51 protein-coding genes and 1 other RNA gene (1 of these 52 cut by a window edge) are annotated in these 51,683 nt (G+C 61.9%); 36 read left to right on the top strand and 16 right to left on the bottom strand.

Annotated elements, in window-relative coordinates:
* The 3 genes from P3T25_RS16460 to P3T25_RS16450 all read right to left on the bottom strand — a co-directional run.
* Nucleotides 1-395: 2Fe-2S iron-sulfur cluster-binding protein (locus P3T25_RS16460; protein WP_429358387.1), on the bottom strand; the 395-nt coding region annotated here is incomplete at its 3' end.
* A gap of 14 nt (nucleotides 396-409) precedes the next feature.
* The gene (locus P3T25_RS16455; protein ID WP_429358386.1) at nucleotides 410-1,981 is read right to left on the bottom strand and encodes a formate dehydrogenase beta subunit; all 1,572 of its coding nucleotides are present in this window, start codon (nucleotides 1,979-1,981) and stop codon (nucleotides 410-412) included.
* A complete protein-coding gene (locus tag P3T25_RS16450; protein WP_429358385.1) occupies nucleotides 1,978-2,463 on the bottom strand; it encodes an NAD(P)H-dependent oxidoreductase subunit E in 486 nt (161 codons plus the stop codon). Before P3T25_RS16450 ends, P3T25_RS16455 begins: the two co-directional genes overlap by 4 nt.
* A 134-nt stretch (nucleotides 2,464-2,597) precedes the next feature.
* On the opposite strand from P3T25_RS16450, the gene P3T25_RS16445 reads away from it, so the two are divergent.
* Both P3T25_RS16445 and P3T25_RS16440 read left to right on the top strand, forming a co-directional pair.
* Nucleotides 2,598-3,677 carry a substrate-binding domain-containing protein gene (locus P3T25_RS16445; RefSeq protein WP_154566298.1) on the top strand — a complete coding sequence of 360 codons (1,080 nt, stop codon included), beginning with the start codon at nucleotides 2,598-2,600 and terminating at the stop codon, nucleotides 3,675-3,677.
* Between the two features lie 109 nt (nucleotides 3,678-3,786).
* The gene (locus P3T25_RS16440; RefSeq protein WP_154566299.1) at nucleotides 3,787-4,053 is read left to right on the top strand and encodes a hypothetical protein; all 267 of its coding nucleotides are present in this window, start codon (nucleotides 3,787-3,789) and stop codon (nucleotides 4,051-4,053) included.
* Nucleotides 4,054-4,175: 122 nt separating this feature from the next.
* Here the strand turns inward: P3T25_RS16440 and P3T25_RS16435 are convergent, their stop codons facing one another.
* The 5 genes from P3T25_RS16435 to ompA all read right to left on the bottom strand — a co-directional run bounded on the left by P3T25_RS16435 (nucleotide 4,176) and on the right by ompA (nucleotide 7,665).
* Nucleotides 4,176-4,544 (bottom strand): COG4315 family predicted lipoprotein, encoded by a 369-nt coding sequence (locus P3T25_RS16435; protein WP_154566300.1) that lies wholly within the window; start codon nucleotides 4,542-4,544, stop codon nucleotides 4,176-4,178.
* Nucleotides 4,545-4,789: 245 nt separating this feature from the next.
* Nucleotides 4,790-5,159: a transfer-messenger RNA gene (gene ssrA / locus P3T25_RS16430) on the bottom strand.
* A gap of 190 nt (nucleotides 5,160-5,349) precedes the next feature.
* Nucleotides 5,350-6,063 carry an HAD family hydrolase gene (locus P3T25_RS16425; RefSeq protein WP_154566301.1) on the bottom strand — a complete coding sequence of 238 codons (714 nt, stop codon included), beginning with the start codon at nucleotides 6,061-6,063 and terminating at the stop codon, nucleotides 5,350-5,352.
* Nucleotides 6,064-6,096: 33 nt separating this feature from the next.
* Complete coding sequence (gene ubiG, locus P3T25_RS16420; RefSeq protein ID WP_429358384.1) at nucleotides 6,097-6,795, bottom strand: bifunctional 2-polyprenyl-6-hydroxyphenol methylase/3-demethylubiquinol 3-O-methyltransferase UbiG; 699 nt, start codon at nucleotides 6,793-6,795, stop codon at nucleotides 6,097-6,099.
* A gap of 219 nt (nucleotides 6,796-7,014) precedes the next feature.
* Entirely contained in the window at nucleotides 7,015-7,665 is a 651-nt protein-coding gene (ompA, locus tag P3T25_RS16415; protein WP_097390093.1) for an outer membrane protein OmpA, read from the bottom strand.
* Nucleotides 7,666-8,211: 546 nt separating this feature from the next.
* On the opposite strand from ompA, the gene gyrA reads away from it, so the two are divergent.
* From gyrA to cysM, 17 genes are all read left to right on the top strand, one after another.
* The gene (gene gyrA / locus P3T25_RS16410) at nucleotides 8,212-10,800 is read left to right on the top strand and encodes a DNA gyrase subunit A (protein ID WP_429358383.1); all 2,589 of its coding nucleotides are present in this window, start codon (nucleotides 8,212-8,214) and stop codon (nucleotides 10,798-10,800) included.
* 123 nt (nucleotides 10,801-10,923) lie between these two features.
* Nucleotides 10,924-11,526, top strand: coding sequence for a DUF2059 domain-containing protein (locus tag P3T25_RS16405; protein ID WP_154566303.1), 603 nt, complete (start codon nucleotides 10,924-10,926; stop codon nucleotides 11,524-11,526).
* 370 nt (nucleotides 11,527-11,896) lie between these two features.
* The gene (gene serC / locus P3T25_RS16400) at nucleotides 11,897-12,979 is read left to right on the top strand and encodes a 3-phosphoserine/phosphohydroxythreonine transaminase (protein WP_154566321.1); all 1,083 of its coding nucleotides are present in this window, start codon (nucleotides 11,897-11,899) and stop codon (nucleotides 12,977-12,979) included.
* A 78-nt stretch (nucleotides 12,980-13,057) separates the two neighbouring features.
* Entirely contained in the window at nucleotides 13,058-14,140 is a 1,083-nt protein-coding gene (gene pheA, locus P3T25_RS16395) for a prephenate dehydratase (protein WP_429358382.1), read from the top strand.
* Nucleotides 14,141-14,221: 81 nt separating this feature from the next.
* Nucleotides 14,222-15,334 carry a histidinol-phosphate transaminase gene (hisC, locus tag P3T25_RS16390; protein ID WP_154566305.1) on the top strand — a complete coding sequence of 371 codons (1,113 nt, stop codon included), beginning with the start codon at nucleotides 14,222-14,224 and terminating at the stop codon, nucleotides 15,332-15,334.
* Nucleotides 15,335-15,385: 51 nt separating this feature from the next.
* Nucleotides 15,386-16,327 (top strand): prephenate dehydrogenase, encoded by a 942-nt coding sequence (locus tag P3T25_RS16385; RefSeq protein WP_429358381.1) that lies wholly within the window; start codon nucleotides 15,386-15,388, stop codon nucleotides 16,325-16,327.
* A gap of 18 nt (nucleotides 16,328-16,345) precedes the next feature.
* Nucleotides 16,346-17,650 carry a 3-phosphoshikimate 1-carboxyvinyltransferase gene (aroA, locus tag P3T25_RS16380; RefSeq protein WP_429358380.1) on the top strand — a complete coding sequence of 435 codons (1,305 nt, stop codon included), beginning with the start codon at nucleotides 16,346-16,348 and terminating at the stop codon, nucleotides 17,648-17,650.
* 35 nt (nucleotides 17,651-17,685) lie between these two features.
* On the top strand, nucleotides 17,686-18,372 hold the full coding sequence (gene cmk / locus P3T25_RS16375) for a (d)CMP kinase (protein WP_171925368.1): 687 nt from the start codon (nucleotides 17,686-17,688) through the stop codon (nucleotides 18,370-18,372).
* A 159-nt stretch (nucleotides 18,373-18,531) separates the two neighbouring features.
* On the top strand, nucleotides 18,532-20,265 hold the full coding sequence (gene rpsA / locus P3T25_RS16370; protein ID WP_063496917.1) for a 30S ribosomal protein S1: 1,734 nt from the start codon (nucleotides 18,532-18,534) through the stop codon (nucleotides 20,263-20,265).
* 104 nt (nucleotides 20,266-20,369) lie between these two features.
* On the top strand, nucleotides 20,370-20,696 hold the full coding sequence (locus P3T25_RS16365; protein WP_028200079.1) for an integration host factor subunit beta: 327 nt from the start codon (nucleotides 20,370-20,372) through the stop codon (nucleotides 20,694-20,696).
* Between the two features lie 349 nt (nucleotides 20,697-21,045).
* Entirely contained in the window at nucleotides 21,046-21,339 is a 294-nt protein-coding gene (locus tag P3T25_RS16360) for a LapA family protein (protein WP_054037219.1), read from the top strand.
* A 69-nt stretch (nucleotides 21,340-21,408) separates the two neighbouring features.
* Nucleotides 21,409-22,584, top strand: a complete 1,176-nt coding sequence (lapB, locus tag P3T25_RS16355; RefSeq protein WP_154566308.1) for a lipopolysaccharide assembly protein LapB — start codon at nucleotides 21,409-21,411, stop codon at nucleotides 22,582-22,584.
* A 126-nt stretch (nucleotides 22,585-22,710) separates the two neighbouring features.
* Nucleotides 22,711-24,126: a UDP-glucose dehydrogenase family protein gene (locus P3T25_RS16350; RefSeq protein WP_154566309.1), complete on the top strand. Its 1,416-nt coding sequence runs from the start codon at nucleotides 22,711-22,713 to the stop codon at nucleotides 24,124-24,126.
* Nucleotides 24,080-25,087 carry a D-glycero-beta-D-manno-heptose-7-phosphate kinase gene (rfaE1, locus tag P3T25_RS16345; RefSeq protein ID WP_302273457.1) on the top strand — a complete coding sequence of 336 codons (1,008 nt, stop codon included), beginning with the start codon at nucleotides 24,080-24,082 and terminating at the stop codon, nucleotides 25,085-25,087. Before P3T25_RS16350 ends, rfaE1 begins: the two co-directional genes overlap by 47 nt.
* Nucleotides 25,088-25,233: 146 nt before the next feature.
* Nucleotides 25,234-26,226: an ADP-glyceromanno-heptose 6-epimerase gene (gene rfaD, locus P3T25_RS16340; protein ID WP_154566311.1), complete on the top strand. Its 993-nt coding sequence runs from the start codon at nucleotides 25,234-25,236 to the stop codon at nucleotides 26,224-26,226.
* A gap of 77 nt (nucleotides 26,227-26,303) precedes the next feature.
* On the top strand, nucleotides 26,304-26,702 hold the full coding sequence (locus P3T25_RS16335) for a ComEA family DNA-binding protein (protein ID WP_154566312.1): 399 nt from the start codon (nucleotides 26,304-26,306) through the stop codon (nucleotides 26,700-26,702).
* 276 nt (nucleotides 26,703-26,978) lie between these two features.
* Complete coding sequence (gene cysM, locus P3T25_RS16330; protein WP_154566313.1) at nucleotides 26,979-27,881, top strand: cysteine synthase CysM; 903 nt, start codon at nucleotides 26,979-26,981, stop codon at nucleotides 27,879-27,881.
* A 163-nt stretch (nucleotides 27,882-28,044) separates the two neighbouring features.
* On the opposite strand, the gene mltB is transcribed toward cysM, so the two are convergent.
* Nucleotides 28,045-29,274 (bottom strand): lytic murein transglycosylase B, encoded by a 1,230-nt coding sequence (gene mltB / locus P3T25_RS16325; RefSeq protein ID WP_429358379.1) that lies wholly within the window; start codon nucleotides 29,272-29,274, stop codon nucleotides 28,045-28,047.
* A 200-nt stretch (nucleotides 29,275-29,474) separates the two neighbouring features.
* On the opposite strand from mltB, the gene P3T25_RS16320 reads away from it, so the two are divergent.
* A complete protein-coding gene (locus P3T25_RS16320; RefSeq protein ID WP_154566315.1) occupies nucleotides 29,475-30,398 on the top strand; it encodes a histone deacetylase family protein in 924 nt (307 codons plus the stop codon).
* A gap of 63 nt (nucleotides 30,399-30,461) precedes the next feature.
* Complete coding sequence (locus P3T25_RS16315) at nucleotides 30,462-31,262, top strand: enoyl-CoA hydratase (protein ID WP_266258177.1); 801 nt, start codon at nucleotides 30,462-30,464, stop codon at nucleotides 31,260-31,262.
* A gap of 152 nt (nucleotides 31,263-31,414) precedes the next feature.
* Here the strand turns inward: P3T25_RS16315 and P3T25_RS16310 are convergent, their stop codons facing one another.
* Complete coding sequence (locus tag P3T25_RS16310; RefSeq protein WP_429358378.1) at nucleotides 31,415-32,317, bottom strand: lysophospholipase; 903 nt, start codon at nucleotides 32,315-32,317, stop codon at nucleotides 31,415-31,417.
* A 251-nt stretch (nucleotides 32,318-32,568) separates the two neighbouring features.
* Between P3T25_RS16310 and P3T25_RS16305 the strand changes: the two genes are divergently transcribed.
* The 6 genes from P3T25_RS16305 (at nucleotide 32,569) to P3T25_RS16280 (ending at nucleotide 38,922) form a co-directional block, all read left to right on the top strand.
* Complete coding sequence (locus P3T25_RS16305; RefSeq protein ID WP_429358377.1) at nucleotides 32,569-33,603, top strand: methionine ABC transporter ATP-binding protein; 1,035 nt, start codon at nucleotides 32,569-32,571, stop codon at nucleotides 33,601-33,603.
* The gene (locus P3T25_RS16300) at nucleotides 33,593-34,246 is read left to right on the top strand and encodes a methionine ABC transporter permease (RefSeq protein ID WP_054037200.1); all 654 of its coding nucleotides are present in this window, start codon (nucleotides 33,593-33,595) and stop codon (nucleotides 34,244-34,246) included. Before P3T25_RS16305 ends, P3T25_RS16300 begins: the two co-directional genes overlap by 11 nt.
* Before the next feature lie 34 nt (nucleotides 34,247-34,280).
* Nucleotides 34,281-35,081, top strand: coding sequence for a MetQ/NlpA family ABC transporter substrate-binding protein (locus P3T25_RS16295; RefSeq protein WP_429358376.1), 801 nt, complete (start codon nucleotides 34,281-34,283; stop codon nucleotides 35,079-35,081).
* Between the two features lie 248 nt (nucleotides 35,082-35,329).
* A complete protein-coding gene (locus P3T25_RS16290; RefSeq protein WP_171925366.1) occupies nucleotides 35,330-36,079 on the top strand; it encodes an electron transfer flavoprotein subunit beta/FixA family protein in 750 nt (249 codons plus the stop codon).
* Between the two features lie 13 nt (nucleotides 36,080-36,092).
* Entirely contained in the window at nucleotides 36,093-37,028 is a 936-nt protein-coding gene (locus P3T25_RS16285; RefSeq protein WP_154560597.1) for an electron transfer flavoprotein subunit alpha/FixB family protein, read from the top strand.
* A 103-nt stretch (nucleotides 37,029-37,131) separates the two neighbouring features.
* Complete coding sequence (locus P3T25_RS16280; RefSeq protein WP_154560598.1) at nucleotides 37,132-38,922, top strand: acyl-CoA dehydrogenase; 1,791 nt, start codon at nucleotides 37,132-37,134, stop codon at nucleotides 38,920-38,922.
* Between the two features lie 152 nt (nucleotides 38,923-39,074).
* On the opposite strand, the gene P3T25_RS16275 is transcribed toward P3T25_RS16280, so the two are convergent.
* Complete coding sequence (locus P3T25_RS16275; RefSeq protein WP_154560599.1) at nucleotides 39,075-40,361, bottom strand: D-amino acid dehydrogenase; 1,287 nt, start codon at nucleotides 40,359-40,361, stop codon at nucleotides 39,075-39,077.
* A 169-nt stretch (nucleotides 40,362-40,530) separates the two neighbouring features.
* Here P3T25_RS16275 and P3T25_RS16270 point away from each other — a divergent pair, with 169 nt between their 5' ends.
* On the top strand, nucleotides 40,531-41,019 hold the full coding sequence (locus tag P3T25_RS16270; protein WP_054036112.1) for an Lrp/AsnC ligand binding domain-containing protein: 489 nt from the start codon (nucleotides 40,531-40,533) through the stop codon (nucleotides 41,017-41,019).
* 98 nt (nucleotides 41,020-41,117) lie between these two features.
* Nucleotides 41,118-42,263, top strand: coding sequence for a PA0069 family radical SAM protein (locus P3T25_RS16265; RefSeq protein WP_171925364.1), 1,146 nt, complete (start codon nucleotides 41,118-41,120; stop codon nucleotides 42,261-42,263).
* Nucleotides 42,264-42,279: 16 nt separating this feature from the next.
* Here P3T25_RS16265 and P3T25_RS16260 read toward each other — a convergent pair whose 3' ends face one another.
* Both P3T25_RS16260 and P3T25_RS16255 read right to left on the bottom strand, forming a co-directional pair.
* Nucleotides 42,280-42,747 carry an NINE protein gene (locus P3T25_RS16260; RefSeq protein WP_154560601.1) on the bottom strand — a complete coding sequence of 156 codons (468 nt, stop codon included), beginning with the start codon at nucleotides 42,745-42,747 and terminating at the stop codon, nucleotides 42,280-42,282.
* A gap of 93 nt (nucleotides 42,748-42,840) precedes the next feature.
* On the bottom strand, nucleotides 42,841-44,049 hold the full coding sequence (locus P3T25_RS16255; protein ID WP_168435704.1) for a PQQ-dependent sugar dehydrogenase: 1,209 nt from the start codon (nucleotides 44,047-44,049) through the stop codon (nucleotides 42,841-42,843).
* 172 nt (nucleotides 44,050-44,221) lie between these two features.
* On the opposite strand from P3T25_RS16255, the gene rpsP reads away from it, so the two are divergent.
* The 6 genes from rpsP (at nucleotide 44,222) to P3T25_RS16225 (ending at nucleotide 48,529) form a co-directional block, all read left to right on the top strand.
* The gene (gene rpsP / locus P3T25_RS16250; protein ID WP_006476550.1) at nucleotides 44,222-44,476 is read left to right on the top strand and encodes a 30S ribosomal protein S16; all 255 of its coding nucleotides are present in this window, start codon (nucleotides 44,222-44,224) and stop codon (nucleotides 44,474-44,476) included.
* 117 nt (nucleotides 44,477-44,593) lie between these two features.
* Nucleotides 44,594-45,328, top strand: coding sequence for a ribosome maturation factor RimM (gene rimM, locus P3T25_RS16245; protein WP_266239330.1), 735 nt, complete (start codon nucleotides 44,594-44,596; stop codon nucleotides 45,326-45,328).
* A 24-nt stretch (nucleotides 45,329-45,352) separates the two neighbouring features.
* Nucleotides 45,353-46,120 (top strand): tRNA (guanosine(37)-N1)-methyltransferase TrmD, encoded by a 768-nt coding sequence (gene trmD, locus P3T25_RS16240; protein WP_054036120.1) that lies wholly within the window; start codon nucleotides 45,353-45,355, stop codon nucleotides 46,118-46,120.
* Between the two features lie 155 nt (nucleotides 46,121-46,275).
* Nucleotides 46,276-46,665, top strand: coding sequence for a 50S ribosomal protein L19 (gene rplS / locus P3T25_RS16235; RefSeq protein WP_012433948.1), 390 nt, complete (start codon nucleotides 46,276-46,278; stop codon nucleotides 46,663-46,665).
* Nucleotides 46,666-46,758: 93 nt separating this feature from the next.
* A complete protein-coding gene (locus tag P3T25_RS16230) occupies nucleotides 46,759-47,475 on the top strand; it encodes a CoA pyrophosphatase (RefSeq protein ID WP_154560603.1) in 717 nt (238 codons plus the stop codon).
* Nucleotides 47,476-47,590: 115 nt separating this feature from the next.
* Nucleotides 47,591-48,529, top strand: a complete 939-nt coding sequence (locus P3T25_RS16225) for a CobD/CbiB family protein (protein ID WP_154560604.1) — start codon at nucleotides 47,591-47,593, stop codon at nucleotides 48,527-48,529.
* A gap of 15 nt (nucleotides 48,530-48,544) precedes the next feature.
* Here the strand turns inward: P3T25_RS16225 and P3T25_RS16220 are convergent, their stop codons facing one another.
* Genes P3T25_RS16220 through P3T25_RS16210 form a run of 3 tightly spaced genes read right to left on the bottom strand, consistent with a single transcriptional unit; the run spans nucleotide 48,545 to nucleotide 51,093 of the window.
* Complete coding sequence (locus tag P3T25_RS16220; RefSeq protein ID WP_093640613.1) at nucleotides 48,545-48,865, bottom strand: putative signal transducing protein; 321 nt, start codon at nucleotides 48,863-48,865, stop codon at nucleotides 48,545-48,547.
* A gap of 30 nt (nucleotides 48,866-48,895) precedes the next feature.
* A complete protein-coding gene (gene rsgA / locus P3T25_RS16215) occupies nucleotides 48,896-49,837 on the bottom strand; it encodes a ribosome small subunit-dependent GTPase A (RefSeq protein ID WP_429358375.1) in 942 nt (313 codons plus the stop codon).
* The gene (locus P3T25_RS16210) at nucleotides 49,834-51,093 is read right to left on the bottom strand and encodes a M48 family metallopeptidase (protein ID WP_429358374.1); all 1,260 of its coding nucleotides are present in this window, start codon (nucleotides 51,091-51,093) and stop codon (nucleotides 49,834-49,836) included. Before P3T25_RS16210 ends, rsgA begins: the two co-directional genes overlap by 4 nt.
* A 190-nt stretch (nucleotides 51,094-51,283) precedes the next feature.
* Between P3T25_RS16210 and orn the strand changes: the two genes are divergently transcribed.
* Nucleotides 51,284-51,683: the 5' portion of an oligoribonuclease gene (orn, locus tag P3T25_RS16205; RefSeq protein WP_429358373.1), read on the top strand. 218 nt of this gene lie beyond the right edge of the window; 400 of the gene's 618 nt are visible here — the first part of the coding sequence; its start codon is at nucleotides 51,284-51,286; its stop codon lies off the right edge, out of view.

Here is a 51,683-nt window from a genome sequence, read left to right as displayed (position 1 = left end):
GTTTGCGTGCGGACCTTCATGCCGGCTTCGACAGGCGTCGTGCACGAAGCGGGGTAGCCGCGCTTGCCTTCGATCTCGACGAGGCACAAACGGCATGAGCCGAACGGTTCGAGCGAATCGGTCGCGCAGAGCTTGGGTACGTTGACGCCGGCTTCGACGGCGGCGCGCATCACGGAAGTGCCGGCCGGAACCGTCACCGCCTGGCCGTCAATTTCCAGTGTGACGTCGACGTCGGCATGACGCGCGGGTGTGCCGTAGTCGGTGTCGTCAAAGAACGAGCGGGGCGCACGTTGCGCTTGTGCTTGCGATTTGCACGCGCAGTTACCGGAGCCGCAGCCGCCACCCAAGGGGACTTCCTTCGGGGCGCCAGCAGGGGAGTTGAGCACATCGGACATGTGAGGCTCCTGGGTCAGGCCGCAGCCGCTTTGGGCGCGAGGTCGTGTACGTTGTCGAGACCGAAGTCTTCGGGGAAATGGTCGAGCGCGGACAACACCGGGAACGGCGTCATGCCGCCCATCGCGCAGAGCGAACCGGATACCATCGTGTCGCACAGATCGCGCAACAACTGCACCTGCCGTGTAGACGTATCGCCGTTGCGGATCCGTCCGATCACTTCGACGCCACGCGTCGAGCCGATCCGGCACGGCGTGCATTTGCCGCACGATTCCAGCGCGCAGAAGTGCATCGCGTATTGCGCGAGTTCGGCGAGATTCGATGTGTCGTCATGCACGACGATGCCGCCGTGGCCGACCACCGCGCCGACGGCCGCGTACGCTTCGTAGTCCATGGGGATGTCCCACTGGCTTTCCGGCAAATACGTGCCGAGCGGGCCGCCGACCTGCACGGCGCGTGCCGGGCGTCCGCTTGCCGTGCCACCGCCGTAGTCGTAGAGCAGTTCGCGCAGCGTGACGCCGAACGCCAGCTCGACCAGGCCGCCTTGCTTCACATTGCCGGCGAGCTGGAACGGCAGCGTGCCGCGCGAGCGGCCCATGCCGAAGTCTTTATAGAACGCCGCACCGCGCGCGAAGATGATCGGCACCGTCGCGAGTGTGATGACGTTGTTGATCACCGTCGGCTGGCCGTAAAGGCCGACTAGCGCCGGCACCGGCGGCTTCGCGCGCACGATGCCGCGTTTGCCTTCGAGCGATTCGAGCAGCGCGGTTTCTTCGCCGCAGACATAAGCGCCTGCGCCTTTCGCCACGAACAGTTCGAAGCGATGCGCCGCCGAGCCGAGCACGCTGTCGCCCAGCCAACCGGCGGCGCGCGCTTTGGCGATCGCGGCTTCGAGCGTCGCGATCGAGTGCGGATATTCGCTGCGCACGTAGATATAGCCGACTGTCGCACCGGTCACGACGCCCGCAATGATCATCCCTTCGATCAGCACGTACGGGTCGCTTTCCATCACGAGACGGTCGGAGAAGGTGCCGGAGTCGCCTTCGTCCGCATTGCAGACGATGTATTTCTGCGCCGCTTTCGCGCCGCGTACCGTGCGCCATTTGATGCCGGCGGGGAAAGCTGCACCGCCGCGGCCGCGCAGGCCGGATTCGATCAGCGCTTCACAGGCGGCGTCGCCGTCGGTTTGCAGGGCTTGCTTGAGACCTTCGAGGCCGCCGTGGGCGACGTAGTCGTCGACGGAAAGCGGATCGGTGATACCGATGCGCGCGAAGGTCAGGCGCTGTTGCTTCTTCAGATACGGTATGTCATCGACCACACCGACACGGCGGGCGTGCTCGCCACCTTCGATGAAGCCGGCGTCGAACAGCGCGGCAACGTCGCTCTCTTCGACGTTTGCATAGCCGACTCGGCCTTCAGCCGTCGCAACTTCGACGAGCGGTTCGAGCCACAGCAAACCGCGCGAACCGTTGCGGACCAGTTCGATTGCAATGCCGCGACGTGCGGCTTCGGATTCGATCGCTTGAGCCAGAGCATCGGCGCCGAGCGCAAGCGCCGACGAATCGCAGGGAACGTAGATGCGCGTCATGCCGTCACCTCCACGCATTTGTTGGCGGCGGCAAAGAGCGCGTCGAATTTTTGCGGCGTCACTTTCGCGTGCAGCGTGCCGTTGACCATCATCGCCGGCGACAGCGCGCATTGGCCGAGGCAATAGACGGATTCCAGCTCGACCGTCTCGCCATGCCGATGCTCCGCGTCGAAACGGCAGCCGGTGTGCGTCTCGATATGCTGTGCGAGCGCCTCGGTGCCCATGCTGCGGCATGCTTCGGCGCGGCACAGTTGCACCGTGACGGGTGCGGCGGGCTGCGTGCGGAAGTGGTGGTAGTAGGTGATGACGCCATGCACTTCCGCGCGCGACAGGTTCATGGCACGTGCGAGAGGCGCAACCGTGTCGGGCGGCACGTAACCGAGTTCGTCCTGAATGGCGTGCAGTACCGCTAGCAGCGACCTGCCCGGCTGCGCGTGACGCTGCACCAACTGCTCCGGCGCGACGGCGATGGAATCGTCCAAGTGGGGGCTCCTCCAAAGTCATATATGCACTTGTCATTCATAATGTGCGCACATATGCTTCGTATATTCGATATGGGATAGCCGAACAATAGGCGGGTGATACGCCTCGTGCAATAGGAAAGAGTTGAACATATATGATCAGGATCGAGTGCCAGGCGCAACTGGTTGTGAAGGGCCCGGATGGCCGTGAGGCAAGCCTGTCGGACGTCGTGCCGCTGCTGGCGCTGGTGGACGAATCCGGCAGCATCGCGCAGGCGGCGACGCTTAAGGGTTTGTCCTACCGCCACGCGTGGGGTTTGTTGCGCAGCATCGAGGAGCGTTTGGGTGGCCCGCTGATCGCGAAGGAGCGTGGGCGAGGTTCGGTGCTGTCCGAGCTCGGTCAGGCCGTGCTGCGCGCGCAGCGCCTGTGCGGCGAGCGGCTCGACGGCAACATGCAGGCGCTGGCGAGCGAAGTCGCCAGCGACCTGAACCGCTGGCTCGCGCCGGCCGCCGACGACGTGCGGATCTACGCGTCGCACGGTTACGCCGTGGCGGCGCTGGTGACGGCGCTGGTCGCAAACGACTTGCCGGTCGATATCAAATACCGCGACAGCGCGGACGCGGTGAGCGCGCTCGCCCGCGGCGAATGTGATCTGGCCGGCTTTCACTTGCCGCTAGGCGAGTTTCGCGCGGCATGCGCCGATACCTATCGGCGCTGGCTCGATCCGCAGCGTCACGTGCTCGTGCATCTGACGAAGCGCAAGCAGGGCCTCTTTCTCGGCAAGGGGAATCCAAAGGGCATCGGCGGCCTGAGCGATCTCGCGCGCGACGACATTCGCTTCGTCAATCGTCAGCCCGGTTCTGGGACGCGCATGCTGCTCGATCTCGCGCTACGAAAAGTCGGAGTCGATCCGGATCGGGTCAACGGCTATGCGTCGGCGGAACTCACGCACTCGGCGATCGCGGCGTTCGTGGCAAGCGGCATGGCAGACGTGGGTTTTGGCGTCGAGCCGGCGGCGCATCACTTCGGGCTCGACTTCATTCCGATCGTCGACGAAGACTATTACTTCGCCTGCGACCGCGCCCGCCTGGAGCGCGCGCCGCTCGCAACGGTGATCGGTTTGCTGCGCGGCGCGGCGTTTCGGCATGGCGTCGAACAGCTCGAAGGTTACGATCCACGCGACTGCGGCAAGCTGCTCGATCTCGATGTGGGACTTGGTCCAGGTGCGGTGTAAGCAACTGTAAACAAATTGGTGCCGTCGCCGCTGCGACGGGCGTTTGTTTGGGATAATCTCTATCCTTCCGCTTACGCCTTAACCGCGCGCTATGCCGCGCTGAACCGATATGAAAGTTCTTCTTCACGCATGTGCTGCGGCAGCGACGGCCGGGGTGCTTCTCGCCACCGCTTCGGTTGCTTTCGCACAGAATTCGCCGGGTGTGCCGGGCGGTATCCTGCAAGATCAGTTCCGTCTTGCCGAGCATCCGCAGATGCCATTTGCGGCGTCCGCGCCCTCGGACAAATTCCAGTCCAACAAAAAGTCAGCCATGCGCAAGCGCGGCGACAATGGCGATCCGAACGGGTGTAATTTGCAGTGTCCTAAAGACGAATAAGCGAATCAGCGCTTTCGTGTTCCGTTTTGTATTCGTTCGAGACGCCGGCTTGCAGCCGGCGTTTTCGATTGAGTGTTTTTATAAAGTCTCTCGGTTCTGGTCCGTCGTTCAGCGGCTATCGGTTATGGCTTCGCCGTGTGCCACATGTCCTTGAAGCCATCCCCCTTCATGTCGCCCGCTTGCTTGTCGGCCGCGTAGCGATACAGCGGATGGCCTTTATAAGCCCATTGCTGTTTGCCGTCGGCCGACGGAATCACGGTCCAGTCGCCTGACGGCTTGTCCGACGAGCTCGCTACCGCAGCAGGCCAATAGCTCGTGCAGCCGCCGGTGCAGGCGCTCGTGCCGGGCGTGGTGTCTTTGTCGAAGGTATAGAGCGTCATGCCGTCCGCCGTGACGAAGCGGCCATCGACGATCTTCGGGGCTTCGGCAAAAGCAGTCTGCTGCAGTGCGAGGAGAGTCAGCGTGGAGAGGCAGAAGAGAGTCTTGCGCATGATGTCGGCTCCTGATTTTGGTGTTGGTCTCGCGCGGAACGCAGCGTGCGGTCGCGCGTGGGGAATAAACGATTGAAGGGATGCGTTTATTCCCTTGGCTTCACGCAGCTTTGATACGCGCCAGCAAAAAGGCCCGCTCGATGAGCGTGCCTTCTGTTTTATAGGTAGCCAACAAAAAACCCGCAAGCAGCAGGCCGCTTACGGGTTTTGAGTGAGTCTTGATGGTGCAGCTTCAAACGATGTTCTGGTGGAGGCGGCGGGAATCGAACCCGCGTCCAGAAGCACTCTACGACTAGTTCTACATACTTAGTTCTGTCATTTGATTTAACCACCACGACGCGGACGAACACGCTGCGTGACGGCGATTCACTAGATTTTCGACCTTGGCGTCGTGACGCCGCCAAGACTTAACTGACGTATATGACCTCTGTCGGTATTGCTACCGGTCTTGCGACTCTAGCCCGTCAGTGAACTAGGCAGAGGACGGCGGCCCTTAGGCTGCCAGTGCGAACGTTTCGTCGTTTGCAGTTACGTTTTTCCCATTGATTAACGAGGTGACGGGTCCTCGGTATGCCCTAGCCGCTTCGCAACCCCTGTCGAAACCAGGTCGCCCCCGCGGTTCGTTGCCCAAAATGTCTGGGCCAGACGGAGATTTTACAATAGTTTGAAGGCCACGTCCTGGCTGATTGCCTTGATGTCTTGTCGTCCTGGTAGGCTGCTGCGCTGTCGTGGCGAAGCGGCAACGCGCCGCATTGCGTACGCCATGTCTGCCGCGTTCACTGTATGCGCTCAGCCGCTCAGCCCTTCACTCGATGTCGCGTAGCAGCTTCTGCAATTCCGAGGGCGAGTGCACGACATGCTGCGCGTGCCATTGCGTCGGCGGAATGTCGTTGCCGCAGTAACCGTAAGCGGCCGCGATGGTCTTCATGCCGGCCGCAAAACCCGCCTGCACATCGCGTAAGTCGTCGCCGACGTAGACGATGCGCTCCGGCACCACATCCAGCTCACGTGCGGCGTGCAACAGGGGCGCGGGGTGCGGCTTCGAATGCGGGGTCGTGTCGCCGCTCACCACGCAGCCGGCGCGCTCTTCGAGGCCGAGTTGCGCGATCAGCGGCTCGGTGAGCCTTGCTACCTTGTTCGTCACGATGCCCCAGCGCACGCCCCGCGCGTCGAGATCGTCGAGCAATTCGGGAATGCCGGGAAACAGCGTGGTCTCGATGCACAAGTCTGCTTCATAGTTGGCGAGAAACTCCTCGCGCATCGACGCGAACTCGTGATCCTCGGGGCCGATGCCGAAGGCCCCGCCGATCAGCCCGCGCGCACCCGCGGACGCGAGCGGCCGCAGGTCTTCGAGCGGCACCATCTGGAGGCTGCGATCATGGCGCATTTTGTTGACGGCGGCCGCAAGATCCGGCGCGGTATCGGCCAGTGTGCCGTCGAGGTCGAACAGGACAGCCTGGCAAAGACCGAGCGCGTCGTCGTTGTCTTCGCGTTGAGGCAGGGGCGTGGGATCGCTCATTGATTGGATTGAGTCCGGGCAGGTCGGGGCGGATCAGACGTCGCGGCGGCAGGCGAGCATGTAGTTCACGCTCGTGTCGGCGGACAGCGTGAAATGCTTGCTGAGCGGGTTGTAAACGATACCTTTGATGTCGACCGTGCGCAGGCCGGCGGTGCGCACGAAGCTCGCCAATTCCGACGGACGGATGAAGCGCGCGTAGTCGTGCGTACCCTTGGGCAGCATCCGCGCGATATATTCGGCGCCGATCACCGCGAACAGATACGACTTCACGTTGCGGTTCAGCGTGGAGAAAAACACCCAGCCGCCGGGTTTCACGAGCGTTTTGCATGCTTCGACAATGGCGGCCGGTTCGGGTACGTGCTCGAGCATTTCCATGCAGGTGACGACGTCATACGTGCCCGGTTCGCGGGCGGCCAGCGCTTCGGCGGCGATTTCTTCGTAACTGACGGTTACACCACTTTCAAGGCTGTGAAGATCCGCCACGCCAAGCGCCTGGGTCGACAGGTCGATTCCTTTCACATGCGCCCCCAATCCCGCCATCGACTCCGACAGAATGCCGCCGCCGCAGCCGATATCCAACACGGTTTTGCCGGCGAGATGCGCGTGTGCGTCGATCCAGCTCAGGCGAATCGGGTTGAGTTCATGCAGCGGTTTGAATTCGGCATTCGGGTCCCACCAACGATGCGCGAGGTCGCTAAATTTCTGCAGTTCGTGGGGATCGGCGTTGGTCATGGCGGAAGCTGCCTCGATGAGAGCGTTGAGCGGGCGCTCGAGGATAAACCCTGAGTATATAGGCCGAGCGACGGGGCGGCAAAATGCCGCCCCGTGGCTGGCGCATCCTGTTCCGGCAGCTCGGGCGCGTGCTCGGAGGAGAAGGCGAGCAGCGCCCATAGCAGCGGCATAAAAAAAACCCCGCCGAAGCGGGGCTTTGATACTGCGGTAATTTGTAGCTTACTGCTTCGAAGTACCGACAACTTCGACTTCCACGCGACGATCCGGTGCGAGGCAAGCGACGAGTTGCTTGTGGTTCTTCTGGTTGCAACCGGTCGTGACCGGGTTGCGCTTGCCCTTGCCTTCCGTATAGATACGGTTGGATTCGATGCCCTTGCTCACGAGGTACGACTTCACAGCTTGAGCGCGGCGCAGCGACAGGCGGTCGTTGTACTTGTCCGAACCGATACGGTCCGTGTAACCCGTTGCAACGATGACTTCCAGGTTCAGCGAGCCGACCTTCGATGCCAGATCGTCCAGCTTTTCCTTGCCAGCCGGCTTCAGGATGGCCTTGTCGAAGTCGAACAGAGCGTCAGCTTGATACGTAATCTTTTGGCTCGTAATAGCCGGTGCAGGAGGTGCAACCGGAGCCGGCGGGGTCGGAGCCTGGGCAACCAGGGCGCCATCGCACTTAGCGTTGGCCGTTGCCGGCGTCCAGAATGCATCGCGCCAGCAAAGCTCGTTCGTGCCGTTCATCCACACGTATTCGCCGGTACCATTCACCCAGTTGTCGTTCGTAGCTTGTCGCGACGCCGGCACCGATTGCGCCATGGCGGATGCAGCCATAACTGCGGTAGCTGCAATGAACGCGAGCTTTGAAAGTTTATTCATATTTCTCCTCTCGAAATTGAGATTACCGCAGGTTTACTGCGAGCCTGTTGACGAAGACAAGTCATACATTGCTCGAAGTATAACATCGGTGTAGAACAAAAAACGTGCTGTGTAGACTTCGAGCAGTGTCTAACTCTTTGTGCGTTGGCATTTTGCCATATCGTTCCCTTCCAACGATAAAAAAATCTGCCCCCAATCAAATCACCCTCCAATTGTGGTGCATGCGCAACAGAAGCAATCCGCTGTAGGCGCCGCCAGTCATGGCTGAGCGGCGAATTGCCCCACGCACAAATCGAGCCTGCCCTGATTTCATCATGGGGCGTTCAGGCGCCGTTCCCGCTCGTCTGCTAATAGGTATACGTACCCCAGTCGGGGGCGGATGCGCGGCATGTTAGAATCGCGTGATGCGTTGCGCCTGCAATGCTTACGCGAAGGCGCGGCGAGTTGGGCTTCAAGCGAGCTTCACGCCGTCGCCTTGGCACGTAAAAGATACGGATAATGGATCAATTCGCCAAAGAGACTCTGCCAATCTCCCTAGAGGAGGAAATGCGCCGTTCGTATCTCGATTACGCGATGAGCGTGATCGTGGGGCGTGCGCTTCCCGATGTTCGCGATGGCCTGAAGCCGGTGCACCGGCGCGTGCTGTACGCGATGCACGAACTGAACAACGACTGGAACCGGGCGTACAAGAAGTCGGCGCGTATTGTCGGCGACGTCATCGGTAAATATCACCCGCACGGCGACACGGCTGTTTACGACACCATCGTCCGGATGGCGCAGAATTTCTCGCTGCGCTACATGCTGGTGGACGGTCAGGGCAACTTCGGTTCGGTCGACGGCGACAACGCCGCGGCAATGCGGTACACCGAAATCCGCATGGCAAAGATCGGCCACGAGCTGCTGGCCGATATCGACAAGGAAACCGTCGACTTCACGCCGAACTACGACGGCAGCGAAAACGAACCGGCCATCCTGCCGGCGCGTATTCCCAATCTGCTGATCAATGGCTCGTCCGGTATTGCGGTCGGAATGGCGACCAACATCCCGCCGCATAACCTCAACGAGGTTGTCGACGCATGTCAGCATCTGCTGAAAAACCCGGAAGCCACGATCGACGAACTGATCGAGATTATTCCGGCGCCTGACTTCCCGACCGCCGGCATCATCTACGGCGTGGCCGGCGTTCGCGACGGCTATCGCACCGGCCGCGGCCGCGTGGTGATGCGCGCGCTCACCCACTTCGAGGAAATCGACCGCGGTCAGCGCATGTCGATCATCGTCGACGAATTGCCGTACCAGGTGAACAAGCGCTCACTTCTGGAGCGCATCGCCGAACTGGTCAACGAGAAGAAGCTCGAAGGCATCTCCGACATCCGCGACGAATCCGACAAGAGCGGCATGCGCGTCGTGATCGAGTTGAAGCGCGGCGAAGTGCCGGAAGTGGTTCTCAACAATCTGTATAAGGCGACCCAGCTTCAGGACACCTTCGGCATGAACATGGTCGCGCTGGTCGACGGCCAGCCGAAGCTGCTGAACCTGAAGGAAATGCTGGCGTGCTTCCTGTCGCACCGCCGGGAAGTGCTGACGCGGCGCACTGTATACGAACTGCGCAAGGCCCGCGAACGCGGCCACGTGCTCGAAGGTCTGGCCGTCGCGCTCGCCAACATCGACGAGTTCATCGCGATCATCAAGGCCGCGCCGACACCGCCGATCGCCAAGCAGGAATTGATGGCGCGTCCGTGGGATTCGTCGCTGGTGCGCGAAATGTTGTCGCGCGCCGAGACGGAAAACGCGTCGGCCGGTGGTCGTGAGGCTTATCGCCCTGACGGTTTGAATCCGTCGTTCGGGATGCAGTCCGACGGCCTCTACCGCTTGTCCGACACTCAGGCTCAGGAAATCTTGCAGATGCGTCTGCAACGCCTGACGGGTCTGGAGCAGGACAAGATCATCGGCGAGTACCGCGAAGTGATGGCGCAAATCGCCGACCTGCTGGACATTCTGGCTCGCCCGGAACGCATTACGGCGATCATCGTCGACGAACTGACGTCGATCAAGGCCGAATTCGGCGACGCGCGCCGCTCGAAGATCGAGCTGAACGCAACCGAGCTGAACACCGAAGACCTGATTACGCCGCAAGAGATGGTCGTGACCATGTCGCACGCGGGCTATGTGAAATCGCAGCCGCTGTCTGAATATAGTGCGCAGAAGCGGGGTGGTCGCGGCAAGCAGGCCACGGCGATGAAAGAAGACGACTGGATCGACACGCTGTTCATCGCGAACACGCACGATCACATTCTGTGCTTCTCGAATCGTGGTCGCGTCTATAGCGTGAAGGTCTACGAGGTGCCGCAAGGTTCGCGGAACTCGCGCGGCCGTCCGATCGTCAATATCTTCCCGCTTCAGGACGGCGAGAAGATTACGGTTGTCTTGCCGGTAAAGGAATTTTCGGCTGACAAATTCGTCTTTATGGGCACCGCGTTAGGAACCGTAAAAAAGACGCCGTTGGAAGCCTTCAGCCGCGTGTTGCGCAAGGGTATTATTGCGGTCGGTCTGGATGACGGCGATTACCTGATCGGTGCCGCCATTACAGACGGCCAGCACGACGTGATGCTGTTCTCGGATTCGGGCAAGGCAGTTCGCTTCGACGAGAACGACGTGCGCCCGATGGGCCGCGAGGCGCGCGGCGTACGCGGCATGCAACTCGAAGACACCCAGAGCGTGATTGCGTTGCTGGTGGCCGGCGACGAGCAGCAGTCGGTGTTGACCGCGACCGAAAACGGCTACGGCAAGCGCACGCCGATCACTGAGTACACGCGTCACGGGCGCGGCACGAAGGGAATGATCGCGATCCAGACGTCGGAGCGTAACGGCAAGGTCGTCGCCGCCACGCTGGTGGATCAGGAAGCGCAGATCATGCTGATCACCAATACGGGCGTGCTGATTCGTACGCGCGTATCGGAAATTCGGGAAATGGGGCGCGCAACCCAAGGTGTTACACTCATCAGCCTTGACGAAGGGACCAAGCTTTCAGGTCTGCAACAGGTTGCTGAGGCGGAGGCCGATATCGATGTGGAAGGCGACACCGAAGGTCCTGCCGAAGGCGACAACGGCGGTGAAGACGGTGGTGCGGCCTGATTCGCGTCGGCAGCTTTCAGTCTCAGTTATTGGTTGAAAGCTGCGCAGGGAACAATGGCGTGTCGGGCCGATACGCATCCCGCGCAGCTTGCAGTTCAAGTTAATTTCTCTTAGGGAGTAATGATGCAAAAACGATTCAAACAACTGATGTTGCTGGCTGCTCTCGTGCCGACTTTCGCTATGGCTCAAGCTCTGCAGAGCTCGGCTCCGGCGGCCCCGGCTGCTGCCGCAGCACCGGTTGATCCGGCCAAGCAGGCTGCAATCAAGGACCTGCTGGATGCAATCGACGCACAGAAACTCGTCGGCGCGATCGGCAACAGTGCCCAGATGCAAGCCAAGCAGCTGGTTCCGGCTATCCTGTCGGACGCCCTGAGCGAAAACAAGACGATGACGGACAAGCAGAAGCAGGCTTCCGTCCCGACGCTGCAAAAGAACGCAGTGCCGAAGCTGGTTGACGGCGCAGGTCAAGTGTTCGCAACGGACAACTTCCGCCAGGACGCAATGCAAGCTCAGTACGACGCTTACGCGAAGTACTACAGCACGTCGGAAATCAAAGATCTGACCGCGTTCTACAAGAGCCCGACCGGCCGCAAGTTCATCCAGGTGCAAGACCAGGTTGGCCGCGACGTCGTGAATGGCTTGATGCAAAAGTACATGCCGCAATCGATCAAGGCAACGCGCGACCAGGCTGACAAGGAAGTCGCTTCGGTCAAGCCGGCTAAGTAAATTGGCTGGATGAGTTGGCTAAATGAGTTGACTAAATAAGCCAGCGAGTTGAGTCAATAGGTCGAAAGGCTGCGCTGACATCGCGCTAGCCGCCGCTAGGCAAGCCATATGGCGTGCCGGGTTTGGCGGGTTGGCGGTGACAATGCGATAATGGCCGTTTGCGCACACGCGCAGGCGGCCATTTTCTTTTTGGGCGCGAAGATTTTGCCAAACGCGTGTTGCCAAATGCGTGTCGCCCAATGCGCGTCGTCAAACTCTTGTTGTCGAGTTTCGCGTCGCAAATTTTGCAACGGCTGCCTTCGCGGCTGCTAACTTCGCCGATTTTTGCGCGATCTGTTCGTTTTTTCGCGCCAGCTTCCAGGATCTCACGATGCGCGTCTTTAATTTCTCCGCCGGCCCGGCTGCCATGCCCGAAGAAGTGCTGCGTCAGGCAGCCGACGAGATGCTCGATTGGCAGGGCAGTGGCATGAGCGTGATGGAAATGAGCCATCGCGGGAAAGAATTCATGTCGATCCACGAGGAAGCGCTCGTCGATCTGCGCGAGTTGCTTGAAGTGCCCGCCAGCCACCGGATTTTGTTCCTGCAAGGCGGCGGCCTGGGCGAAAACGCGATCGTGCCGATGAATCTGATGGGCGCGAAAGCGCGGGCGGATTTCGTCGTGACGGGGTCATGGTCGCAAAAGTCGTTCAAGGAAGCGCAAAAGTACGGCACTGTGCATCTGGCGGCGAGCGGTCAGACGGCCGAGGGCTTCACGCGCGCGCCGGCTCGCTCGGAATGGCAACTGTCGGACGATCCGGCGTACGTGCATCTGTGCACCAACGAGACGATTCACGGCGTCGAGACGTTCGAGATTCCCGACCTCGGCGATATTCCGCTGGTGGCGGACGCCTCGTCGCACATCCTGTCGCGCCCGATGGACATCGCCAAATATGGCGTGCTGTTCGGCGGCGCGCAGAAGAACATCGGCATGGCGGGTGTAACCGTGGTGATCGTCCGTGAAGACATGCTGGGTCGCGCGCAGTCGGTCTGCCCGTCGGCGTTCGAATGGAAAACCGTCGCCGAGAACAATTCGATGTACAACACGCCGCCCACGTACGCGATCTACATCGCGGGGCTGGTGTTCAAGTGGTTGAAGAAGCAGGGCGGCCTTGCCGCGATGGAAGCGCGTAACCTCGAAAAATCGAAGCTGTTGTACGACACGATCGATTCGAGCAGCTTCTATCTGAACAAGGTCGAGCGTGGCTCGCGCTCGCGGATGAACGTACCGTTTTTCCTCGCCGACGAGTCGCGCAACGAAGATTTCCTGGCCGGCGCGAAAGCGCGGGGAATGGTGCAGCTAAAGGGCCACAAGTCCGTCGGCGGCATGCGGGCGTCGATTTATAACGCCGTCCCGCTCGAAGGCGTCAAAGCGCTTGTCGAATACATGAAGGAATTCGAACAGCGCAGCGCCTGATCGTCTTCGATATTCAGGCACGCGCATCCTTTCCAGCACGCATTTGTGCAGCAGCTACCGGCAGGGCCGTTTTCACGCATGGACGACGAACTCAATACCCGACTCAAACCCCTTCGCGAACGCATCGACGCGCTCGACGCGCAACTGATCGCGCTTCTCAATCAGCGCGCCGCGGTGGCGCTCGAAGTGGGCGAGGTGAAGAAGCATTTCAACGCGCCGGTGTTCCGCCCCGAGCGCGAGCAGCAGGTGATCGCGCGCTTGCAGGATATGAGCAACGGCCCGCTGGCCAGCGAGCATATCAGCGCGATCTGGCGCGAGATCATGGCCGCGAGCCGCGCGCTCGAAAAGAGCATCAAGGCCGCGTATCTCGGCCCGGTTGGCACGTATAGCGAGCAGGCGATGCACGAGTACTTCGGTCAGTCGATCGAAGGTCTGCCGTGCCCGTCGATCGACGAAGTATTTCGCTCGGTCGAAGCAGGCGCCGCCGAATTTGGCGTTGTGCCGGTCGAGAATTCGACCGAAGGCGCGGTGTCGCGCACGCTCGATCTGCTGTTGCAAACCCAGCTCACGATCGGCGGCGAACTGGCGCTGCCGATTCACCACAATCTGTTGACGCTGGGCGGCGGCCTCACCGGCGTGACCCGCGTATGCGCGCATGCACAGGCGCTCGCCCAGTGCCAGGGCTGGCTCGCGACCAACGCGCCGCACCTCGAGCGCCAGGCGGTGTCGAGCAATGCCGAAGCCGCGCGCATGGCAGCGGACGATCCGACGGTCGCCGCGATCGCCGGCGATCGCGCCGCCACGCATTACGGTCTGCAGGTCGCGTATGCCCTCATCCAGGACGATCCGCACAACCGCACGCGTTTCGTGATGATCGGCAAGGAGCGCACCGGCGTCAGCGGGAGCGATCAGACGTCGTTGATCGTTTCGGTGGCGAACGAGCCGGGCGCCGTGTTCAAGTTGCTGGAGCCGTTGGCGCGCCACAGCGTTTCCATGACCCGTTTCGAGTCGCGCCCGGCGCGCGTCGGCACGTGGGAGTACTACTTCTATATCGACGTCGAAGGCCATCGCGACGAGCCGGCGGTTGCCGCCGCACTCACCGAACTCGGTCAGAAGGCCGCGTTCCTGAAGATACTCGGCTCGTATCCGCGTGCTCGTTGATGTCGGCCCAGGTGCGTGCATGTCGCCTGGGCGCGCCTGTCGCAGATTCACTTACTACTAATTAGTCGTTCGGAGATTTTCATGACAACGTCCTTCGGTCCTTCCTATGTGCGCGCGATCGCGCCTTACATCGCCGGCAAGCCGATTTCGGAAGTGGCCCGCGAGTTTGGCCTCGACGAAGCGACCATCGTGAAGCTCGCGTCGAACGAAAATCCGCTCGGCATGCCGGAATCGGCGCAACGCGCCATGGCGCAAGCGGCCAGCGAACTCGGTCGCTATCCGGACGCGAATGCATTCGAACTGAAGGCAGCGCTGAGTGAGCGTTACGGCGTGCCGGCCGAGTGGGTCACGCTCGGCAACGGCAGTAACGACATTCTCGAAATTGCCGCGCATGCGTTCGTCGAGAAGGGCCAGTCGATCGTCTACGCGCAATATTCGTTCGCGGTCTACGCGCTCGCCACGCAAGGCGTGGGCGCAAATGCGATCGTCGTTCCGGCCGTCAAGTATGGCCACGACCTCGACGCGATGCTCGCGGCGATTACCGACGACACTCGCCTGATTTTCGTCGCGAACCCGAACAACCCGACCGGCACGTTCATCGAAGGGGCGAAGCTCGAAGCGTTTCTCGACAAGGTGCCGCGCAACGTGGTCGTCGTGCTCGACGAGGCGTACACGGAATATCTGCCGGAGGAAAAGCGCTACGACTCGATCGCGTGGGTGCGCCGCTATCCGAATCTGCTGGTCTCGCGCACGTTTTCGAAGGCGTTTGGCCTGGCGGGCCTGCGTGTCGGCTTCGCGATTGCGCAGCCTGAATTGACCGATCTGCTGAACCGTCTGCGTCAGCCGTTCAACGTGAACACGCTGGCGCAAGCCGCGGCGATCGCGGCGCTGAACGACAAGGCGTTTCTGGAAAAGAGCGCGGCCCTGAATGCGCAGGGCTATCGTCTTTTGACCGAAGCCTTCGACAAACTCGGCCTCGAGTATGTGCCGTCGGACGGCAATTTCGTGCTGGTGCGCGTCGGCAATGACGACACAGCCGGCAACCGCGTCAACCTCGCGTTGCTGAAGCAGGGCGTGATCGTTCGTCCGGTTGGCAACTACGGTTTGCCGCAATGGCTGCGCATCACGATCGGCCTGCCGGAAGAAAACGAAGCGTTCCTCGCGGCGCTCGAAAAGTCGCTCGCCACCGCGTAAGCGGTTGACTTTGACCCGCGCGCCTCACTTTATGAAAGGCGCGCTTTTTCAGTGACCGACGTGGCCGCGTTTTCTTTTAATAAGCTGGTGATTTTCGGTGTCGGCCTGATCGGCGGATCGCTCGCGCGCGCGCTGCGTGAACGCGGCGAGCCGGCAGGTGCGCGAACCGTGGTCGGTGTCGGGCGTTCGTCTGCGTCGACGGCGCGCGCGCTCGAGTTGGGTGTGGTCGATGAAGCCGCAGCGTTGGGTGACGACGCGGCATTGCGTGCGGCGTTGTCCGGTGCGGATTTCGTGCTGCTTGCCGCACCTGTCGCGCAGACCCTGCCGCTGCTCGAACGTATTGCGCCGTTTCTCGACGCACGCACGATCGTCACCGATGCCGGCAGCACCAAGTCCGACGTGGTGGCTTCCGCGCGCGCGGCGCTCGGCGCACGCATAGGCCAGTTCGTGCCGGGGCATCCGATTGCCGGCCGTGAGGCGAGCGGTCCGGATGCGGCGTTGCCCGATCTGTACGTGAATCGCAATGTCGTGTTGTGTCCGCTGCCGGAGAACGCGCCGAAGGCGGTCGAGCGCGTTGCCGCGATGTGGCGTGCAACCGGCGCCTGTGTGCGGGAGATGACGCCCGAGCAGCATGACCGCGTGTTCGCATCGGTCAGCCATTTGCCGCACGTTTTGTCTTTCGCGCTGGTCGAGCAGATTCTCAATTCGCCCGACGCCGCGCTGAAATTCTCATTCGCCGCCGGCGGCTTCCGTGACTTCACGCGCATTGCCGCGTCGAGCCCGGAAATGTGGCGCGATGTGTGCGTGGCGAATCGCGCCGCGCTGCTCGACGAGCTGGATGCCTACACAGCGGTGCTCGCGCGCTTGCGCGCGGCGATCGAAGCCGGCGACGGCGCCGCGCTTGAAGCCGTGTTCGCGCGCTCGCGCGTCGCGCGCAGCGAATGGCAGGAACAGCGCACTGCGGGGGCCGCCCTCGGCGACGCCTCGAAATAACCGGAACTGGACTCAATCATGGAATTCCTCGATCTCGGACCATTTTCCCGTGCGTCCGGCACGGTTCGTTTGCCCGGCTCGAAAAGCATTTCGAATCGTGTGCTGCTGCTCGCGGCACTCGCCGAAGGCGAAACGACGATCACGAACCTGCTCGACTCAGACGACACCCGCGTGATGCTCGACGCGCTCGAAAAGCTCGGTGTGCGTCTGAAGCGCGAAGGCGACACCTGTGTCGTGAGCGGCACGCGCGGCGCGTTCACGGCGCGCACGGCCGATCTGTTTCTCGGTAATGCCGGCACGGCGGTGCGTCCGCTGACCGCGGCGCTCGCGGTGAATGGCGGCGACTATCGCATTCACGGTGTGCCGCGTATGCACGAGCGGCCGATCGGCGATCTGGTCGACGGTTTGCGGCAGATCGGTGCGAAGATCGACTACGAAGAGAATGACGGCTATCCGCCGCTGCGGATTCGGCCGGCGCAAATCACAGCCGACGCGCCGATCCGCGTGCGCGGCGACGTGTCGAGCCAGTTCCTGACGTCGCTACTGATGACGTTGCCGCTGTTGCGCACGGAAAGCGGCGTGACGACCGTACAGGTGGACGGCGAGCTGATCTCGAAGCCGTACATCGAGATCACGATCAAGCTGATGGAACGCTTCGGCATCAAGGTCGAGCGCCATGAATGGCACCGGTTCATCGTGCCAGCGGGGCAGCGCTATCAGTCGCCGGGCACGATCATGGTGGAAGGCGACGCGTCGTCGGCGTCATATTTTCTCGCGGCCGGCGCGCTCGGCGGCGGGCCGTTGCGGGTGGAAGGCGTGGGCCGCTCCAGCATCCAGGGCGACGTCGGTTTCGCCGATGCGCTCATCAAGATGGGTGCGAACCTGCAAATGGGGGACGACTGGATCGAAGTGCGTGGCGTCGGTAACGACAACGGCAAGCTCGATCCGATCGACATGGATTTCAACCTGATTCCCGATGCTGCGATGACGATCGCCATCGCCGCGCTATTCGCGGGCGGCACGACCACGCTGCGCAACATCGCGAGCTGGCGTGTGAAGGAAACCGACCGGATCGCCGCGATGGCCACCGAGCTGCGCAAGGTCGGCGCGAAGGTGCAGGAGGGCGAGGATTTCCTCGTCGTCACGCCGCCCGGAAAACTGATTCCGAACGCTTCGATCGACACCTACGACGATCACCGCATGGCGATGTGCTTCTCGCTCGTGAGCCTGGGCGGCGTGCCGATCCGGATCAACGACCCGAAGTGCGTCGGCAAGACGTTCCCTGACTATTTCGAGCGCTTCACCGCGCTCGCTCAACCCTGATTCGCTCCTGAATCGACTGACGTGCGACTTTTTCGATGAAACCGATCCGTCCCTTTCACCAAACGCCCGTCATTACGATCGACGGCCCCAGCGCCTCGGGCAAAGGCACCGTGGCCGCGCTGGTTGCCGCGAATCTCGGCTTCCATTTGCTGGATAGCGGCGCGCTGTACCGGCTCGCCGCGCTGGCCAGCATGCGCTACAACATCGTGGCGGATGACGTCGACGCGCTTGTAAAACTGATCGACGATCTGCACATCACCTTTCGCGAGGGGTTGGCGCAGCTCGACGGCGCCGACGTATCCGCTGACATTCGTGCCGAGGAAGTTGGCAGCCGGGCCTCGGCGATTGCCGTGCACGCGCCCGTGCGAACCGCGCTGGTGGCCCGTCAGCGGGCTTTCCGTAAGGAACCGGGGCTGGTCGCCGACGGCCGCGACATGGGCACGGTGATCTTCCAGGACGCCGTGCTGAAGGTGTTCATGACCGCCAGCGTCGAGGCCCGTGCGGCGCGCCGGCATAAGCAATTGATCCAAAAAGGATTTTCTGCTAATATAGATGACTTGCTCCGGGATTTGCGTGAGCGCGACGAGCGTGACAGTCAGCGCACGGCCGCGCCGCTCAAGCCCGCAGCGGATGCAAAGCTGCTTGATACCTCCGCATTGTCGGTCGACCAGGCGGTCGAACAGGTGGTGCAGTGGTATGAAGCATGGGTCCCGCATGCCTGATGTCCGAGTGGCATCTGAGCGGTGGGCGCAGTAGAAGTAGCGTTGTCAGTAGGTGCTCCGCGAGTGTCGTGGAGCGTGTATTAACCCCTTAACCCCGCGTGGCATTCGCATTCTTGCCGTTGTAGCTGACCGTCCGGCCAGCCGGGCACCGCGAGAACCATGCAAATTTTGATTTTTATGTCCGACCTGCAAACTTCCAACCCGAATACCGAATCTTTTGCGGCTCTGTTCGAAGAGTCGCTGACCAAGCAAGACATGCGCGCTGGCGAGGTGATCTCCGCCGAAGTCGTGCGTGTTGACCACAACTTCGTGGTCGTCAACGCTGGTCTCAAGTCCGAAGCCTACATCCCGCTCGAAGAGTTCCTGAACGACGCGGGCGAGGTAGAAGTGCAGGCGGGCGACTTCGTTTCCGTCGCGATCGACGCGCTGGAAAACGGCTATGGCGACACGATCCTGTCGCGCGACAAGGCGAAGCGCCTGGCTTCGTGGCTGTCGCTGGAAAAGGCTCTCGACAACAACGAACTCGTGACCGGCACGATCACGGGCAAGGTCAAGGGCGGCATGACCGTCATGGTCAACGGCATCCGCGCGTTCCTGCCGGGTTCGCTGGTTGACACGCGTCCGGTCAAGGACACGACCCCGTACGAAGGCAAGACGCTGGAATTCCGCGTCATCAAGCTCGACCGCAAGCGTAACAACGTCGTGCTGTCGCGCCGTGCCGTGATCGAAGCGACCCAAGGCGAAGAGCGCGCAAAGCTGCTCGAAACGCTGAAGGAAGGCGCGATCGTGGAAGGCGTGGTGAAGAACATCACCGATTACGGCGCGTTCGTGGACCTCGGCGGTATCGACGGCCTGCTGCACATCACCGACATCGCATGGCGTCGTGTGCGTCACCCGAGCGAAGTTCTGTCGGTTGGCCAGGAAGTCACCGCGAAGATCCTCAAGTTCGACCAAGAGAAGAACCGCGTTTCGCTGGGTATCAAGCAACTGGGCGACGATCCGTGGGAAGGCATTTCCCGCCGTTACCCGTCGGGCACGCGCCTGTTCGGTAAGGTCACCAACATCACCGACTACGGCGCATTCGTCGAAGTCGAATCGGGCATCGAAGGCCTGGTTCACGTGTCGGAAATGGACTGGACGAACAAGAACGTTGCACCGTCGAAGGTTGTTCAGCTGGGCGACGAAGTCGAAGTCATGGTTCTCGAAATCGACGAAGACCGCCGCCGTATCAGCCTCGGCATGAAGCAATGCAAGCCGAACCCGTGGGACGACTTCAGCCGCAACTTCAAGAAGGGCGACAAGCTGCAAGGCGCAATCAAGTCGATCACCGACTTCGGCGTCTTCATCGGTCTGCCGGGCGGCATCGACGGTCTGGTTCACCTGTCGGACCTGTCGTGGAGCGAAACGGGCGAAGAAGCAGTTCGCAAGTACAAGAAGGGCGACGAAGTGGAAGCGATCGTTCTCGGCATCGACGTCGAGAAGGAACGCATTTCGCTGGGCATCAAGCAGCTCGAAGGCGACCCGTTCAGCAACTTCGTTGCAATGAACGACAAGGGTTCGATCGTCGACGGCGTGGTCAAGACGGTGGACGCGAAGGGTGCTGTGGTTACGCTGTCGGCGGAAGTCGAAGGCTACCTGCGTGCTTCGGAAATCGCACAAGACCGCGTGGAAGATGCTCGCAACGTGCTGAAGGAAGGCGACAAGGTCAACGCGATGATCATCAACATCGATCGCAAGTCGCGTGGTATCAACCTGTCGGTCAAGGCCAAGGATTCGGCTGAGCAACAGGAAGCGATCCGCGGCTTGGCTTCGTCGGATTCGAGTTCGGCTGCTACCGGCACGACGAACCTCGGCGCGCTGCTGAAGGCCAAGCTCGACGGTCAGAACCAGTAATTGAGGAACGCCCCCAAACCTGCCGCCTGGCGGCAGGTCCCCCGCGAGGGGGGGTATAACAACACGGGGGCGGCCCGGCGTTTTCTTGCGAGGTCTGCTGCAGTATGACCAAATCGGAATTGGTCGCCCAGCTGGCTACGCGATTTCCGCAACTTGTACTTAAAGATGCGGATTTCGCGGTGAAGACGATGCTTGATGCGATGTCGGAGGCGCTTGCCAACGGTCATCGCATTGAAATTCGCGGCTTCGGCAGCTTCGGCCTTAATCGTCGTCCCTCCCGCGTCGGGCGTAATCCGAAGTCGGGCGAGAAGGTGCTGGTACCTGAGAAGTACGTACCGCATTTCAAGCCGGGCAAGGAATTGCGCGAACGGGTAGATCGACGTTCGGGCGAGCCGCTGAAGGCCGACGAGCCGGATGACGACGACCTGTAAATGCTTCGCTGTGCGCTTCGCAGCATGGCATTGGTAGCGTCAGCGGCCAAAGCCAGACGGCAAAAGACCAGAAAAAGCGCCTTCGGGCGCTTTTTTTTCGTCCGCATCTTTTGACCGTTTTTTCGTCCGCTTTTTCGCCCCTGACGCGCCGCACATTCTTCAATCGAACACACCTGCCCATGCATCCTCTTACGGCAAGATAAACCTCGCCTAAATCCTCTATCAGCCAGTTCCTGCCCAGTCGCGAGGGCATCCATTACAATACGGGTCACTTCGGCGCGGGCAACACCGTGGCGCGACGCGTCATCAAGCCGGCGTCACCCCGCAACTGCCGTCAAGAGACCTATTCATGAAATTTATCGTCTGGCTGATCCGTGTGCTGGTGTTCGTGCTCCTGCTGGTGCTCGCACTCTCCAATACACAAACTGCTACGCTGAATTTCCTCGCTGGTTACGCGTGGTCGGCGCCTTTGATTCTGATCGGCCTCGCGTTCTTCGTGGTGGGGCTGCTGGCCGGGCTGGTGTCGTCAATGCCGGGCATGGTGCGCCTGCGCATGGAGAATGGCCGGCTCAAGCGCGAGTTGCGTGTGGCGCGCGAAGCCCCGGTGGTGGTCGAACAACCGCCTATGCCGCCGCTGATCTAAGTTGTCTTCTGCCGCGCTTCTGAAGCGCGGCTTTCCGCTCCCGCTTTCCCGCACATTTGCATTAATCGCATGGATCTAGACTTCTGGTGGCTGCTTGTCATACCCGTCGCTTTTGCGTTCGGCTGGATGGCTGCGCGCTACGACCTCAAGACGCTGCTGTCCGAAAGCGCCAACCTGCCGCGTTCGTACTTCCGCGGCCTGAATTTCCTGCTCAATGAGCAGCCTGACCAGGCGATCGACGCGTTTATCGAAGTCGTCAAGCTCGACCCGGAAACGATCGAGTTGCATTTTGCGCTGGGGAATCTGTTCCGCCGCCGCGGCGAGACGGACCGCGCGATTCGCGTGCATCAGAACCTGCTGAGCCGCACTGATCTGCCCGTCACCGAGCGCGATCACGCGCTTTACGAACTGGGTCAGGACTTTCTGAAGGCGGGTTTGCTCGACCGCGCCGAAGAGACCTTCCGCTCGCTCGAAACCGGCAATTACGCTTTGGGTGCGCAGCGCGCGCTGCTCACCATCTACCAGATCGAGAAAGACTGGGTTAAGTCGATCGACGTCGCACGCCATCTGGAAACAATGGGCGCCGAGTCGCTCGACAAGGACATCGCGCAGTTTCATTGCGAGCTAGCCCAGGAAGCACTCCAGCAGAAAAATGCAGACGAGGCACGCCGTCAGCTAGGTTTTGCATTGAAGGCGAACCCGACCAACGTACGCGCCACGATCCTGTTCGGCGACGTCGACGCGACGGCCGGCTCGCAAGAGGCAGCTATTACCCAATGGCGGAGAGTCGAGGAACAGAATCCCGCCTACCTGCCGCTCGTCGCGGAAAAGCTGATGAAGGCCTATGAGGTGCTCGGCCGCCCGCAGGATGGCGCCGATCTGCTCATGACGTGGGTCGACCGCTATCCGTCGAACGATCTGCTCGACGTGACCTATCAGCACATTGCGGCGATACGCGGGCCCGACGCCGCGCATGCGCTGGCACGCTCGCAGATGCAGAAATCGCCGAATCTGGCGGGTATGACGCGTCTGCTGGAAGCGCAGGAGGCCGTCGCGGAAGAGCCGCGGAAGAGTGAGCTCGAACTGATGCGTACGCTGATTCGCCAGCGCACCAAAAATCTGCCACGGTATACGTGCCAGAATTGTGGTTTCAGGGCGCGGCTGTTCTACTGGCAGTGTCCGGGTTGCAGCGGCTGGGAAACCTATGCGCCGCGTCGCGTCGAACCGATCACGGCGTCGAACTGATAGCGAATGGAATTGCATAGCCGCGCCGCAACGACGGCGGCCCGCCAGGCGAATTAGGCCGGGTGGGATCATGACGGCCTTGTTCACTACGAGAAACCCTCACCGGAAACCTCTACCGGAAAGCGTATGAAAATCACCATTATCGGCACGGGCTATGTTGGTCTCGTCACCGGCGCGTGCCTCGCCGAAATCGGCCATGACGTCTTCTGTCTCGACGTCGATCCGCGCAAGATCGAAATCCTCAACAACGGCGGCGTGCCGATCCACGAGCCGGGTTTGCTGGAGATCATCGCCCGTACGCGTGCGGCGCGCCGCATCACGTTTTCGACGGATATCGAAGCGAGCGTGGCGCACGGCGAGGTGCAGTTCATCGCTGTCGGCACGCCGCCAGACGAAGACGGTTCGGCCGATCTGCAATACGTGCTCGAAGCAGCGCGCAACATCGGCCGCACAATGAACAGCTTCAAGGTGATCGTCGACAAATCGACGGTGCCGGTCGGCACCGCGCAACGCGTGCGTGCGGTGGTCGAAGAGGAACTGGTCAAACGCGGGCTTGCCAATAGCGAGCAGCACCGCTTCTCGGTGGTGTCGAACCCTGAGTTTCTGAAGGAAGGCGCGGCGGTCGACGACTTCATGCGTCCCGATCGCATCGTGCTCGGCAGTGACGAAGACGAGGCCGGCCTGCGCGCGCGCGAGTTGATGAAGCGTCTGTACGCGCCGTTCAACCGCAATCACGAGCGCACGCTGTACATGGATGTGCGCTCGGCTGAGTTCACGAAATACGCTGCCAATGCGATGCTCGCCACGCGCATCTCGTTCATGAACGAGATGTCGAATCTGGCGGACCGGGTCGGTGCGGATATCGAGGCGGTGCGTCGCGGCATCGGCTCGGACCCGCGCATCGGCTATCACTTCCTGTATGCCGGCGCTGGCTACGGCGGCTCGTGCTTCCCGAAGGACGTGCAGGCGCTGATCCGCGCCGCCAGCGAAAGCGGCCACAATCTGCGCATTCTCGAAGCGGTCGAGGAAGTGAACTACAAGCAGAAAGACGTGTTGGTGCACAAGATCACGGGCAAGCTCGGTGAAGATCTGAGCGGCCGTACGTTCGCCGTGTGGGGCCTCGCGTTCAAGCCGAATACCGACGACATGCGCGAGGCGCCGAGCCGTCGCGTGATCGCTGAATTGCTGGCGCGTGGCGCTCAGGTTCGCGCGTACGATCCGGTGGCGGTGGCCGAAGCGCGCCGCGTGTTCGCTATCGATCTGCACGATGCGCCGGAGCAGCAAGCGCGTCTCACGTTCACGAGCACCCAGGACGAAACGCTCACCGGCGCCGACGCGCTGGTGGTCGTCACCGAATGGAAGGAATTCAAGAGCCCGGATTTCGTGCACCTGAAATCGGTGCTGAAGTCACCGCTGATTTTCGACGGCCGCAATCTGTACGAGCCGGACGCGATGACCGAACTCGGCATCGACTATCACTCGATCGGACGACCTTATGCCCAGCCCTCTGAATTTCCGGCCGATGTCTCCAGCAATGCCTGAGGCCGCTCAGTCCACACCCACGTCCGCACTGACCATGGTGCCGCGCGAACGCCTTGGCGCGGCGCGCGTGCTGGTGGTCGGCGACGTGATGCTCGATCGCTACTGGTTCGGCGACGTGAACCGTATTTCGCCGGAAGCGCCGGTGCCGGTCGTGCATGTGCAGCGCCAGGAAGACCGCCTCGGCGGCGCCGCGAACGTGGCGCGCAATGCGGTGGCGCTCGGCGCGCAAGCGGGTTTGCTGTGCGTGGTCGGCCATGACGAGCCCGGCGAGCGCATCGTGCAACTACTCGCCGAAAGCGGGGTGGCGCCGCATCTGGAACGCGATCCGGATTTGCTCACCACCATCAAACTGCGCGTGCTGTCGCGTCAGCAGCAGTTGCTGCGCGTCGACTTCGAAAACTCGCCCGCGCACGAAGTGTTGCTCGCGGGCCTTGCGCGTTTCGACGACCTGCTGCCGTCGCACGACGTGATCCTGATGTCCGATTACGCGAAGGGCGGTCTCACGCACGTCACGCAGATGATCGCCAAGGCGCATGCGGCGGGTAAGCCGGTGCTGGTCGATCCGAAGGGCGACGACTGGGAGCGCTATCGCGGCGCCACGCTGATCACGCCGAATCGCGCCGAGTTGCGCGAGGTGGTCGGTCAGTGGAAATCCGAAGAGGATCTGATCGCGCGCGTGACCAAACTGCGTGCCGATCTCGAGTTCAAGGCGCTGCTGCTGACGCGTTCGGAAGAGGGCATGACGCTCTTCGCCGACGACGGCATCCTGCATACATCGGCCGTTGCACGCGAAGTGTATGATGTATCGGGCGCGGGCGACACCGTGATCGCCACGCTCGCCGCCATGCTCGGCGCGGGTCTTACGCTGGTCGAGGCGGTCGGGCTCGCGAATCGCGCAGCCGGCATCGTGGTCGGCAAACTCGGTACCGCCACCGTCACCTACGACGAACTTTTTCATTGATGCAGCCCCGCCGGGTCCCCTTCTTTGTGCTTTAGTTTCAGCGGGGGCAAAAGAGGAACCCGCGAGGCGTCAACTGAGCTGTCGATCGGAGTTGGTGCAAAGCACTTACTCCGATCCCATGCAAAGCCCATTACTGCAGGATCATCATGACCCTCATCGTCACCGGCGCGGCCGGCTTTATCGGCAGCAATCTCGTGAAGGCGCTCAATGAGCGCGGTGAACAACGCATCATCGCGGTCGATAACCTCACGCGTGCGGACAAGTTCAAGAATCTCGTCGACTGCGAGATCGACGACTATCTCGACAAGACCGAATTCGTCGAACGCTTCAAGCGTGGCGATTTCGGCAAAGTGCGCGCGATTTTCCACGAAGGCGCCTGCTCGGACACGATGGAAACCGACGGCCGCTACATGATGGACAACAACTTCCGCTATAGCCGCGAAGTGCTCGACGTCTGTCTCGCGCAGAATATCCAGTTTCTGTATGCGTCCTCGGCGGCCACGTATGGCGGTTCGAGCCGCTTCGTCGAAGAGCGCGAAGTCGAGCAGCCGCTGAACGTGTACGGCTATTCGAAATTTCTGTTCGACCAGGTGATTCGCCGCGTGCTGCCCACCGCGAAGAGCCAGATTGCCGGCTTCCGCTATTTCAACGTCTACGGGCCGCGCGAGACGCACAAGGCGCGCATGGCGTCTGTCGCGTTTCACAACTTCAACCAGTTCCGCGCGGAAGGCAAGGTCAAGCTGTTCGGCGAATACAACGGCTATGCCGCCGGCGAGCAGACGCGCGACTTCGTCTCCGTCGAAGACGTGGTGAAGGTCAACCTGTTTTTCTTCGACAATCCGGACAAGTCGGGCATCTTCAACCTGGGCAGTGGCCGTGCGCAGCCGTTCAACGACATCGCGAGCACGGTGGTCAACACGCTGCGTACGTTGAACAACGAGCCGCCCTTGTCGCTCGCGGAGCAGGTGCAGCGCGGGCTGATCGAATATATTCCGTTCCCCGATGCATTGCGCGGCAAGTACCAGTGCTTCACGCAGGCCGACCAGACCAAGCTGCGCGCCGTCGGCTACGACGCGCCGTTTTTGAGCGTGCAGGAAGGTGTCGATCGCTACGTACGTTGGCTATTCGGCCAGGTGTAAATCTTTCGGATACCTCTTTAAACTGGAATCTCCCGGTTGGTGATGGTCGCCAACCGGTTGTACGAGGGAGATTCCATATGTTTCGAAAAATTCTGGTTACCGCGGCCATGCTGGCCGCTTTCGGCCACGCGTATGCGGCGGTCGACGTCAACACGGCTAACGAGGATGCGCTGCGCGGCATCAAGGGCATCGGTCCTGCCAAAGCGAAAGCCATTCTCGACGAGCGTGCAGCGCATGGTCCATTCAAGGACCCGGCCGATCTCGGCAAGCGCGTCAAAGGCATGGGCGGGCATACCGTCGAGCGCCTGCAGGCGGAGGGTCTCGCTGTCGGTCCGGCTGGCGCGGCTGCTAACCCGCAGGCTGCGGCGTCTGCACAAAGCAAAGGCGCGGCCGCTGCGGGCAATGGCGCCAACGCGGCTAACTCGACTAGCGCGGCCGCAACCCCAAAGAACGCCACTGTGGCGGTGAAGAAATAGCCTGACGCGGGCCGTGCGCGCGAGGCGGGTCACCTCTCTCGCGCCCAGTCCGTTACCGTCGTTCCCCTTCATGGTCGGAGTGGGTAAGAACACTCCTTTAGCTGTCATGCAGATGACTGGCTCCCGCGGTTCTCAGCCGCGGGCTTTTTGCGTTGCGCGCGCTCGTCCGCCAGCACCTGCATCCATGCGGGCAGAAGGGCCGCACGGCAGCCGTGCGCACGGTGGTTTAGAATCGATGGATTGAAGACTCCGCGCATCGACAGCACCAGACCCGATATGGCTTACAAAACGATTGAAGATACGATCGGCAATACGCCGCTCGTGCAACTCGTCCGGCTCCCTGACGACGAGATCCGCAGCCGCAATAACGTGATCCTTGCGAAGCTCGAGGGCAACAATCCTGCGGGCTCGGTGAAGGACCGTCCGGCGCTGTCGATGATCAAGAAGGCGGAAGCGCGTGGACGCATCAAGCCGGGCGATACGCTGATCGAATCGACCAGCGGCAATACCGGCATCGCCTTGGCGATGGCTGCGGCGATCCGCGGCTACAAGATGGTGCTGATCATGCCGGAAGACCTGTCGGTGGAGCGCCGTCAGAGCATGGCCGCGTACGGCGCGCAGATCGTGCTGACACCGGTGACGGGCGGCATGGAATACGCGCGCGATCTGGCCGAACAGATGCAGCGCGAAGGCAAGGGCATCATCCTCGACCAGTTCGCGAACCCGGACAATCCGGCCTCGCACGTCGAAGGTACCGGTCCGGAAATCTGGCGCGACACCGAAGGGCGCATCACGCACTTCGTCTCGTCGATGGGCACGACCGGCACGATCATGGGCGTGTCCACCTATCTGAAGGAACAGAATCAGGCGATCGAGATCATCGGCGCGCAGCCGGAAGAGGGTTCGCGCATTCCGGGCATTCGCAAGTGGCCGGAGGCCTATCTGCCGAAGATTTTCGATCGTAGCCGTGTGGACCGCGTCGAGAACGTGAGCCAGGCCGCCGCCGAAGCGATGGCGCGGCGCATGGCCTCGGTCGAAGGGATCTTCGCCGGCATCTCGTCGGGCGGGGCCTGTGAGGTGGCGTTGCGCGTCGCGCGCCAGGTCGAGAACGCGACGATCGTGTTTATCGTCTGCGATCGGGGTGACCGGTATCTGTCGACAGGTGTGTTCCCGGCTTGATTGCGCGGCGGCGCATTGAGTGGCCCTCAAAACGAGTTGGCCAATGCGAGTTGGCCAATAAAAAAGCGCCGGACTAACCGGCGCTTTTTTATGTCGCTTGCTACCCGTTCGTGACGCGGTGAGTGTCTGGCAACCGAGTGCCTGACAACCGCCGCCGCTCAGCTCATTGCGAGGCCGCGACCGGCGGCGCAGCATTGCTGCTGGCGTTCGCCGCGTCGCTTGCTTCCATCTGAGCCTTGACCCGCTCGCCCAATTGATAAACCGCCAGTGCGTAGAAGAAACTGCGGTTATAGCGCGTGAGGACATAGAAGTTCTTCAGGCCCAGCATGTACTCGGTGCCACGCCCCGGCGACGGCAGATCCACCACGGTCACCGGCGTGCCGGCTTCCGTCGCGATATCGACGCCCGGTTCGTTCAGCAGCAGTCCGGCACGGAGCAATTGATCCAGTGGCCAATGCGGCTCCGGCTTACCGTCGGCGGCCGCTTGCGCTACGCCCAGGCTGCCGGCGTCCGTACCGATCTTCCACACCACCGGCCGGCCGTTTTCCCAGCCGTTCTGGCGCAGATAATTCGCCACGCTGCCGATCGCATCCGCCTGGCTTGTGCGCAGATCGATCTGCTTGTTGCCGTCGTAGCTCACCGCGTATTGCACGATGCTGCTCGGCAGAAACTGCGGAATGCCGATCGCGCCGGTGTAGGAGCCGAGCACGGTGGTCGGATCGATTTGCGAATCGCGCGTCCAGACCAGGTAATCTTCAAGATTCTTGCGGAAGGTCGCCTGGCGATCCGCACGATTGGCGGTGTTCGGGTAGTCGAAACTGAGCGTGGTCAGCGCGTCGAGCACGCGGAAGTTGCCCATGAAGCGCCCATAGATCGTCTCCACGCCGATGATGCCGACGATCACTTCCGGTGGCACGCCGAACTCTTCATAGGCGCGTTGCAGCGTGGCCTGGTTGGCGCGCCAGAAGCGCACGCCGGCGTTGATGCGCACCTGGTCGAGAAAGCGCGACTGATACACGCGCCAGTTCTTGATCGTCGGGGAGGGCGACGGTGTGACGAGCTTGACCGCGGTAGCCGAATAGCTCACGCGAGCGAACAACGCATGCAATGCGGCTTCGTCGAAGTCATAGCGCGCGGACATGTCGCTGATGAACGCGTCGACATTCGGGTTATTCGCGTAGCGCTGCGGGATGATCTCTTCTTCGAAGGTTTGCCCTTGCGGCACTGCCGGTTGCGGTTGGCTTTGCGCGAGCAGCACCGGCGGCTTTTTCGCGGCGCTTTGCGCCATCGCCGGACTGGTTGCCATGAACATGCACGATGCGACGGACAGTGCGGCGGCTAGGGTCTTCGTGCGTAGCCGGTTTCGTGCAGACAGAGCAAGCTTGACGGTCATAGTGAGCTAGAGGCGCAGTGCGAAAGAGACAGGGGGAAACGGACAGGGCAGTATACCCGACGCTTTCTGCAAAACTGTGCCCAGCACGTCACAGTCGCATGGTGTGGTAACTTGGTAAATGTTGGCGCGCCCAGTGTGTGCGCCCATGGACGGAGACACGCCGCGCGCGCTGAGAAAGCGCCGCGCCGCAGACGAGAATCATGGCAACAGCCTTTTATTCCCACGCAGATTGTTTGCTGCACGATATGGGGCAATGGCATCCCGAATGCCCGGCGCGCCTGCAGGCAATCGAAGATCAATTGATCGCGAGCCGCATCGACTCGCTGATCGAGCGCGAGTCGCCGCCGCTCGCCGATGAAGCCGCGCTGCTGCGCGTGCATACGCAAGCCCACATCGATTACGTCCGCAGCAAGTCGCCCGTGGAAGGTCTTGCCGAAATCGATCCCGACACGTCCATGAACCCGCACACGTTGCAGGCCGCGTTGCGCGCGGCTGGCGCTGCGGTGGCCGCGACCGACGCCGTGATCGAAGGCCGCTACGACAATGCGTTCTGCAGCGTGCGCCCGCCGGGCCACCATGCGGAGCCGGCGCGTGCAATGGGCTTCTGCTTTTTCAACAACGTCGCGATCGCCGCGCGTCACGCACTTGAAGTGCATGGCATGCAGCGCGTGGCGATCATCGATTTCGACGTCCATCACGGTAACGGCACCGAAGCAGCCTTTTCGGGCGATTCGCGCGTGCTGATGTGCAGCATCTTCCAGCACCCGTTCTATCCGTTCAGCGGCGCTGACAATCAGGCGCCCAACATGTGCAATGTGCCGATGCCGGCACGCTCGAAAGGCATGGCGGTGCGCGAGGCGGTCGACATGATGTGGCTGCCGCGCCTGCATGAATTCAAGCCGGAGATGATCTTCATCTCGGCCGGCTTTGATGCGCATCGAGAGGACGATCTTGGCAACATGGGCCTCGTCGAAGACGACTACGCATGGATCACCGATCAGGTGCGCGAGATCGCGAAGCGCTATGCGCAGGGACGGATCGTCAGTTGTCTCGAGGGCGGGTACAACCTGTCGGCGCTGGGGCGCAGCGTGGTGGCGCACGTGCGCTCGCTGGCCGGGATCTGAGTTGTCACGCGACAAAAGCTGCGCGAACGTCGTGAAATGCACGAATTCAACGAGGAGCGAGCCATGAATGCCGAGGTGCGCAGTGCGTCGCTGGTCGAAATCGAACACGACGCCTACGGCGTGCCGGGTGTCGTCCGTTTGACGATGAACCGGCCCGATGCCTTCAACGCGCTCTCCGAAGCCTTGCTCGACGAATTGCAGTCGACGCTGACGGCGCTGGCGGACTCCAACGCGCGGGTGGTGGTGATCGCCGGCGCCGGTCGCGCGTTCTGCGCGGGGCACGATCTGAAGGAAATGCGCGCGGCGCCGTCGCTGGCTTACTACCAGGCCTTGTTCGCGCGCTGCACGAAACTGATGTTGACGATCCAGCGCTTGCCGCAACCGGTGATCGCGCGTGTGCACGGCATCGCCACGGCGGCCGGCTGCCAACTGGTCGCGATGTGTGATCTGGCAGTCGCTGCCGACACCGCGCGCTTTGCCGTCTCGGGTGTCAATCTGGGTCTTTTCTGCGCGACGCCTTCGGTGCCGCTGTCGCGCAATCTGTCGCGCAAGGCGGCGCTCGAAATGCTGCTCACCGGCGATTTCATCGACGCTCTCCAGGCGAAGCAGCAGGGACTGGTGAATCGCATTGCGCCGGCGGACGCGCTCGATGCAGAGGTCGCGCGGCTCGCGAAGAGCATCTGCGCGAAACCCGTCGAAGCGGTGAGCGCCGGCAAGGGGCTGTTCTATCGCCAGCTCGAAATGGGGATCGAAGCAGCGTACCAGTTAGCCGGCCAGACCATGGCTTGCAACATGATGGACGACTCCGCGCTCGAAGGCGTGCAGGCGTTCATCGACAAACGGGCGCCTGACTGGAAGCGCTAGCCGGGCTGGGCCGTTCTTGTCGAAGTCCGCCCCCGTATCACTCGTCCAGATACTTGAGCGTTCTAAATGCCGGCCAATGCTGAAACTTGGAGCGTCGTCCTCGCGTCGACCCACTGAACTCCGTTTGTCCATGTCGACACGCCGTCCGGCGCTCAGGTTTTTGGCAAACGCTTTTCGATCCAATTGATCAGTGCGCCGATCACCCGATCCCGGTCGAGATCGTTCATCGTCTCGTGGTAGCTGTCTTCGTGCATCGTGAGCGTTTTGTCCGGCGAACCCGCATGCGCGCCGAAATCACGGCTGCCTTCGGGCTCGGTGAGCTTGTCGGCAGTGCCGTGATACACCAGCAGCGGCACGCGTAGTCCCGCACGGCCGCGTTCGATGCGCGCCATCGCCAGTAACAACTCCGCACCTGTACGCGCGGGAATCGCGCCGTGATGGACCAGAGGGTCATTGCGATTGGCGTTCACCACGGGCTGAAGGCGCGAAAGCAAAGCCGCGTCGATTTTCATCGCCGGGAAGGTCGGCCAGATGCGGCTGATCACCTGGCTCACCTTGAGCATCCAGCGCGGCACATCGCGGCCGGGCGCGAGCGCGGGGCTCGACAGGATCAGACCGCTTAGCCGACGCCCGCTTGCCTCGAGTCGCTCGATCGCGTAAAGCGCAGCAACTGCGCCGCCCATGCTGTGGCCCATCAGGAACAGCGGTGCACAACTGGTTGCCGCTTCATTGAGCAAGGCCTGTGCGTCGAGCAGATAGTCGTCAAACCGGTCGACCCACACGCGTTTGCCCGGCGCATGCCCATGTCCGCGCAAATCGATAGCGACGAGTTCGATGCCGGCCGAGTTCAGCCGATCCGCCAGTGCTGCGTAACGCCCGGCGTGCTCCGCGAGCCCGTGCACCAGCGCGACCGTGCCGCGCAGCGGTGTCGTGGCGGGCCAGCGATACAACGGCAGTTCGATGCCGTCGCTCGTCGTGACCGTGGAGCGCAGCGCGGCGCCGCCTTTTGGCGCGGCCGCTGCGGGACGCACATTGCCGGATCGGGTTGTTTCCATAGCTGCCGTTTATCTTGGATGGGTCCTGATTTCGATTCGCCCGATCATAGTCGCAGCAGGTGCGCACGCGCGAGCATCTCGTGCCGGGCACGCCTCTAATGCTCTGTGGTTATGAAAAGATCGAAATTGATTATTAAAGGGAATGACGACGCTGCGGTAGAATTGCGGCCTCAAATCCCAATAAAAGCAACGGCGGCCGCTTGTCGGGAGCGCATAACGCTCGTTGGCAAACTCCGCCGTTTCGTTTTTCCATGATCGAAATACGCAATATCTCTCAGCGGTTCGCCGGACCCCGGGGCTGGGTCGAAGCGCTGCACAACGTCAATCTGTCGATTCCGGCGGGTGAGGTGTTCGGCATCATCGGCCGCAGCGGTGCCGGCAAGAGTACGCTCGTGCGCACCATCAACCTGCTGACGCGGCCGAGCGAAGGCAACATCGTTGTCAACGGCCGTGATCTGACGACGCTGCCCGCCGCGCAGTTGCGCGAGGCGCGTCGCGAAATCGGCATGATCTTCCAGCACTTCAACCTGCTGTCGTCGCGCACGGTGTACGAGAACGTGGCGTTGCCGCTCGAACTCGCCGGCATGAAGCGCGACGAGATCGAGGCGAACGTGCTGCCGCTGCTCGAACTGGTCGGCCTGTCGGCGCAGAAGGATCGTTATCCGGCGCAGATCAGCGGCGGGCAGAAGCAACGTGTGGGTATCGCGCGTGCGTTGGCGAGCAAGCCGAAGGTGCTGCTCTCCGACGAAGCGACGTCGGCGCTCGATCCCGAAACCACGCGCTCGATCCTCGATCTGCTCAAGCGCATCAATCGCGAACTGAACCTGACGATTGTGCTGATCACGCACCAGATGGACGTGATCAAGCAGGTCTGCGACCGCGTCGTGGTGCTGGATGCCGGCCGTGTGGTCGAAGAGGGCAAGGTCATCGACGTGTTCCTGCAACCGCATCATGAAGTGACGCGCGCGCTGATCGGCGACGTGATCGCACAGGAACTGCCGCCCGCGATGAAGGCGCGCGTGGCCGAACGCCTGAAGATCGGCAGCGGCCATTTGCTGCGCCTGGCGTTCACCGGCTCGGGTGTCGATCAGCCGATCCTGTCGGAAACGATTCGCCGCTACGAACTCGACTTCAACATCCTGCACGGCCAGATCGACGAGATCCAGGGGCAGGCGTTCGGCTCGCTCGCGGTGCTCGCGGGCGGCGAACCGGCGAAGGTCGCACAGGCACTGACCTATTTGCGCGAACAGGGTGTGGTGGTAGAGGAGCTGTCGTATGTTGAGTGAAATGTTCGATATGTTCGTCCAGTCGTTCTGGGAAACGCTCGTGATGGTGGGCATCTCCGGACTGGTCGGTGCGGCGGTCGGTTTGCCGCTCGGCGTGCTGCTGTATCTGACGGACCGTCAGGGCGTGTTGCAGAACATCGCCGTGAATCGCGTAATGGGCGTGATCGTCAATGCCGTGCGTTCCACGCCGTTCATCATCTTGCTGGTCGCCGTGATTCCGTTTACGCGCCTCGTGGTGGGTTCGTCGATCGGTACGGCTGCGGCCGTGGTGCCGCTGACGATCGCCGCGGCGCCGTTCATTGCGCGTCTGGTCGAAACCGCGCTGCGTGAAGTCGATCGCGGTCTGATCGAAGCGGCGCAGGCGATGGGCGCGACCACCAGCCAGATCGTTTTCAAGGTGCTGTTGCCGGAGTCACTGCCGGGTGTGGTCGCCGGTTTGACGATCACGTTTGTCTCGCTGGTCGGCTACTCGGCGATGGCTGGTGCGATCGGCGGCGGCGGGCTCGGCGATCTGGGCATTCGTTACGGGTATCAGCGTTTCTTGCCGGAAGTGATGGTGACGGTCGTGGTGATCCTGATTGTCTTCGTGCAACTGGTGCAGTCGTTCGGGGATTGGCTCGTGCGTCGTTTGAGCCATAAGTAAACAGCAGAATCGATAGATTCGGAAAAGGTCCATCATGCAACGTCGTTTCATTCTCAAGCTGGCCGCCACACTCGGCGCCGCGTCGCTGTTCGCTGCCGCCACCACGGCTCACGCTGAAGACACGATCAAGGTCGGCGTCACCGGCGGCCCGCACGCGCAGATCATGGAAGTCGTGAAGACGGTCGCGGCGAAGAACGGTCTGAACATCAAGATCGTCGAGTTCTCCGACTACGTGCAGCCGAACGCGGCGCTCGCCGGTGGCGACCTGGACGCAAACAGCTACCAGCATGACCCGTACTTGCAGGCCCAGGTGAAGGACCGCGGCTACAAGCTGATTCGTGTTGCAGATACGGTCACGTACCCGATGGGCATCTATTCGAAGAAGGTGAAGACGCTGGCTGAATTGCAGCCGGGCGCGAAGATCGCCGTGCCGAACGATCCGACCAATGGCGGCCGGGCACTCCTGTTGCTGCAGAAGCAAGGTCTGCTGAAGCTGCGCGCGGACGCGGGTCTCAAGGCGACGCCGCTCGATGTCGTCGACAACCCGAAGAAGCTGAAGATCGTCGAACTCGACGCAGCGCAGATCCCGCGCTCGCTGAACGACGTGGACGCCGCCGCGATCAATACGAACTTTGCGATGGAAGCGGGTTTGAAGCCCAAGCAGGACGCCATCGCGATCGAAGACCCGAAGGGTCCGTACGTGAACATCATCGCAATCCGCGAAGCTGACAAGAGCAAGCCGTGGGTTGCGAAGCTGGTCGCGGCGTATCATTCGCCGGAAGTGAAGCAGTTTGTCGAAAGCAAGTTTGGTGGGGCGGTGATCACCGCCTGGTGATTCGACGGCCGTTTTTCGGCCGTTTCGCCTGACAAGACACGACGGCAATGCAAAATTAGAGTCGTAGGTCTTAACCCGGGGTTGTCTCCCGGGTTTTTTCGAGATTAAAATAGAACGATCGTTCGTTATTGCCGTCACGCCGCTGAGGAGCGATATCCTTCTGCTAGAGCGCCCGCGACAAGGCTGCCATGAGGGCAGTCGCTATAATGTTCGTTGGGTTGACGTATTCGTAACTTTGGAGCGTGTGCATGAAAATCCTGGTGCCAGTCAAGAGAGTGGTCGATTACAACGTGAAAGTCCGGGTGAAATCGGACGGCACGGGCGTCGACATCGCGAACGTGAAAATGTCGATGAATCCGTTCGACGAAATCGCGGTTGAAGAAGCCGTTCGTCTGCGCGAAGCGGGCGTGGCGACCGAAGTGATCGCCGTGTCGGCCGGTGTGACGCAAGCGCAGGAAACGCTGCGCACGGCGCTGGCAATCGGCGCGGACCGTGCGATCCTGATCGAGTCGGGCGAAGAACTGCAGCCGCTGGCGGTCGCCAAGCTGCTCAAGGCGCTGGTCGACAAGGAACAGCCTGGGCTGGTTATTCTCGGCAAGCAGGCCATCGACGATGATTCGAACCAGACCGGCCAGATGCTGGCTGCACTGGCGAACCTGCCGCAAGCTACCTTCGCCTCGAAGGTTGTCGTCGCTGACGGTAAGGCTACGGTGTCGCGCGAAGTGGATGGTGGTGCTGAAACGCTGTCGCTGACGCTGCCCGCTGTGATCACGACCGATCTGCGCCTGAACGAGCCGCGCTATGTGACGCTGCCGAACATCATGAAGGCCAAGAAGAAGCCGCTGGAAGTCATCAAGCCGGAAGACCTCGGTGTTGATGTGACGCCGCGCCTGAAGACGCTGAAAGTCGTCGAGCCGCCGAAGCGCTCTGCCGGTGTGATGGTGCCGGATGTGAAGACGCTGGTTGAGAAGCTGAAGACCGAAGCCAAGGTGCTGTGAGGAGACGGACGAAATGACGAATCTGGTTATTGCAGAACACGACAACGCGTCGATTAAGGCCGCGACGCTGAACACGATTGCAGCCGCGCAGAAGATTGGTGGCGATATCCACGTGCTGGTCGCAGGGCACAACGCACAAGCCGCGGCGGATGCGGCAGCGAAGATTGCAGGTGTTTCGAAGGTCCTGCTGGCCGACGCGGCGCAACTCGAAGCGGGTCTGGCGGAAAACGTCCAGGCAACCGTGATGAACATCGCGAAGGACTACACGCACATCCTGACGCCGGCGACCGCCTACGGCAAGAACATCGCACCGCGCATCGCCGCGAAGCTCGACGTCGCGCAGATCAGCGACATCACCGCAGTGGACAGCGCCGACACGTTCGAGCGCCCGATCTACGCAGGCAACGCGATCGCCACGGTTCAATCTCAAGATCCGATCAAGGTCATCACGGTTCGCACGACCGGCTTCGACCCGGTGGCAGCAGAAGGCGGCAGCGCAACGGTCGAGAAGATCGACGCGGCAGCTGATACGGGCCTCTCGCAGTTCGTGAGCCGTGAAGTGACAAAGCTGGACCGTCCGGAGCTGACCTCGGCGAAGATCATTGTCTCGGGTGGCCGTGGTCTGGGCAACGGCGAGAACTACACGAAGGTCCTCGAGCCGCTGGCGGACAAGCTGAACGCAGCGCTGGGCGCCTCGCGTGCAGCTGTCGATGCGGGCTTCGTGCCGAACGACTATCAGGTCGGTCAAACCGGCAAGATCGTCGCGCCGCAACTGTACATCGCTGTCGGCATCTCGGGCGCGATCCAGCATCTGGCCGGCATGAAGGACTCGAAGGTCATCGTGGCGATCAACAAGGACGCGGAAGCGCCGATTTTCAGCGTCGCTGATTATGGTCTGGTGGGTGACCTGTTTACGCTCGTGCCGGAACTCGTTAGCGAGCTCGGCTAAGCGCCTCAGCGCCGGTTAAAAGGCGTCTGGCAGCACACGAGAGGGCGCAGGACCTATCAAGTCCGGCGCCCTTTTTTTATCGACAGGCAGGAGGAGAACTGAAATGAGCTATACGGCGCCCATCAAGGACATGCTGTTCGTGATGAAAGAACTGGCCGGTCTCGAAGATATCGCGACGCTGCCGGGCTTCGAAGATGCAAACCTCGACACGGCTCAGGCCGTGCTCGAAGAATCGGCGAAACTATGCGGCGAAGTGCTGGCGCCGCTGAACGTCGAAGGTGATCGCAATCCGAGTAGCTGGAAAGACGGCGTGGTCACCGCCACGCCCGGTTTCAAGGACGCATTCCGCCAGTTCGGCGAAGGCGGCTGGCAAGGCGTGCAACATCCGGTCGACTACGAAGGCCAGGGTCTGCCCAAGCTGATCGCCACCGCCTGTATCGAGATGCTGAACGCGTCGAACCTGTCGTTCGCGCTGTGTCCGCTGCTCACGGATGGCGCCATCGAGGCGCTGCTCACGGCGGGCAGCGAAGAGCAGAAGCAAACCTACGTGCCCAAGCTGATTTCCGGCGAGTGGACCGGCACGATGAACCTGACCGAGCCGCAAGCCGGCTCCGATCTCGCGCTGGTGCGCACGCGCGCCGAGCCGCAGGGCGATGGTTCGTTCAAGCTGTTCGGCACGAAGATTTTCATCACGTGGGGCGAGCACGACATGGCGAAGAACATCGCCCATCTCGTGCTGGCGCGCACGCCTGATGCACCGGAAGGCGTGAAGGGTATTTCGCTTTTCATCGTGCCGAAGTTTCTTATCAACGAAGACGGCTCGCTCGGGGAGCGTAACGACGTGCATTGCGTGTCGATCGAGCACAAGCTCGGCATCAAGGCGAGCCCGACCGCAGTGCTGCAATTCGGCGATCACGGCGGCGCGATCGGGCACCTGATCGGCGAAGAAAATCGCGGCCTCGAATACATGTTCATCATGATGAACGCGGCGCGTTTCGCGGTGGGCATGCAAGGTGTTGCCGTGTCGGATCGTGCGTATCAAAAGGCTGTGGCGTATGCGAAGGATCGCGTGCAAAGCCGGCCGGTGGATGGCTCCGCGAAGCAATCCGTGGCGATCATTCAGCACCCGGACGTGCGCCGCATGCTCGCCACAATGCGTGGTCTCACCGAAGCATCGCGCGCATTGGCGTATGTCGCCGCGGCTCACTGCGATATCGCGCATCGTCATCCCGACGAAGCGAAGAGCGCCGAGCATCAGGCGATCTATGAATATCTCGTACCGATTGTGAAGGGCTGGAGCACGGAACTGTCGATCGACGTGACGAGCCTCGGCGTGCAGGTGCATGGCGGCATGGGCTTCATCGAAGAAACCGGCGCCGCGCAGTACTACCGCGACGCGCGCATTCTGCCGATCTACGAAGGGACGACCGCGATCCAGGCCAATGACCTGATCGGCCGCAAGACCGTGCGCGACGGTGGCAAGGTGGCGAAGGCGCTGCTGGCCGACGTGGCTGAAACGATCGAAGCACTCGGCGCGCAGCAAGGCGCTGCGTTCGAATCGATGAAGAAGTATCTGGGCCAAGGGCATCGTTCGCTGAGCGCTGCGGTCGATTTTGTAGTCACTAACACGAAGAGCGATCCGAACGCGGTGTTCGCCGGCAGCGTGCCGTATCTGAAGCTGGCGGGCGTTGTCCTGGGCGGCTGGCAGATGGCGCGTGCGTTGCTCGTGGCGGCTGAAAAGCGCGCTGAAGATCCGTCGTTCTATGGCGCGAAGATCGCCACCGCGCAGTTCTATGCTGAGCATGTGCTGCCGCTGGCTTCGGCGTTGGAAGCTTCGATCGTCAGCGCGAAGGGTGGGGAGAGTGTGCTGGCGTTGTCGGAAGATCAGTTCTGATGTTGCGCTGCTTCTATTGAGCGATGTAGCAAAAACTCGTGTGTAAAAAGAAAAACGGCGCCCTTTTCGAGGCGCCGTTTTTCTTTGTCAGGCCGGTCCGTCTACGATGACAAACCGGCATAACCGCTCGCGAAGCGTTAAAACATTAAACCTTAGGCATAAGCCGGACGATGCGCACCGCCGATCTCGCCGAGATAGCGATGCACCGACAGATCATCCGCCTTGATAGCCGGCTGCTTGCTCGACATCACATCGGCCAGCAGTTGACCCGAGCCGCACGACATCGTCCAGCCCAGCGTGCCGTGACCCGTGTTCAGGAACAGGTTCGGCACGGGGGTGCGGCCGACGATCGGCGTGCCGTCCGGCGTCATCGGACGCAGGCCGGTCCAGAACGTAGCCTTCGACGTATCGCCGCCGCCCGGGAACAGATCGTTCACGCACAGTTCCAACGTTTCGCGGCGCGCCTGGCGCAGCGACTTGTCGAAGCCGACGATCTCCGCCATGCCGCCGACGCGAATCCGGTCGTCGAAGCGTGTGATCGCGATCTTGTACGTTTCGTCGAGCACGGTCGAAATCGGCGCGGATGCTTCGTTGACGATCGGCGCGGTGATCGAATAACCCTTGAGCGGGTAGACCGGAATCTTCACGAGACCGGACAGGAATTTGGTCGAGTACGAACCGAGCGCTACGACAAACGAATCCGCGCGCACCAGTTCGTCGCCGCACTGCACGCCGGCGATGCGGTCGCCCGCCATGGCGAGGGAGTCGATCGGCGTGTTGTAGCGGAATTTGACGCCCAGTTGCTCTGCCATCGCGGCGAGGCGCGTGGTGAACATCTGGCAGTCGCCGGTTTCGTCGCCCGGCAGGCGCAGGCCGCCCGTCAGCTTGTGCGAGACCGCGGCGAGCGCCGGTTCGGCTTGCGCGAGTTCGGCCGGCGACAGCAGTTCATACGGCACGTTGGCGTCCCGCAGCACGGCGATGTCTTTCGCGGCGCCGTCGAACTGCTGTTGCGTGCGGAACACCTGCAGCGTGCCGCCGGTGCGGCCTTCGTACTGGATGCCCGTTTCGGCGCGCAGCGCCTGCAAACAATCGCGGCTGTATTCGGCGAGGCGGACCATGCGGCCCTTGTTCACCGCATAACGCGCCGACGTGCAGTTCTGCAGCATCTGCCACATCCATTGCAACTGGAATTGTGTGCCGTCGAGACGGATCGCGAGCGGCGCATGTTTCTGGAACATCCACTTGACGGCCTTCAGCGGCACGCCCGGCGCGGCCCACGGCGACGCGTAGCCCGGCGAGATCTGGCCGGCATTGGCAAAGCTGGTTTCGAGCGCCGGGCCGGCCTCGCGATCGATGACGGTCACTTCATGACCGGCGCGCGCGAGGTAATAAGCACTCGTCACTCCGACAACGCCACTGCCCAAAACGACGACTCGCATAGCTGCTCCAGGATGTTCAATAAGAGGTCTGAGGGCGGTGCGCTTGTCGATTCGTTTGAATTCGTTCGATTAACGAGGTGTAACGCGGATCGCCCAGTGATAACCGCTATACTATTAACAGTCAGGTAGGTTTTGTTATTGTATTTTCAAGATTTTCAGCAAAAACACCATGCGTACACAGCGCCAACCGATCCGGGCTCTCGACAAACTCGATCACAAGATCCTGCGGCTCCTCCAGCAGGACGGCCGGATGGCGATGAAAGACCTCGCCGAGCAGGTCGGGCTGTCCGTCACGCCGTGCATCGAACGTGTCAAGCGAATGGAGCGCGACGGCGTGATCACCGGCTACCACGCGCGCGTGAACCCGGCTGAACTGGGCGCGGCGCTGCTGGTGTTCGTCGAGATCACGCTCGATCACAAAAGCGGCAACATGTTCGACCAGTTCCGCCGCGAGGTGCAGAAGATCCCCGAAGTGCTGGAGTGCCACCTCGTCTCGGGCGACTTCGACTATCTGATCAAGGCGCGCATCGGCGAAATGGCCGACTACCGCAAACTGCTGGGCGACATCCTGCTGCAACTGCCCGGCGCGGTGCAGTCGAAGAGCTACGTGGTGATGGAAGAGATCAAGGAAACGCTGACGATTGCGGTTGGCGATTAGCTCGCGCGGGAGTTGCGCAGCTGGACTCGACAAACGGCGTAAACACTGTATATTTATACAGGTGTTTTGCGCCGTTTTGCATTTTGCGTGCTCCAGCCGTGACCGATTCCGACACCCACTCCGCCAACGAATTTCCGATTGCTCCGCCCACGCCTCGCAAGGGGCGCGGTGCGGTGACGAACCTGCAAGGCCGTTACGAAGTCGACCAGCGTGAAGTGGTGGACGACGGCTGGCTTTCGTCGCCGGAGGAAGACGGCGAGCCCAAGGTTTTACGCACGCAGGTTTTCGAAGAGCGGGCCAAAACCATTCTCACGCGCAACGCGTCGCCGGATATTCCGTTCAGCGTGTCGCTCAATCCGTATCGGGGCTGCGAACATGGCTGCATCTACTGCTTCGCGCGGCCCACACATAGTTATCTAGGGCTGTCGCCGGGGCTCGACTTCGAAAGCCGCATCTACGCGAAGATCAATGCGCCGGAGTTGCTCGAGCGCGAGTTGTCGAAGAAGTCCTATGTCCCGGAGCCGATCGCGCTCGGCGTCAATACCGACGCCTGGCAACCCGTCGAGCGCGATTTGCGCCTCACCCGGCGAGTGATCGAAGTGCTCAGCGAGCGCGGCCATCCGTTCGCGGCGATCACCAAATCGTCGCTGATCGAGCGGGATATCGATCTGCTCGCACCTATGGCGGCGCGCGGGCAGTTCATGGCGGCTATCACGATCACCACGCTGGACGCCGAGATCGCGCGCACGCTTGAGCCGCGTGCCGCCACGCCGTCGCGTCGATTGCGCACGATCCGTACGTTGAGCGAGGCGGGCATTCCGGTTGGCGTCAGCATCGCGCCGGTGATTCCCTTCGTCACCGAGCCGGACATGGAGCGTGTGCTGGAAGCCTGTGCAGAGGCCGGCGCAAGCAATGCGAGCTACATCGTGCTGCGTTTGCCTTGGGAAGTTGCGCCGCTATTCAAGGATTGGCTCGCGGCGCATTTTCCCGATCGGGCTGATCGGGTGATGAGTCGCGTGCACGATATGCGGGGCGGGAAGGACTACGACTCGAACTTCGCCACTCGAATGAAGGGGGAAGGCTTGTGGGCGGACCTGCTGAAGCAGCGCTTCCACAATGCTGTGCGCCGGCTCGGGCTAAACCGGCGCGACCGCGGCATTCTCGATATGTCGCATTTTCGCCGGGTTGAGCCGGTGCGCACTGAACTGCCGCCGCGCGACAATCCACAATTGAGGCTCTTTTAGCGCGGCGCGCGGTGGGTCATTGCGACAGCGCTTTGGCGGCTTGCACCTGACCTTCGAAGTAAGTCTGGAACGAGATCGCGAGGCCCGTCATGAGGAGGAACGCGCCGATCAGCAGCGAAAAGATCACGATGAAAATGACGGTCCAGCCAGAGCGGCTTTTGCGCTGGGTTTGCACGTTGAACTGCGCGTCCCATTTTTCATCCGGGCGCAGGCCATAGACGATCGCGGCCAGAAAGGCTGAGAGCAGCGAGACGGCGCCGAAAAACGCGAGCACCCAGCCGAGCATCGAGGCCCGTTCGCTCGCCACCACCAGCATGGCGCCCGGAATCCCGATCAACGTGCCGAGCAAGTGCGCCCAGCCGTAGATGTCGCGCAAGCCGTACAGATAGAAGCGGTGGGCGCCGAGGCTGCCGAAGAAGAAGGCCAGCGCGGCGGTAATCGTCTTGGATCTGAAATACGAGGAAGTCGAAGCAAGGGTGGACATGTAGGCGAGGGCAGAGTGACAGGCTGTCGAAAAGGAGCGGGGCGTCGGTGGGCGTGGGCCGACGCGCATTCTACGCCCGCGGCGCGCTTACGGCTAAGGCTGAGGCGCGGAATAGGTCACGCGATAGACCGCGCCGGCGTAGTCGTCGCTGATCAGGAGTGAGCCGTCGGGCATCGGCTGCACGTCGGCGGGGCGGCCCCATACCGCTTCGCCCGGCTGGAGCCAGCCTTCGGCAAAGACCTCCTGGTGCGCGTTGCTGCCGTCCGGGTTGGTAATCACCCGCACGACGCGGTAGCCGACCTTCTTGCTGCGATTCCACGAGCCGTGCTCGGCGATAAAAATATTGTCGCGATACGCGGCCGGGAACATCGAGCCACTGTAAAAGCGCATGCCGAGCGAGGCGACGTGCGCGCCGAGTTTGACAACCGGCGGTGTGAAGGCGCTGCATGGATGGTCCTTGCCGAATTCGGGGTCGGGCGTGTCGCCGCCATGGCAGTACGGAAAGCCGAAATCCATGCCTGCACGCGGCGCGCGGTTGAGTTTGTCGTCCGGTACGTCGTCGCCCATCAGGTCGCGGCCGTTGTCGGTGAACCACAACTCATGTGTCACCGGATGCCACGCGAAACCGACTGAGTTGCGAACGCCACGCGCCACGATTTCATAATGGCTGCCGTCCGGGTCCATGCGGCCGATCATCCCAAAGCGGTCGCGGTCTTTCAGGCAGACGTTGCAGGGCGCGCCTTGCGGCACGTACAGCTTGCCATCCGGCCCGAAAGCGATGAATTTCCAGCCATGATGGGTCTCTGTCGGCAGTGTGTCGGTGACCACGACCGGCTTGGGCGGATCATTCAGATGAGCGTCAATCGCGTCAAAGCGTAGAATTTTCGACACTGCGGAGACGTACAGCGTGCCATCCCGCCACGCCACGCCCGCCGGCGTTTCCAGGCCGGAGGCGACCACGTGGCGAGCCGTGACGCGTCCACTCTGCAATTCGAGCGCGTAGACGTGGCCGTCAAGGCTGCCTATATAAAGAATGCCCTTCGGTGAGAGCGCCATGGCCCGCGCGCTCGGTACGGCGTCCGAGAGGACCTCGATGTGGAAGCCGGGCGGCAGTTTGATGCGCTCGACCGGTAGCGCGGCCAGCACCGGCAGGGCCGTGGCGGCGAGCAACAAGGCAGCGCCTGCTCGCAGGGCCTGAATGCGGGCGGCACGCGAAAAGCCTGTAATCAGCGAAAAGCGGGCAACTCGCCGAAAGACGGCGAATGAAGCGAGAAAAAACGCAGATGGCGGCAGGCGTTTCACGGGCGCTCCGTCAGGTAATTCGGGCGTCTCGGCGCGATTCGAGGCCTGTGCCTGTATGGACGGCACAACCCCGTCGTGCAGTTTATCCCGGTAAGTGTTTGTTATGGCGTCGGTTTCCCGCTATAATCGCGTGTTTCAGTCGTTCCGAACCCCGGTTTTCAAGGATTCTAGTATGGTCATCATCCGCTTGGCTCGTGGCGGCTCCAAGAAGCGCCCGTTCTACAACATCGTCGCAACCGATTCGCGTAACCGTCGTGACGGCCGCTTCATCGAACGCGTTGGCTTCTACAACCCGGTCGCTACGAAGGGTGAGTCGCTGCGTATCGCTCAAGACCGCCTGACGTACTGGCAAGGTGTTGGCGCACAACTGTCGCCGACCGTTCAGCGTCTCGTGAAAGAAGCGCAAAAGGCGCAGCCGGCTGCTTAATGGTAGCTAGCATGCGTATCGTCGTCGGTTCGGCCGGCGGCTCGCGCAGCTTGCGTGAGCAGTCCGATGCGCGAGTTTTGCTGAAGCAGACGTCGAAGTTGGCAGCGAGGTTCTCTTATGTCTGAACGTGATTCCGGCAATTCAGGTCGCGTAAAGGCAAAGGCGGCAGCCCCGCGCGCGAAGACGTCTGGTCAGGCGCCGTTCGGTGCATTCGTCCGCAAGCCGGTCGAAGCGACCGAAGGGCAGGCGAAAGCCAAAGTTGCAAACGCCGCTTCCAGCGCAGCAGAAATGCGAGCGGAAACGGTGGAAAGCTGGCCGGCCGATGCGGTCGAGGTCGGTGCAATAGTCGACGCTTACGGCCTCAAAGGCTGGGTCAAGGTAGCCGCGCATGCGGATGCCGGGCACGGCGGCGACGCATTGCTGAGCGCGAAGCGCTGGTGGTTGCTGAAAGGCCACGAGCGCAAGTCGGCGCCGTCATTACAGGCAAAAACGCATAGCGACAGTATCGTTGCCCATCTGGGCGGCGTAGCTGACCGCGATGTGGCACTGGCACTGCGCGGCACGCGCGTCTATATCAGCCGCAGCGAATTTCCGGCCCTCGAGGCCGACGAATTCTACTGGGTCGACCTGCTCGGCCTGGATGTGGTGAACGTTGCCGGGGTCCACCTCGGCAAGGTTGCAGACATGATCGACAACGGTGCGCACTCGGTGTTGCGCATCGAATATCCGGATACCGACAAAAGCGGTAAGCCGGTCACCGGCGAGCGTTTGATCCCGTTCGTCGGCGTCTTTGTCAAAACGGTGGATCAGGCGGCGAAGCAGATCATCGTCGACTGGGAAACCGATTACTAAATAACTCGCTGACTGGAGAGAGCGATGCAGTTTGATGTCGTGACGCTCTTTCCTGACATGTTTCGTGCGCTGACCGACTGGGGTATCACCAGCCGTGCGGCGAAGCAGGAGCGCTACGGGTTGCGCACGTGGAATCCACGCGATTTCACTACCGACAACTACCGCACAATCGACGATCGCCCCTACGGCGGCGGCCCCGGCATGGTGATGCTGGCCAAGCCCCTGGAAGACGCGATCGGCGCGGCGAAAGCGGCGCAGGCGGAGCAGGGCATCGGCGCGTCGCGCGTCGTGATGATGTCGCCGCAAGGCGCCACGCTGAATCACGATCGTGTCATGCAGTTCGCGGCCGAGCCCGGTCTGATCCTGTTGTGCGGGCGCTATGAAGCGATCGATCAGCGTTTGCTCGACCGTGTCGTCGATGAAGAGGTCAGCCTCGGCGACTTCGTGCTGTCCGGCGGCGAATTGCCGGCGATGGCGTTGATGGATGCCGTGGTGCGTCAGTTGCCCGGCGTGCTGAACGACTCGCAATCGGCGGTGCAGGATAGTTTCGTCGACGTGCTGCTGGATTGTCCGCATTACACGCGTCCGGAGGAATACGACGGCGTGCGTGTGCCTGATGTGCTGCTTGGCGGCCATCATGCGGAAATCGAAGCGTGGCGTCGGCGTGAAGCCTTGCGTAACACGTTGAACAAGCGGCCCGATTTGATCGTGAAGGCCAGAAAGAACAAGATGTTGAGCCGTGCCGACGAGGCATGGCTTACGAGTCTCGCGAAGGAAGTGTCGAAGGCGTAAAGCCTTGGGCTTTCGAGCGGACATAGGCGGTGCCGCACATGCGTGTACGGCACCAGATGTGAACCCATCCTCTATCGGGGCCGTAGCCAAGCGCAACAGGTAAAACCAGCGCGCGGCAGGTACGAACGCCGACAAGATGGACATAGGAGTCAGTGATGAATCTGATTGCAATACTCGAGCAGGAAGAAATCGGCCGCGCCCTCGGCGAGAAGACCATCCCCGAATTCGCCCCCGGCGATACGGTGATCGTCAGCGTGAACGTGGTTGAAGGTACGCGTAAGCGTGTTCAGGCTTACGAAGGCGTCGTGATCGCCAAGCGTAACCGTGGTCTGAATTCGTCGTTCATCGTCCGCAAGATTTCGTCGGGCGAAGGCGTCGAGCGTACGTTCCAGACGTACTCGCCGCTGCTGGCAAGCATCGTCGTGAAGCGTCGTGGCGATGTGCGTCGTGCGAAGCTGTACTACCTGCGCGACCGTTCGGGCAAGTCGGCTCGGATCAAGGAAAAGCTGGTCGCAAAGAAAGACCGCGCTGCTCCGGAAGCGTAAAAGCTGTAAGAAAAAGCACCCCTCGCGGGTGCTTTTTTGTTTGCCAGGTCAAAATAGCGGAATGTCCCCTATCCGCTCATTCCGAGAGACCCGTTGATCCGCCCCGCCTTTGAGCCTGAAACTCTACCTGTCGAAGCGACGGGTGCCGATCTGCCACCGGTGGTTGCCGGGCGCCTGACGCCCGACGGTCTGCGTGCGCGCTTCGAGCAGCGCCTGAGCTGGACGCCTGAGCCGATTATCGAAGCACCGTGGCGCGACCAGCACGTCGATCCGCGCGTTGCCGCTGTGCTGGTGCCGTTGGTCGTGCGTGACAACGGCCTCACCGTGCTCCTGACTCAACGTGCCGACCATCTGAACGACCACGCCGGCCAGGTGAGTTTTCCCGGCGGCCGTCATGAGCCGTTCGACGCGGATGCAACCGCTACGGCGTTGCGCGAGGCGCAGGAAGAGGTCGGTCTCGATCCGTCGCGCGTTGAAATTCTCGGTGCGTTGCCCGACTATCTGACGGGCACCGGTTTTCGTGTGACGCCCGTAATCGGTCTGGTGCATCCGCCGTTCACGTTGAAAGCGGATGCGTTCGAAGTGGCCGAAGTCTTCGAAGTGCCGCTCGCTTTTCTGATGAACCCCGCGCATCACGAAGAGCGCGTGTTTCGTTACGAAGGTGGCCAGCGTCGCTTTTTCGCCATGCCCTATCCGCGGCCCGCGTCGGCGGAAGCGGCGGATCGCGAGGGGCAGGTGGGCGGCCACTATTTCATCTGGGGCGCGACGGCGGCGATGCTGCGCAACTTCTATCGCTTTCTCGCGGCTTGAATCGCCGCGGGTTGTGCACTTGTTGGGTGTTTGTCAACGTCCGTGCTCAGTGGCATCCGACCCTGTGCTATCGTTATAAAACAATCGTAAAAACTCGAAAAGCACGGCGCATCGCATGACTTTTTTCTCCGTATTGCTGGCTCTGATTATTGAACAGGTCCGCGCGCTGTCGCTGAACAATCCGGTGGCGGCATTGCTTCAATACCATGCAGAGTCGGCGGCGCACGGATTCGATGCCGGCAAGCCCAAGCATGGCCTGCTCGCGTGGCTGGTGGTGGTGGTGCCCTGGACGCTGGCCGTCGCGCTTATCTACTACGTGCTGTATCACATTCACTTCGCGCTGGCGTTCCTGTGGAACGTCGCGGTGCTGTACTTCACGCTCGGTTTCCGGCAGTTCAGCCATTACTTCACGGATATCCACCTCGCGTTGAATAACGACGACGTGCCGCGCGCCCGTGAAATCCTGAATGAATGGACCGGGCTCGATACCGTGGATATGCCCGTTAGCGAGATCGTGCGTCATACGCTGATTCACGCGGTGGTCGCCTCGCATCGGCATGTGTTCGGCGTGTTCTTCTGGTTCCTGATTCCGGTCGGGCCGGCGGGCGCGGTGCTGTATCGGATCGCCGAATATCTGGCGCGTGCATGGGCACGGCCGGCCGACGATCGCACGGCGGCGTTTTCGAGCTTCGCGCAACGTGCTTTCTTCGTGATCGACTGGGTGCCGGCGCGGCTCACGTCGCTGGGCTTTGCGATTGTCGGCAATTTCGAAGACGCGATTTATGCATGGCGCAACCATGCGCGTCAGTGGCCGGATGCGAACGACGGCGTGTTGCTGGCCGCGGGCAGCGGCGCGTTGGGCGCGCGATTGAGCGGGCCGCTTGCCGAACCCTCGAGCCTCGATGCGCTGACCACCGGCGACGGCGGCCCGATGTCAGTCGGCGACGACTGCACGCCGCGCACGCTGCAATCGGCGGTGGGTCTGGTGTGGCGTGCGGTGGTGCTGTGGATGATTTTGCTGCTGATGCTGACGATCGCGGTGTGGCTTGCCTGATGCGCTCCAACCGCTTCATCCATCCAGCGGATCACGCGCCGTCCCACACTGCCAGCACACCGTGAACTGCGCCTCGAGCGTCTCCCCGCACTGACGGCATCGCCACGAAGGCGACCCCGCCGCCGGGCCATGTGAAGCCGCATCGATCAACCGCCGCGCCATCACCTCATCGCGCTCATCCACAAGCCACAGCTCCGGTGCGCACTGATCCGCCGGAATATCGCCGAGCGCGCCGTTCAGATAACGGTTATGCAACTCGCAAGCGATACCCGCCGTCTCCAGCACATTGACCCAATGCTGTCCGATGATCAGATTCGGCGCGCGCATCAATTTCATCGTGAATCCATGGTTCGACAGCGGCGCGCGTTAGCGCACGATCTGGCTGGCTTCGTGCACCAGTTGCGCATACAGGGCATGCCGTTCGCGCCGGATCCCGCCATCGGCGACCGCTTCGAGAATTGCGCAGCCCGGCTCCTGCAAATGATGGCAGTTGTAGAAGCGGCAGTTCGGCAGCAACGGCCGGAACTCGGGAAACGCGCGTTCGAGCCGGCCTTCGGTCAGATGATGCAGGCCGAATTCCTGGAAGCCCGGCGAATCGATCAACGCACCGCCGTCGGCACCAGGCAAAGGGTAGAGCCGCGTGAAGGTGGTGGTGTGCCGGCCGCTGTTCAACGCGGTCGAGATCTCGCGTGTCGCGACTTCGGCATCCGGAATCAGCAGATTCACCAACGTCGATTTGCCCATGCCCGACTGGCCGAGCAGCAGCGTCGAATGACCTTGCAGATGCTCGAGCAACGCGGGGCGCGCGGCATCAGGCTGCGTCTTGATCGACACTTCGACCACGGTGTAGCCGAGCGCGCGGTACGGTTCGAGCCGCCTGCGCGCGCCCTCCAGCGCGCCGGTCACGTCGATCTTGTTCAACACGATCAACGGCTTCAACTCGTTTGCCTCGGCGGCGACCAGCGCGCGGCCGAGCAGGTCCTCGCTGAAATGCGGCTCGGTTGCGAGCACGATCAGCAACTGGTCGAGATTCGCGGCAAAGAGTTTCGACTTGTACTGATCCGAGCGATACAGCAGATTGCGCCGCTCGCCGATTTCGACGATCACACCCTGATCCGCCGAAGTCGGTTCGTAAATCACGCGATCGCCGACCGCCACTTCGCTACGCTTGCCACGCGGGAAGCACTGGAGCATCGGGCTGCCGTCTTCCGGCGCGACCAGGTAGTGCCGCCCATGAGCGGCAATCACCAGACCGCCTACGCGCGTGCTGGACGGCGCGCGCGGCGCTTTCGGGGAGCGGCCGCTCATGCGTGCCGCAGCAGGCGGTCGATCCGCTGCGACGCCGGCGGATGCGAGTAATAGAACGCGGTGTAGAGCGGATCGGGCGTCAGGGTCGATGCGTTGTCCTCATACAGCTTGACGAGCGCGTTGACGAGGTCTTGCGCATCGGTTTGCGTCGCGGCGAAGGCATCGGCCTCGAACTCGTGCTTGCGCGAACTGAGGCTGCCGAGCGGCGTGACGAAGAACAGGAACACCGGCAGCGCGAGGAAGAACAGCACCAGCGCGAGGCCGCTATTGCCGCCGATCAGCGACGGCCGCACGCCCAGTCCTTCATAGAACCACACGCATTGTGTCAGCCAGCCGAGCAGGGCGAGCATCACGAGGCTGATCGCGAACATGACGACCATGCGCTTGATCACGTGACGGCGCTTGAAGTGGCCGAGTTCGTGCGCGAGCACCGCTTCGATCTCGTTGCCCGACAGGCGCGCGAGCAGCGTGTCGAAGAAGACGATCCGCTTGGCCGCGCCGAAGCCGGTGAAATACGCATTGCCGTGCGCCGAACGGCGGCTGCCGTCCATCACGAACAGACCCTTGGCGGCGAAACCGCAGCGCTGCATCAGGGCTTCGATGCGGCTTTTCAGCGCTTCGTCCTTGAGCGGTTCGAACTTGTTGAAGAGCGGTGCGATAAACGACGGGTACAGCACCAGCACGAGCAACTGGAACGCGACCCAGACGATCCACGTCCACAGCCACCACAGGCTGCCCGCCTGGTTCATCAGCCACAGCACGACGAACAGCAGCGGCAGGCCGAACGCCGCACCGAGCAGGACGCCTTTGAGGCGGTCGAGAAAGAAAATACCCTTGCTCATGCGGTTGAAGCCGAAGCGTTGCTCGACCACGAATTGCCGGTAGTACTCGAACGGCAGATCGATCATGCTGGTAATCGCGATCACCGCCGCGACCAGCGCGATCTGGCCGGCGTAGCCGCGGCCCAGCCAGTCGGAGATCGCGAGATCGAGCGCCTGCACGCCGCCCAGCAGCGTCAGCCCGATCAGCACGGCCGCGCCGACGACGATCTCGATCATGGTGAGGCGCGTGCGTTCAACGGTGTAGTCGGCGGCGCGCTGGTGCGCGGTGAGCGCGATTGTGCCGGCAAACTGGCTCGGCACCTGCTCGCGATGGCCGGCGACGAAGCGGATCTGCCGCGACGCGAGCCACAGCTTGGTGCCGACCATCGCCACGACGGCGACGACGAACAGAACAGTGAAGTACAGGGTAGGCATCCGGGGATTCCGTGGTATCTATGCGAGAATTATATGTTTCTTCCCGCCCGGCGGCGGGGGGATAAGATCAAACCCGGCTCAAACCCGGCCCATGCAGGCCCAAGCCGGCTCAAACCAATCTCATACGAACAATCGCCGCGGCAAGCGCGCTTCCGGAGAAGCCGTCTGCCCGGCCATCAGGGTTGCCTTCATGACTGACATCCTCGACTCCACCGAACAGCCGCCGCTCGTGCGCAGCGACATGAATCTCGTCTGGCTGGACATGGAAATGACCGGGCTCGAGCCGGACACCGACCGCATCATCGAAATCGCGGTGGTCGTGACGAATTCGACGCTCGACCGCCTGGTCGAAGGGCCGGTGCTGGCGATTCATCAGAGCGACGAAACGCTCGCCAAAATGGATCAGTGGAATCAGAACACGCATGGCCGCTCGGGGCTGATCGACCGCGTGAAGGCGTCGACGGTGAGCGAAGCGGACGCCACGGAACAGATTCGCGACTTTCTTGGCGCTTATGTACCGCCCGGCAAATCGCCGATGTGCGGCAACTCGATCTGCCAGGACCGCCGCTTCATGGCGCGCTGGATGCCGG

Origin of the sequence: Paraburkholderia sp. GAS32, from assembly GCF_050434225.1 — a bacterium.
GTDB classification, from domain to species: domain Bacteria; phylum Pseudomonadota; class Gammaproteobacteria; order Burkholderiales; family Burkholderiaceae; genus Paraburkholderia; species Paraburkholderia madseniana.
Note: the sequence above shows the minus strand (reverse complement) of the source record. Positions and strands in the feature narration are given on the sequence as shown.

What these genes read in the sequence shown, in the direction of transcription:
- P3T25_RS16455 (WP_429358386.1), bottom strand. Translation starts at nt 1,981, where the DNA reads ATGACGCGCATCTACGTTCCCTGCGATTCGTCGGCGCTTGCGCTCGGC.
- P3T25_RS16445 (WP_154566298.1), top strand. Translation starts at nt 2,598, where the DNA reads ATGATCAGGATCGAGTGCCAGGCGCAACTGGTTGTGAAGGGCCCGGAT.
- P3T25_RS16440 (WP_154566299.1), top strand. Translation starts at nt 3,787, where the DNA reads ATGAAAGTTCTTCTTCACGCATGTGCTGCGGCAGCGACGGCCGGGGTG.
- P3T25_RS16435 (WP_154566300.1), bottom strand. Translation starts at nt 4,544, where the DNA reads ATGCGCAAGACTCTCTTCTGCCTCTCCACGCTGACTCTCCTCGCACTG.
- P3T25_RS16425 (WP_154566301.1), bottom strand. Translation starts at nt 6,063, where the DNA reads ATGAGCGATCCCACGCCCCTGCCTCAACGCGAAGACAACGACGACGCG.
- ubiG (WP_429358384.1), bottom strand. Translation starts at nt 6,795, where the DNA reads ATGACCAACGCCGATCCCCACGAACTGCAGAAATTTAGCGACCTCGCG.
- ompA (WP_097390093.1), bottom strand. Translation starts at nt 7,665, where the DNA reads ATGAATAAACTTTCAAAGCTCGCGTTCATTGCAGCTACCGCAGTTATG.
- gyrA (WP_429358383.1), top strand. Translation starts at nt 8,212, where the DNA reads ATGCGCCGTTCGTATCTCGATTACGCGATGAGCGTGATCGTGGGGCGT.
- P3T25_RS16405 (WP_154566303.1), top strand. Translation starts at nt 10,924, where the DNA reads ATGCAAAAACGATTCAAACAACTGATGTTGCTGGCTGCTCTCGTGCCG.
- serC (WP_154566321.1), top strand. Translation starts at nt 11,897, where the DNA reads ATGCGCGTCTTTAATTTCTCCGCCGGCCCGGCTGCCATGCCCGAAGAA.
- pheA (WP_429358382.1), top strand. Translation starts at nt 13,058, where the DNA reads ATGGACGACGAACTCAATACCCGACTCAAACCCCTTCGCGAACGCATC.
- hisC (WP_154566305.1), top strand. Translation starts at nt 14,222, where the DNA reads ATGACAACGTCCTTCGGTCCTTCCTATGTGCGCGCGATCGCGCCTTAC.
- aroA (WP_429358380.1), top strand. Translation starts at nt 16,346, where the DNA reads ATGGAATTCCTCGATCTCGGACCATTTTCCCGTGCGTCCGGCACGGTT.
- cmk (WP_171925368.1), top strand. Translation starts at nt 17,686, where the DNA reads ATGAAACCGATCCGTCCCTTTCACCAAACGCCCGTCATTACGATCGAC.
- rpsA (WP_063496917.1), top strand. Translation starts at nt 18,532, where the DNA reads ATGCAAATTTTGATTTTTATGTCCGACCTGCAAACTTCCAACCCGAAT.
- P3T25_RS16365 (WP_028200079.1), top strand. Translation starts at nt 20,370, where the DNA reads ATGACCAAATCGGAATTGGTCGCCCAGCTGGCTACGCGATTTCCGCAA.
- P3T25_RS16360 (WP_054037219.1), top strand. Translation starts at nt 21,046, where the DNA reads ATGAAATTTATCGTCTGGCTGATCCGTGTGCTGGTGTTCGTGCTCCTG.
- lapB (WP_154566308.1), top strand. Translation starts at nt 21,409, where the DNA reads ATGGATCTAGACTTCTGGTGGCTGCTTGTCATACCCGTCGCTTTTGCG.
- P3T25_RS16350 (WP_154566309.1), top strand. Translation starts at nt 22,711, where the DNA reads ATGAAAATCACCATTATCGGCACGGGCTATGTTGGTCTCGTCACCGGC.
- rfaE1 (WP_302273457.1), top strand. Translation starts at nt 24,080, where the DNA reads ATGCCCAGCCCTCTGAATTTCCGGCCGATGTCTCCAGCAATGCCTGAG.
- rfaD (WP_154566311.1), top strand. Translation starts at nt 25,234, where the DNA reads ATGACCCTCATCGTCACCGGCGCGGCCGGCTTTATCGGCAGCAATCTC.
- P3T25_RS16335 (WP_154566312.1), top strand. Translation starts at nt 26,304, where the DNA reads ATGTTTCGAAAAATTCTGGTTACCGCGGCCATGCTGGCCGCTTTCGGC.
- cysM (WP_154566313.1), top strand. Translation starts at nt 26,979, where the DNA reads ATGGCTTACAAAACGATTGAAGATACGATCGGCAATACGCCGCTCGTG.
- mltB (WP_429358379.1), bottom strand. Translation starts at nt 29,274, where the DNA reads ATGACCGTCAAGCTTGCTCTGTCTGCACGAAACCGGCTACGCACGAAG.
- P3T25_RS16320 (WP_154566315.1), top strand. Translation starts at nt 29,475, where the DNA reads ATGGCAACAGCCTTTTATTCCCACGCAGATTGTTTGCTGCACGATATG.
- P3T25_RS16315 (WP_266258177.1), top strand. Translation starts at nt 30,462, where the DNA reads ATGAATGCCGAGGTGCGCAGTGCGTCGCTGGTCGAAATCGAACACGAC.
- P3T25_RS16310 (WP_429358378.1), bottom strand. Translation starts at nt 32,317, where the DNA reads ATGGAAACAACCCGATCCGGCAATGTGCGTCCCGCAGCGGCCGCGCCA.
- P3T25_RS16305 (WP_429358377.1), top strand. Translation starts at nt 32,569, where the DNA reads ATGATCGAAATACGCAATATCTCTCAGCGGTTCGCCGGACCCCGGGGC.
- P3T25_RS16300 (WP_054037200.1), top strand. Translation starts at nt 33,593, where the DNA reads ATGTTGAGTGAAATGTTCGATATGTTCGTCCAGTCGTTCTGGGAAACG.
- P3T25_RS16295 (WP_429358376.1), top strand. Translation starts at nt 34,281, where the DNA reads ATGCAACGTCGTTTCATTCTCAAGCTGGCCGCCACACTCGGCGCCGCG.
- P3T25_RS16290 (WP_171925366.1), top strand. Translation starts at nt 35,330, where the DNA reads ATGAAAATCCTGGTGCCAGTCAAGAGAGTGGTCGATTACAACGTGAAA.
- P3T25_RS16285 (WP_154560597.1), top strand. Translation starts at nt 36,093, where the DNA reads ATGACGAATCTGGTTATTGCAGAACACGACAACGCGTCGATTAAGGCC.
- P3T25_RS16280 (WP_154560598.1), top strand. Translation starts at nt 37,132, where the DNA reads ATGAGCTATACGGCGCCCATCAAGGACATGCTGTTCGTGATGAAAGAA.
- P3T25_RS16275 (WP_154560599.1), bottom strand. Translation starts at nt 40,361, where the DNA reads ATGCGAGTCGTCGTTTTGGGCAGTGGCGTTGTCGGAGTGACGAGTGCT.
- P3T25_RS16270 (WP_054036112.1), top strand. Translation starts at nt 40,531, where the DNA reads ATGCGTACACAGCGCCAACCGATCCGGGCTCTCGACAAACTCGATCAC.
- P3T25_RS16260 (WP_154560601.1), bottom strand. Translation starts at nt 42,747, where the DNA reads ATGTCCACCCTTGCTTCGACTTCCTCGTATTTCAGATCCAAGACGATT.
- rpsP (WP_006476550.1), top strand. Translation starts at nt 44,222, where the DNA reads ATGGTCATCATCCGCTTGGCTCGTGGCGGCTCCAAGAAGCGCCCGTTC.
- rimM (WP_266239330.1), top strand. Translation starts at nt 44,594, where the DNA reads ATGTCTGAACGTGATTCCGGCAATTCAGGTCGCGTAAAGGCAAAGGCG.
- trmD (WP_054036120.1), top strand. Translation starts at nt 45,353, where the DNA reads ATGCAGTTTGATGTCGTGACGCTCTTTCCTGACATGTTTCGTGCGCTG.
- rplS (WP_012433948.1), top strand. Translation starts at nt 46,276, where the DNA reads ATGAATCTGATTGCAATACTCGAGCAGGAAGAAATCGGCCGCGCCCTC.
- P3T25_RS16225 (WP_154560604.1), top strand. Translation starts at nt 47,591, where the DNA reads ATGACTTTTTTCTCCGTATTGCTGGCTCTGATTATTGAACAGGTCCGC.
- P3T25_RS16220 (WP_093640613.1), bottom strand. Translation starts at nt 48,865, where the DNA reads ATGAAATTGATGCGCGCGCCGAATCTGATCATCGGACAGCATTGGGTC.
- rsgA (WP_429358375.1), bottom strand. Translation starts at nt 49,837, where the DNA reads ATGAGCGGCCGCTCCCCGAAAGCGCCGCGCGCGCCGTCCAGCACGCGC.
- P3T25_RS16210 (WP_429358374.1), bottom strand. Translation starts at nt 51,093, where the DNA reads ATGCCTACCCTGTACTTCACTGTTCTGTTCGTCGTCGCCGTCGTGGCG.